This is a genomic window from Streptomyces sp. NPDC001970 (assembly GCF_053594115.1).
This window is the reverse complement of the sequence record NZ_JBSFDW010000007.1, coordinates 154423-212093: the sequence shown is the minus strand read 5'-3', so window position 1 is coordinate 212093 and position 57671 is coordinate 154423. Positions and strand designations below refer to the sequence as shown.

Here is a 57671-nt window from a genome sequence, read left to right as displayed (position 1 = left end):
CTTCGGGATGTCCTCGGCTTTGGTGACCAGGAAGTTGTGCTTGGTGATCGGCATCGTGATGCCGCAGATGTCCGCCTCCTGGAAGGCGTCCGTGCCGATGGCCCTGCTGGCCACCTGGCCGGTGATCGCGACGAGCGGGACGGAGTCCATGTGGGCGTCGGCGATCGGCGTGACCAGGTTGGTGGCGCCCGGCCCCGAGGTGGCCATGCACACGCCGACCTTGCCTGTGGCCTGCGCATAGCCGGTGGCGGCGTGGCCCGCGCCCTGCTCGTGGCGGACCAGGATGTGGCGGACCTTGGTCGAGTCCATCAGCGGGTCGTACGCGGGGAGGATGGCGCCGCCGGGGATACCGAACACGGTGTCGGCCCCGACTTCCTCGAGAGAGCGGATGAGGGACTGCGCGCCCGTGACGTGCTCAACGGTGGCGGAGGTCTGTCCGCCGGTTCGGGCCCGCGGCTGCGGATGGTGGGCCCCGGTGGCCTGCTCGGTCATCGGCATTCTCTTCTCGAAGCTGAGGGTGTGTGCGGGTCTCGAAGCTGGGGTTCCAGCGGGGGTCTGGCGGGCGATTTTGCGGGGTTTTGGGAAGATCCAGTGCAACAAAAAACCCCTCGTGCCGTGAGGCAAGCGAGGGGAGCGCGTCGGTGCGGTCTGCAGAGCCCGGAGGGCTCTGCTTCAGCCGACGCGCTTTCCAAGTACGAGAATTCGGGTGCGCATGGCACAGACCCTCCCCCCGGCGCACTACCACTGTCAAGCGGGTGGGACGGGCGTCTCATTATTTGAGCGGATCGGCGGACGCCCGACGAGCTCGGCGCCCGTGGGCGCGGAACGGCGTGCCGGCAGGGAGCCCCCGGTGAGGACCGGCAGGGCCGCTCCCCCGGGCACCGGGTACTCGCCGCGCACCAGGGCGCGGCGCAGCCTGTGCTCGTCCAGCGGCCCCGAGAATGCCACCCCCTGGCCATGGCTGCACCCCATGGCACGCAGGGCCAGCACCTGCTCCGGCACGTCCACGCCGTCCGCCACGGACTGCATGCCGAGATCGCAGGCGATCCGCAGCAGCCCCGCGGTGATCTTGTGCAGCCTGGCGGACTCCACGATGCCCTCGACCAGGCCCCGGTCGAGTTTCAGTACGTCGACGGGGAGCCGGCGCAGCGCGTTGATCGCGGCATAACCGCTGCCGAAGCCGTCCAGGGCGATCCGTACGCCGAGGCGGCGCAGGGCGACGAGGCGTTGCTCCAGCTCGTCGAAGGAGATGCGGGGGTCGCTGTCGGCAAGCTCGATCACGAGGGCGCCCGAGGGCAGGCCGTGGCGGGTGAGCAGGGCCTCGATCGAACCGAGGGGCACGGACCGGTCCAGCAGTCTGCGGGCGGAGAGCCGGATCGAGACCGGGATCTCGTGACCGAGGCGGCTGCGCTCGGCGGCCTGCTGGACGGCCTCCTCCAACTGCCAGCGGCCGAGCTCGGCGGTGCGGTCGCTGTCCTCGGCGGCGACCCGGAGGAACTCGGCCGGTGTGAAGAGGATGCCCTGGGCCGATCGCCAGCGCGCCTGGGCCGCGACGGAGGTGATCCGGCCGGTGGCCAGGTTCACCACCGGCTGGTGGAGCAGCGCGAACTCGCCGTCGTGGAGGGCTGTGCGCAGCCGCGTGGCCAGCTCGGCGCGGCGCACGACCTCGGCCTGCATCTGGGGCGCGTACAGCTCGACGCGGTCCTTGCCGCCGGCCTTGGCCCGGTACATGGCCAGGTCGGCGTTGCGCAGGAGGTCGCCCGCGCTGATGCCGGGCTCGGCGAAGGCGACGCCGATGGACGCGGCGACCCGCACTTCGTTGCCCTCCACGCGGTACGGCTGCGACAGCATGAGACGCAGCCGGTCGGCGATCTCGTGCACCTCGTACTGACGGCCGGACGGGTCCCGGCTGCCGTCACCGAGGATGAGGGCGGCGAACTCGTCGCCGCCGAGCCGGGCCGCGGTGTCACCCGCCCGCACGGACTCCTGGAGGCGCCGGGCGGCCTGGATCAACAGCTCGTCGCCGGCCTGGTGACCCAGGCGGTCGTTCACTCCCTTGAAGCCGTCCAGGTCGATGAAGAGCACGGCCGTACCGGCGTCTCCGGCGCGGCGGCCGCCGAGGGCCTGACGCACCCGCTCGGTGAACAGCGCGCGGTTGGGCAGGTCGGTGAGCGGGTCGTGCTCGGCGTTGTGCTGCAACTGGGCCTGGAGGCGTACACGTTCGGTGACGTCCCGGCTGTTGAAGATCAGACCGCCCTGGTGGCGGTTGACCGTGGACTCGACATTCAGCCACTGGCCGGTGCCTGATCGGAAGCGGCACTCGATCCGGGTCGTGGGCTCCTCCGAGGGAGGAGCGGCCAGAAACCGGCGCACTTCGTGGACGACGCGCCCGATGTCCTCGGGGTGGATGAGCGAGGCCAGCTCGGAGCCGATGAGCTCGTTCGCGTCGCGCCCGTACACACCCGCGGCGGCGGGGCTCACGTAGCGGAGCACGCCGGTCGTTGCCGCGATCATGATGACATCGCTGGAGCCCTGCACGAGGGAGCGGAAGTGGTTCTCCTTCTGCGCCAGTTCGTGGGTGAGGGAGATGTTGTCGAGCAGCATGATGCCCTGCCGGACGACCAGGGCGAGCACGACCGTGCAGCCGGTGAGGACCACCACGCGGTCGACCCTGCGGTCCTCGATGACGTTGTAGAGGATCCCGAGGGTGCAGACCGCGGCCGCCAGATACGGGGTGAGCGCGGCGAGCGAGCCGGCGATGGGACGGCTGAAGGCCGTGTGGCTCGCAGGGCGGGGGCCGCGCGGGAGCGTGGTGCTCGCCTCCGTACGCCGCGCTCCCCAGGGCGCGTACGCGAGGAGGAGCGAGCCCGCGAACCAGCCGGCGTCGAGCAGCTGGCCCGAGCGGTAGTGCTCCCGCAGCAGCGGCGAGGTGAACAGCGCGTCGCAGAAGACGGTCAGGGCGAGGGCCGCGATGGCGGTGTTGACCGCCGACCGGTTCGCGTTCGACCGCCGGAAGTGCAGCGCGAGCACCATGCTCACGAGCACGATGTCCAGCAGCGGATAGGCGAGCGAGAGCGCCGCCTCGGCCACGCTCTCTCCCTGGAAGTGCGCCGTGTGGGCGAGCGCGAGGCTCCAGGAGAGCGTCAGCAACGAGCCTCCGATCAGCCACGCATCGAGCGCGAGGCAGACCCAGCCGGCCCTGGTGACGGGGCGCTTGGCCAGGACGAGCAGCCCGACGATCGCCGGTGGCGCGAAGCAGAGGAAGAACAGGTCGGCGAGGGACGGGCTCGGTACCGCCTGCCCGAGGACCACCTCGTACCAGCCCCAGACCGCGTTTCCGCACGCGGCCATGGCGGAGGAGACCGCGAACAGCATCCAGGCGGGACGAAAGCGGCTGGACCGCGAGCGGGCGAAGAGGAAGCACGAGACCGAGGCGAGGAGGGCGGCGAAGCTGAGCCCGAAGTCACCCATGATCAGCGCCAGCTGCTCGGATCCCCAGCCGACGGCGGCCCCGGCGGCATAGCCCCCGCAGGCGACGGTGAGCAGCACCTGGGGCAGCAGGCCCCCGCCGCCCTCGGAGACCGGCAGCCGGGCGAGGAGGGCGCCCTGGGCATTCACCGTGCCGCCCCTGACAGCGCTTTCACCCGGCTCCGCCCGCGGAGGCGGCACTTCGGGGCGCGCTTCGAGGTGTGCTGCGGCGCGCGCGGGACGGGTGGGCGGCACCTTCGCCGCGTCGGATCGTTGGTCCATTGGCCGTGCATCGCCCGTCGCCCCCCTCGAAGTCCGGTCGCTCCGCAGCGCCGTCCGTACACGACGCAGCCCCCAACTCGGGACGATACACCAGTCTCGTCACTCAGGGACAGGCTTTATCTACTCTCCGTGACGATCTGGAAACATCGTCGGCACTGGGTGCATCCGTACGACTCCACTGAGTGGAGAACGAGTCGCCGACGGCGTCCAGAGCGGTGTCCCCCGATGGGGTTCACGGACCGGCACCACTGATGGTTCACGGGCGTCCGGAGGCAGCCGAAGCGCCGCAGCGGGCGCTACCGGGTCGTGAGGACCACGTTGCGCAGAGGCTCTCCGGCCGCGAACCGCGTGAGCTGCCCGGCCAGCAGGCGCTTTGCGCGCGGCATGAACGCCGAGGTGGGGCCGCCGGCATGAGGGCTGATCAGCACGCCCGGAGCGTGCCAGAGGGGGTGCCCGGCAGGCAGCGGCTCCGGATCGGTGACGTCGAGGGCGGCGGTGATCCGGCCGCTCTCCAGCTCCGTGAGCAGCGCCTTGGTGTCGACGACCGGCCCACGGGCGACGTTCACCAGAAGGGCGCCGTCCTTCATCCGGGCCAGGAAGCCCGCGTCCACGAGGTGGTGGGTGGCCGTGGTGAGCGGCGTCGAGAGGATCACCACGTCCGCGTCGGGGAGCAGCCCCGGGACTTCGGCGAGTGGGTGCACCTCACCGCGCTCTGTGGTGCGTGCCGAGCGCGCGACGCGCGCCACCCGCGCGCACTCGAAGGGCACGAGCCGGTCCTCGATGGCCGCGCCGATCGAGCCGTATCCGACAATGAGCACGGACTTGTCGGCGAGTGCCGAATAGAAGCCGGCCCGCCACTCCTCCCGCTGCTGGCCCTCCACGAAGCCGGGAATGCCGCGGAGGGACGCCAGGATCAGCGCGAGGGCCAGCTCGGCCGTGCTCGCCTCGTGGACGCCCTTGGCGTTGCACAGGCGCGCACCCGCGGGCAGCGAGCCGAGGCCGGGCTGCACATGGTCGATACCGGCCGAGAGGGTCTGGACGACCTGTACGGACGTCATGGCGGCCATGGGTCGCACAGCGACCTCCGTGCCCCTCATGTACGGGACAACGTAGAAGGCGCAGTCGGCGGGGTCGGCGGGATAGTCCTGACCGCCGTCCCAGTAGCGGTAGTTGAGCCCCGCGTCGGCGGAAGCGGGGAGCCCCTCGATCTCACCGGCCGGAATGGGGAGCCATACGTCCGTTGCAGTCATGGTCACGAGGCTATGCGAAGCGCGGCGGAAGCCAGAGGTTAGTTTTGGGGGCGGCACAAGGAGGGGTACGAGCAGGTGGAGCGCAGGACAATCGGTGCGGCGGCGCTCGAGGTGGGCGCGATCGGCCTGGGTTGTATGCCGATGAGCTGGGCGTACACCAGCTCACAACAGCGTGGTGACCGCTCGCTGCGCACGGTGAACGCGGCGCTCGACGCCGGTGTGAATCTGCTCGACACGGCCGACATGTACGGGCCGTTCACCAACGAGCTGCTGCTCGGCCGGGCCCTGAAGGAGCGGCGCGCCGACGCCTTCGTGTCGACGAAGGTCGGTCTGCTGGCCGGCGAGCAGCACCTCGTCGCCAATGGACGGCCGGCTTATGTGCGGCGGGCGTGCGACGCGTCGCTGCGGCGGCTCGGGACCGATGTGATCGACCTCTACCAGCTCCACCGGGCGGACCCGGAGGTTCCGGTGGAGGAGACCTGGGGCGCGATGGCGGAGTTGGTGTCCGCGGGCAAGGTGCGTGCGCTCGGGTTCTGCGCGGTGGGTGCGCGGGCGACGCGGAGGCCGGGTGCGGGGCCTGCGGGATCTCTGTGGTTCCCGGGGTCGGCGGCACCGAGAGCGGCGGCGAGGGGGCCGGCGGGAGGGCTGTACGAGGGAACGATCCGCCAGTTGGAGCAGGTGCAACAGGTCTTCCCGGTCAGCGCGGTGGAGGCGGAGCTGTCGGTGTGGTCGCACGAGGCACTGTCGCAGCTGCTGCCCTGGTGCGAGGCGCGCGGTGTGGGTTTCCTCGCGGCGATGCCGCTGGGCAACGGCTTCCTGACGGGAACGCTCACGCCCGGGGAGGGCTTCGAGCCGGACGATCCGCGGGCGCGGCATCCCCGCTTCACGGCGGAGATGATGGCGGCGAACCAGCCGCTGGTGGCAGGGCTCCGGCGGGTCGCGGAGCGCCACGGTCCCTCGACGACTCCCGCGCAGGTGGCGCTGGCGTGGGTGCTGGGGCACGGACCGCACGTGGTGCCGGTGCCGGGGGCCAAGCGGGAGTGCTGGGCCGTGGAGAACGCGGCGGCCGCGGACCTCGAGCTGAGCGAGCGGGACGTCGCCGAGATCGCGGGACTGCCGCCGGCCAGGGGATCCTGGGACTGACCTCCGGTCGTGCCGTCGCCGGCTCGTCTTCGCGCCGACTCGTCTTCGCGCGCTGACTCGTCTTCGGGATCGTGGGCGGAGATCGGGAACCTCGGGCGGTGCTGCGGTGTATGAACAGTAGACGTGCGGCTCACGGAGATCGCACAGACCGATCACCCGGCGAAGGGACAAGATCAGTGCCACGTCCAGCTGTGACGGCCGTGCTGGCCGCTGCCGCCCTGCTGCTCGCCGCCGGGTGCTCGTCCGACAGCCCGGCGGATCAGGCGGGTGGCCGCCAGGACGCCCCCTCGAGCCCGGCCTCCTCGTCCGCCACGGCCGGCGGCACCGCTCCGAAGGCCCCGCCGGCGAAGGGGTCGGTGAAGGTGGCGGCCACCCTGACCGAGGACCTGAAGTCGCCATGGGGCCTGGCGGCGCTTCCCGACGGCGATCTGCTGGTGTCCTCGCGCGACGAGGGCACGATCACGCGCATCGACGTCGACAGCGGCAGGAAGACCGGGATCGGGTCGGTGCCGGGCGTCGCACCGGCCGGTGAGGGCGGTCTGATGGGCCTGGCCGTCTCCCCGTCGTTCGCCTCGGACCGTCTGGTGTACGCGTACTTCACGACGGAGTCGGACAACCGCATCGCCCGCATGCTGTACGACGAGAGGAAGCCTGCCGGGCAGCAGCTCGGCGCGCCCGACACGATCCTGCGGGGCATCCCGAAGGGGGTCGTCCACAACGGCGGCCGGATCGCTTTCGGCCCGGACAGGATGCTGTACGCGGGCACGGGCGAGACGGGCGACAGAGGGCTGGCCCAGGACAAGGATTCGCTGGGCGGCAAGATCCTCCGGATGACCCCGGACGGGCAGCCGGTGCACGGCAATCCCTCGGCGGACTCCGTGGTGTATTCGTACGGGCACCGCAATGTGCAGGGCCTCGCCTGGGACTCCGAGAAGCGGCTGTGGGCGGCCGAATTCGGGCAGGACACCTGGGACGAGCTGAATCTCGTCGAGCCCGGCAAGAACTACGGCTGGCCGGAGGTCGAGGGCAAGCGCGGCAGGTCGGGCTTCGTGGACCCGGTGGCCCAGTGGCGGACGGAGGACGCGTCGCCGAGCGGCATCGCCTATGCGCAGGGCTCGATATGGATGGCGGGCCTGAGGGGGGAACGCCTCTGGCGGATCCCGCTCTCCGGTGCGGAACCTTCCGCGGAGCCCCAGGCGTTCCTCCAGGGGGAGTACGGCCGTCTGCGTACGGTCCTGCCGGTCGGCGGGGCCGGCGGCGGCTCGGCTGTCTGGCTGGTCACCAGTGAGACGGACACCAGAGGCACACCCGGGGCGGGGGACGACCGAATCCTGCGGCTCGAGGTGGAGTGAGAGGTGGGCGGCTTGTGTTCAATCTGATCGAGGAGCTTTTCGCGCCCGGCCGTAAGCACACCGACGACGAGCGCAACCGGCTGCAGCTCACGCGGGTGGACGTCGGCGACGGCGATCCGGGGCACGGCGAGATAGACCTGGCCTCCGGGAAGGTCGTCATACGCCCGCGGCGCGAGCACCCGGAGGCCTGACGCCGCAGCGGGCCGACTTCCGCCCGTGCGGCGATCCAGGACGGACAGCCCGGGCCCACCGGGCGTTGAGGACGGCCCGGGCCCACCGGGCGTTGAGGACGGCCCGGGCCCGTCGGGCGGCACCGGGCGCCGAGGTCTCTCCCCCGGTTACGGCTGCCGTGCGGCGCGGTGCCGCGCGCTCAGGCTGTCGCGGGGAACAGGTGGAGGCGATGGGCGAGCGCCGCTGCTTCGCCTCGTCCGGTCACGCCCAACTTGGCCAGGATGTTGGAGACATGGACGCTCGCGGTCTTGGGTGAGATGTAGAGCTCCTCGGCGATCTGGCGGTTGGTACGGCCCGCCGCGACCAGGCGCAGCACGTCCTGTTCGCGGGGGGTCAGCCCGAGGTCCTCGGCCGGGGCGGGTGCGGCAGGGGCGGGGACGGCCTCGGCACCGGGACCGGTGAGCCGTAGACGGGCGCGCTGGGCGAGCAGCGTGGCGGCTTCGGCGAGCGGACGGGCTCCGAGGCGCTCGGCGGTCTCGTGGGCCCGGCGCAGGAGCTCGGCCGCGCTGTCGCGCTCCCCGGCGGCCAGCAGCGCCTCGGCTGTGCGGTGGCGGACGCGGGCCACGTCGTACGGGCGGTCGACCGTGGCGAAGGCGGCCAGCACCGCGGACCAGGTGTCAGGGGTGTCCCGGTCCTCGGCGCGCAGGAGTTCGGCGTGGAGCCACTGCTCGTAGGCGGTCCAGACCGCCGCGCAGGTGGGGAGTGCCTTGGCGGCGCGCTTGATGCGGGACAGGGTTTCGGCGCGGCCCGGCGCGGCGGCGGGCAGCCCGCGGGCGTCGGCCTCGGCGACGGCGGCGGAGAGCAGGAGCGGCCAGGCATAGCGCTGGGTGCCGGGCGGGAAGCCGGCGGCCACGGCCCGGTCCAGTTCGGCGCGGGCGTCGAGAATGCGGCCCTCGCCGGCGGCGACGCCGACCGCGATGCGGGCGAGGGGCAGCGACTGCTGCGGCTGCGGGTCGTGGGTGCCGTAGTGGTCCTGGGCGGCGGCGAGCCGGCGGGCGGCCTCGGCCATGTCGCCCCGGGCGAGCGCCAGATAGGCGAGCCGTCCGGCCCCGGCGCCGCGCGGCTGGGCGCTGTGTCCGACGCGCTCGGCCTGCCCGGCGGCCTCCGCCGCCTCGTCCCAGCGTCCGAGGGCGTACAGCGATTCGGACAGATTGCCCCACACCCACGCTTCGACGTCCAGCAGTCCGTACTTCCTGGACAGGACAAGGCCTTCTTCGAGGATGCGGACCGCTTCCCCGGATCGGCCGACGCCCTCCAGGCTGGAGGGGAGGTTCACATGGCTGCGGCCCACCAGGGAAGCGAAGCCCAGTTCGGCGACGCGTTCCTTGACCTCGTACAGATCGGCGAGGCCGGCCTCGACGTCACCCGCGTCGACCAACAGGCCGCCCAGGGTGATCCGGGCCGTCATCTCGATCTCGCGGGCACCGACCATGCGGGCGTACTCGACGGCGCGTTCGGCAGCGGCGAGGGCGTCGGGCCCGGGTTCGTGCAGCATCGACCAGCCGGCGACACTGGCGAGGACTTCTGCGTGCACCTCGGACGGCGGGAGTCCGCGCATCAGCTCCTGAGCGGTGGCGAGTTCCCTCCAGCCGTCGCCTCGGCCCTGGCTCTGGATCAGCCGGGAGCGCTGCACCCAGAACCAGGCCGCGCGCAGCGCGTCGTTCTCCCGCTCCAGCAGCCGCAGCGCCCGCTTGGTGATCGTCAGGGCGCGTTCCCTCTCGCCGCTGTGCCGGCCCGCGACCGCAGCTTCGGCCATGAGGTCGAGGTAGCGCAGCGGGGTGGTGGCCGGGTCGCAGCCGCACGGAGGGTAGACCTCGGCGTAGTCGGCGGGCCGCAGGTCGACCCGTACGTCTTCGGGGGCGTCGTCCCACAGCTCCATCGCCCGTTCCAGCAGCCCGAGTTGTTCGGAGTAGGCGTGCCGGCGGCGCGCCTCGACGGAGGCGAGGAGGACGGCGGGGAGGGCCTTGGCCGCGTCGTGCGCGTGGTACCAGTAGCTGGCGAGCCGGGCGGCGCGCTGGTCGGCGGGGACGAGTGCCGGGTCGGCTTCCAGCGCCCTGGCGTAGCGGCGGTTCAGCCGCGAGCGTTCGCCGGGGAGCAGATCGTCGCTGACGGCCTCGCGCACGAGCGAGTGACGGAAGCGGTAGCCGTCCCCGTCCGGGGTGGCGAGCAGGATGTTGGCGCCCACGGCGGCCCGCAGTGCCTCGATCAGCTCGTCCTCGCCCAGCCCGACGACGGCGGCCAGCAGTGGGTACTCGACGGTGGATCCGCCTTCGGCGACGACCCTGGCGACTCGCTGGGCGTGCTGGGGCAGCCCTTCGACGCGGACGAGCAGGAGATCGCGCAGGGAGTCGGTCAGTCCGGAGCAGGAGTTGCCGTTGTGCGTGGCGACGGCGAGTTCCTCGACGAAGAAAGCGTTGCCGTCGGAGCGTTCGAAGATGTCGTCGACGAGGGACTGGGCCGGCTCGGCGGCGAGGATTCCGGCCATCTGGCGGGCGACCTCGTCCCGGCTGAAGCGGGGGACCTCGATGCGCTGGACGGTGCGCAGCCGGTCGAGTTCGGCGAGGAGGGGCCGCAGAGGGTGGCGGCGGTGGATGTCGTCGGCGCGGTAGGTGGCGATGACGACGAGCCGGCCGCGGCGCAGGGTGCGGAAGAGGTAGGCGAGGAGATGGCGGGTGGAGGCGTCGGCCCAGTGCAGGTCCTCCAGCACGACCACGACGGTACGCTCGGCGGCCAGCCGCTCCAGGAGGCGGACGGTGAGTTCGAAGAGCCGGGCCATGCTCTCCTCGTCGTGCCTGCCCGGTTGGCGCGACGAGTCGCCCATCTCGGGGAGGAGTCTGGCGAGTTCCTCCTCACGCCCGGCGGCCGCCGCGGCGAACTCGTCCGGAAGCTGCCGAAACAGGCTCCGCAGGGCAGTGGAGAAGGGGGCGAAGGGCAGCCCGTCGGCGCCGATCTCGACACAGCCGCCGATGGCGAAGACGACCTCCCCGCGGCAGGCCTCGTCGCGGAACTCCTCGATGAGCCGTGTCTTGCCCACGCCGGCCTCGCCGCCGATGAGGAACGCCTGCGGCTCGCCCGCGACGGCGCGGGCGAACCCATCGGTGAGTGTGGTCAGTTCGTCGGCGCGACCGACGAAGACGGGGCTGACGGACCTGGTCTCCACGCCGCCGAGCATCGCACATCCGTCCACTTGGGCGGCACCGGTTATCGCGCCGGCACCGGCACCGGCAGCCGAGGCTGCCGTCGTCGGGACGACCGACACGGCGCGGACCTCAGGCGGCCCGCTCGAACCCGCCCCGCGTACTCACCCGCCCTTCGGGTTCGTTCTCGGCGGACCGGCGGTTCCGGCGCACCTGGCGGGCCAGCCGCTCCTCGTCGGCACGGCGGATCAACTCGGCCTGGTGCAGCTTGTGGATCTCGTAGTCGAGCATGGGGTTCTCCTGAGGACGAGGTTTCGGCGGCTCGTGGGAGCCTCGCGTTCTGCGATGCCTCAACTCTCGTCTCCCAGGGGGTGCGACCACATCGGGGGAGTGCCGCATCTTTGCGGCCGCGGTGCCTTAGACGGCCGGGCCCGGTGCCCCGGTCCGCCCTAAGGCACCCCCGTCGGAACTCAGTGGTGGTCCTTCGCTGCGCGTCGTTCGCGCCATTCGGGCGCGAGGACGGACCAGACCTCCATGTCATGGCGGATGCCCTGCCAGGGGAAGCTCTCGCGCAGGACTCCGTCACGGGTGAAGCCGAGTCGCTCGGCGACACCGATGGAGCGGTGGTTGGCGGCGGAGGCGAGCCATTCGACGCGGTGCATGCCGCGCTCGTCCACGGCCCAGTCGACGAGGTGCTCGACGGCGCGGGTGATCAGTCCGCGGCCGGCCGCGGAAGGCTCCAGCCAGACGCCGACCTCGCAGGACTCCGTCCGGGTGTCGAAGACCCGGAAGAGCACTCCGCCGACGAGGGTGCCGTCGTGCCGGATCACGTAGAGACTGCCGGTGTCGGCGGCCTGCTTGTCGGCGAAGTTCTGGAGGAAGGAGCGGGCCGACTCGGGATCGGTCACTCCGGCCATGAACGGCACCCAGGGCCCGGCATACTCACGGGCCCGCTCGACATGGGCGAGGAACTCCTCGGCCTGCCAGGGGCCGATGGGCTGCAGCTCAGCGCCGTCCGCGAGGGATATGGAGAACATGCCGCTCCTTCACGTGGTGGTGTCGGATTCACGGTGGTGCGGGACCCGGTGGTCCGGGAGCCGGTGATTCCGGCCCCGGTGATCCCGCTCCCGGTGGTGCGGGACGTGGGAGTGTCGGACTACCGCGCAAGCGGACTGTCCTCGTTCACCCGCATTCCGGGGATCTTCGCATGGGTGCGGGTGCGGCTCTCGGGAGCTTCGATGCTGATCCGCGGCAGTCGCCGGTCCAGCCATCGGGGCAGCCACCAGTTGGCGCTGCCCAGCAGGTGCATCAGCGCGGGCACGAGCAGCGTGCGGAGGACGAAGGCGTCCAGGGCGACGGCGGCGGCAAGGCCGATGCCGAACATGGCGATGACCCGGTCGCCGCTGAGGACGAACGCGAGGAATACGGAGATCATGATGACCGCCGCGGAGTTGATCACGCGGCTGGTCTCGGCGAGGCCGATCCGGACGGCCCGCCGGTTGTCCTTGGTCTCCAGCCATTCCTCGTACATCCGGCTGACGAGGAAGACCTGGTAGTCCATCGAGAGCCCGAAGAGCACCGAGACCATGATCACGGGCAGGAACGGTTCGATCGGGCCGGCGCTGCCCAGGCCGAGCAGTTCGCTGCCCCAGCCCCACTGGAAGACGGCGACGACGATGCCGAAGGCGGAGGCGACGGCCGCCACGTTCATCAGGGCCGCCTTGAGCGGGATGCCGAGGGACCGGAAGGCAAGGAGCAGAAGCAGACAGCCGAGCGCGATGACGACCCCGACGAACAGGGGCAGCTTGCCGACGATGACCCCGGCGAAGTCGTCGTAGCTCGCGGTCACCCCGCCGACGTGGACGTCCAGGGACGTACCGCTCTCGGCGGCCGGCAGGACGGTGTCGCGGAGCCGGTCGACGAGTGCGCTGGTCTCCTGCGACTGCGGCGACGTCTCCGGCACGACCGTGAGGAAGGCGGTGTCGGCGCTGCCGTTGTACGTGACGGGCCCGACGGACGCGACGCCCGGGGTGTCCCGGAGCGTGCCGGGGAGACCGTTCAGCGCCAGCCGGTCGTCGGCGCCGTCGAGTTCGGCGACGAGGGTGAGCGGGCCGTTGACGCCGGGCCCGAAGCCGTCGGCGATCAGGTCGTACGTCTTGCGGGTGGTGCTGGACGCGGGGTTGTTGCCCTGGTCGGAGGTGCCGAGATGGAGCGAGAACGTGGGCAGCGCGAGCACCAGCATCACCACGGCCGCGATCGCGCCCAGCAGCTTCGGACGGCGCTCGACGAAAGCGGACCAGCGGGCGGCGAAGCCGGTCGGGAGCTCGGGCCGAGGGCCGCGTCCGGCGAGCCGGCGGCGCTCGCGTCGGCTCAGCGCACGCATCCCGATGAAGGACAGCAGCGCAGGCAGCAGGGTCACGGATGCGGCGACGGTGAGGAGGACCGTCAGACAGGCGGCGACCGCCACGCCGTTGAGGAAGGACAGACGCAGGACCAGCATGCCGAGCAGCGCGATGCAGACGGTCGCTCCGGCGAAGACGACGGCTCGACCCGTGGTCGCCACGGCGTTCTCCACGGCCTCGGCGACGGGCAGTCCGCGTTTGAGGCCCTTGCGGTGCCGGGTCACGATGAACAGGGCGTAGTCGATGCCGACTCCGAGGCCGATCAGCAGACCCAGCAACGGCGCGAAGTCGGCGACGTCCATGGCATGGCCGAGCAGCACGATGCCGGCGTACGCGGTGCCGACGCTGACCAGTGCCGTGGCTATGGGCAGCAGGCTGGCGGCGAGCGAGCCGAAGGCGAGGAAGAGGACGACGGCGGCGACGGCCACGCCGACGACCTCGGCGATGTGCCCCGAGGGCGCTTCGGTCAGTGCGGTGACACTGCCGCCGAGCTCGACCTGGAGCCCGCCGTCCTCGGCGGCCTTGGCGGTGTCGATGACGGCCCGCGCCTGCTGCACGGGAATGTCGTCGGTCTGCTTGTCGAACGTGACGGTGGCGTAGGCGGTGCGACCGTCCTCGCTGATCCGGCCGTCGCCTGACGAGAGGGTGGCGCGCCCATCGCCACCTTTATCCGCTTCAGTCGTCCGGCCGGCTTTTGCTTCCTCGCCGGAACTGCGTGTCCTGCTCGTGTTGTTGGCGTCCGCTTCGCCCTGGGCCTCGGCCTTGCTCTTGGCCTTCTCCTTGGCTCCGGCTTGGGCTTTGGCCTTCTCCTTGGCCGTCGCTTCGGCCCCGGCATCGGCGTCGTACGGGCCCGTGACCGAGGCGACGCCGTCCAGCCCGGCGATCTCGTCGAGCGCGCGGGACATGCGCTGCTTGACGGCGGCCGCGCCGACCGTGCCCTGCGGCGTGTGCCAGACGATGGTGTCGCTCGCGCCACCCCGTCCGTGGAAGGCATCCTCGAGGACTGCGACAGCCCGGCCCGATTCGGTGCCCGGGACCTCGTAGTCGTTGGAGTACGCGGCACCCGCGAAGGCCGCGGCGGCCGAGACGCCGCCGAGAGTGAGCAGCCAGAGCAGGACGGCGACAAGGCGGTGCATGATGCACCACCGGGCAATGGTTGCCAACGGACGGGCTCCCTGGTGGTTCGTGGGTCTTCACTGGGAAATGCCCGTAAAGAACACATGACCTTCGGGAAGTCACTCTCTCAGGCGATAATGATCGTTAGCGATCTTTTGCCCGATTCGTGGCGATACTCACACAGACGCGCGGGAGCAGGGGACTCAGGTCCTGCTCCCGCGCACCCCGAAGCGTCAGCCGGAGACGCTCGGGCGCCCGTTCTCGATGTGGCCCATCAGGCGCCGGCGGAAGCCGGTGTCGGCGTCCGCGGTGACCTCTACGTCGTACCAACCGTGTGCGTCGGCCGCCGAGTGGACGACGGTGCGGCTGCTGCCCGGCTTCACCGTGAGCCGGCGGGTCCAGTCCCGCAGATCCTCGTCGTCGACGTAGCCGAGCGGGCGGACCGTGAAGGTGATGGCCCGGTCGCCGTTGTTCCGGAGAGTGAGGTGCAGGTCGCGGTCGTGGTGGTCGATGCGCGAGGTGACCTCGGCGCCCGCGCCGGCGGCACGGCCCGCGAACTCGCGGCGGAAGCCGTTCGGCCCGGTAATGGTGAAGCGGTACGCCTCCCCGGTGAGGGGCACGTTCCACTGCGCCGTGCCCCGGACGTCCGTGTGCTGCGGGACGGGGAACTCACCGGCGTACGGGTAGAGCGCAAAGTGCGCACTCGCGCGCCCGGTGTTGCTGAGCGCGACCGTCAGCGCGCCGTCGCCGAGCCGAGCCGAGGCGTCCGGCTGGTACGGCAGCGGGCGCGCGGGCCGGCTGCCGGGCTCCTGCACGGGCATGTGCTGCACCAGCGGCGGCTGCGGCCGCCAGCGGCCCGTGAACGACGGGATCGCTCCGGGCTGCTCCACATCGGGCAGCGGTCGGCCACGCCGGAAGTCGAAGGCCGAGGTGAGATCGCCGGTGACGGTACGCCGCCAGGCGGTGATGTTGGGCTCCTCGACGCCCGTCCACTTCTCCAGGAAGCGGATCACCGAGCTGTGGTCGAAGACCTCGGAGCAGACATAGCCGCCGACGGTCCAGGGCGAGACCACGAGCAGAGGCACGCGGATGCCGAGACCGGTGGGCTTGCCCTGCCAGCGCTCCTCCGTGTTGTCCGCGGGCGGCACCGGCGGCGGCACATGGTCGAAGAAGCCGTCGTTCTCGTCGTAGTTGATCAGTACGACGGTGTGCCGCCAGACGTCGGGGTGCGAGCCGAGGGCGTCGAGCACCTTGTAGACGAGGGTGGCGGAGGCGATCGGCGAGGACGAGCCCGGGTGCTCCGAGTCGATCGCGGACGGCACCAGGTACGACACCTCGGGCAGCGTGCCCGCCGCCACGTCCGTGCGGAACTGATCGGCGAGCGATCCGGTCTCACCGCGCCGCAGCCCGCGCTCGAAGAGCGAGCGCTCCTCCCGGGTGAGCGTCGCGACGCCCTCCTCCAGGGCCGCGAGCAGCCGGGCTCGCTCGGCCGTGTCGGAGGTGTCGCGGACCTTCGCGTAGAAGGCCTCCATGAAGGTGAAGTCGCCGGCCTCGGCGAGGGCCTTCCGCGCGATCTTCTTGAAGGTGGTGAAGAACTCGATGTTGTTGTCGGTGAAGTTCTCCCACTCCTGGTACGTCTTCCAGCTGCGGCCGGCCTTCTCCAGGCGCTCGGCGTACGTCGGCCACGCGTAGCCGGGGTGGCTGCCCTCGGCGTACGCGGCGTTGGTCACGGCACGGCTGCCGTCGGCCTCGAAGCCGGTCCAGCCGCTCCACAGGTGGTTGCGGTTGGGGCTCGTCGACGTGTGGATCGAGGAGTGGTAGGCGTCGCAGATGGTGAACGTGTCCGCGAGCTCGTAGTGCAGCGGGATGTCACGGCGGTCGTAGTAGGCCATGGTCGCGGCGGTCTTCGCCGAGATCCAGCCGTCCATCCAGCCGTCTCGCCAGGCCTTGGCGCCGCCGCCCCAGGAGTGGTCGAGGTCGCCTATGTACTGCAGGTCCTTCTTCTGGGTCTCGGCGGCGTCGCGCACCGGGAAGGGCAGCACGGCGCCCAGCGGGCCGGGCTGTTCGAAGACCCCCTTCCCCGAGGGCAGTTCGACGGCGTTGCGGTCGCCGAAGCCGCGTACACCGCGCAGGGTGCCGAAGTAGTGGTCGAAGGACCGGTTCTCCTGCATCAGGATCACGACGTGCCTGATCGCGTGCAGACCGCCGGACGGCGGCTCGGCGGCGAGCGCGGCCTGCAGGGAGGGCGGCAGCAGGGACCCGGCCGCCGCGGCACCGAGGGCGCCTCCGCCGAGTGCGAACAGCCGTCGCCGTGAGATGTCCGTGGCCAAGTGATCCTCCTGAGTCGCGCGTTACCGCCCGGAAGCTAGTGAGAGCAGATGGCGGAGGAAAGACCCGTGGACGACTGCCGAATGAACGTCCAAGAGGTGCTTCCGGACAGCCCGGGCGAGATCACGCCACCCGATCGGGGAATGCAAAGATCTGGAATTGGCAGCGTTGTCAGCAACGCCTGGCAGCATGGACACATGACCAATACGGGGGCATCGAAGACCATCACCGTCAGGACGCCCGAGGAGGCGGCCGTGCTCGCGGAGCAGCTGCACGACGCTCCGGGGGGACACTTCGGCCGCCCACCGGTCACGGTCGTGGCCTACGAGACGGGCGCGACGCCGGTGGAGCGGCGCGAGGACTTCCGTGTGGTGTACGACGCGATCGTCGCCCGGATCGGTGAGCCGACGCTCTACGGGGGATCGGCGCAGGGGCCCAGCGTCCGCTGGCGCGACGGCCGCCGGCTGGTGCTGCTGTCCGGCGACCGGTTCGGCGCCAGGCTCTCGGTGCACCGGCCCGAGGCGCTCGAGGCGGAGGAGCTCCGGAACTTCGAATGCGGCGGCGCCTGGTCGACGGCCGAGCCGCACGACTTCGATCTGCTGCCGTTCTGCTGGCAGTTGTACCGGGGCGGGCCGGGCGAGCGTCCGGCGACCCGGCCCGGCGCCCGTCTCGCGGGGTGCTGGGAGCATCTTGAGGCCGCCCTGGAACTGATGCTCGCCGCATGGGTCGAGCAGCTGCCCGTGCAGGTGCCGGGCGACTGGGCGGGATTCACGATCCTGTCCAGCCGGGACTGGGGGCGCCATCTGGTCGTGTCGTACAGCCCGGACGAAGGGCTGGGGGTGGCCGTCGACGACCGGGACGCGCAGCAGGGCCCGGAGCGGGAGCTGCAGATGAGGGCGCACGGCTGGCAGACGAGCGACCGCGGCTGGTGGCAGTCGGCGTTCCTGGAGGCGGACGAGCGCTCGGCGGGCGCCGCCGCGCGGCTGACCGTCGCCGAGCTGCGCGGCCGGGGCGCGGTGTCGCCGGACGAGCTGGTGGCCCGGGACGTCGGCGTCAATGACCGGGGCGAGTTGTGGCTCCCGGGCCTGGGGATACGGACGTACTGACGCGCTCACCGCCGCGCGGGTCGGTGCGCGGGTGAACCGCGCGGGCGCGCGAGAAGCGGTATCTCTCAGTCCACTCTCACCCGCTCTGTGATGCCTTGTGCGGATGTTTCCGGGCCGTTAGATTCTGCACGCCCTGACCCCCCTGACGTGATCGCCTTGCGCGCCCGTACTTCGGCGTGCCCCGGCGCGTCCCCGAGGCACGGTGGTGAGCACGGCGATGCAGAAGCAGGCGCGGACGCACCCGCACAGGCACACGAAGTCCGGCGGCAAGGGATTACGACAGCTCCTGCTCGCGCAGTCCCTCAGTCAGTTGGGCTTCTGGCTGATGAGTCTGGCGATGCCGCTGCTCGCCGCGACGACGCTGCATGCGTCGCCGTTCGAGGTGAGTGCGGTGGCGGCCAGTCAGACCGCGGCCTTCCTGCTGGTCGGCCTGCCCGCCGGGGCGTGGGTGGACCGGCTGCGCAAGCGGCCGGTGATGATCACGACCGATCTCGGCCGGGCCCTGGTGCTGGGCAGCGTGCCGGTCGTCTGGGCCCTGGGACACCTGTCGATCGGCTACCTGTGCGCCGCGGCGCTCGCGACCGGCGTACTGACCGTCTTCTTCGACGTCGCGGACCAGAGCTTCCTGCCGCACCTCGTCAGACCCCAGCAGCTCGTCTCGGCCAACGCCAGACTCGTCGGCGTCGAACAGGTGGCAGCGGTCGCAGGCCCCGGCACCGGCGGACTCGTCATCCAACTCACCACCGCTCCCCTGGCATTGATCGGCACCGCCGTCGGATACCTCTGGTCGGCGGTGTGCCTCATGTTCATCAGGGACCATGAGCCCGCACCGGTCCGCGACAAGGACACCCGGCTGTTCCGGGACGTCGCCGACGGTGTGCGGTACGTGCTGGCCGACCGGTTCCTGCGCCCACTGGTCTGCTGCTCGACCACGATGACGCTGTTCTGGAGCATGGGGTACGCGATGCTCCTCGTCCTGCTCGCCCAGGACCTGGCCGTACCGGCCGGCACGATCGGGCTGCTGTTCACCTTCGGCAGCCTCGGCGGTCTCGGCGCCACTTTCGTGGCCCGTCGCATCATCGACACCCTCGGCGACAGCACGACGATCAAGCTGAGCGTCGCCGTCGCCGCACCCTTCACCCTGTGCTCGGCCCTGGTCCAGCCGGGATGGCGACTGGGCCTGGTCAGCCTCTCCAGCTTCGCGTTCGGGGCGGGGCTCGTCCTCTACAACGTGGCCCAGGTCAGCTTCCGGCAGCGCAGTGTCCCGGCCGCCCTGCTCGGGCGGGTCAATGCCACGGTGCGCTTCTGCGCCTGGGGAGCACGGCCGCTGGGGGCGCTGTGCGGCGGCGCGATCGCCGAACTCGTCGGCGTGCGCCAGGCCGTGTGGGTCGGCGCGGCCGGAACCTCGCTGGCGATCGTCTGGCTTCTCCTCTCCCCACTGCGCGGCCTGCGCACTCTGCCCATGGATGCCGCCACGGAAGACCAGGGCACCGAAGACCGGATCACCGAGGACACGGTCACCGAGGGCCCGGTCACCGGCACCCCCATCGCCCATGCCCCAGCCGCCGAAGAAGCAGCCACCGACAACGCAGCCGCCGACGACGCAGCCACCACGAAGGAGCGCATATGACCGAGCTCGTCTGGATCACCTGCCCCGACAACTACGACCCCGTCGTCCAGGAACGGCTCAGACGCGAGGGCTCGGAGCGCGTCGACCTCCTCAGATCCAGAGGCTTCGACCTCACCGTCGTCCACGCCAACGAGATCGTCCCGGCCTGGAACGACGGCCCTCGCCTGTGGCAGGGCGACACCGATCTCCTCGGCAAGCGCCGCGGCTTCATCCTGTCCTCCTGGACCTGGGACGCGGGCGCGGGCCGCCACCTCCAGGCCGTCGCCCGCACGATCCGGGCCTCCGGCAGCGTCCTGCTCAACGACGGGATCAAGGACCCGGAGACGCTCGGCAACGACAAGCTGGCCATGCACCACCACGCCGGGACGCTCGGTCTCCCCGTCCTGCCGACCGTGTCCGTCCCCTTCGGCCGGTACGCGCGCAGGGCCCTCTCCACCGTCGCCGCCCGAATGGACGGCTCCGAGGGCTATGTCGTGAAGCCCCGCGAGATGGCGATGGGGTACGGCGTCCTCAAGGCGGACACCTTCGAGCAGCTGACCGCGGCCGTGGATCTGCTCACGCCCGGCGCGCTCGGCTGCATCATCCAGCCGTTCCGCCGCAACTCCGGTGACGTACGGGTCTACGTCCACAACGGCACATTCGTCGCCGCGCTGCTGCGCGAGCCGGCCGGGGGCAGCTATCTGGCCAACGTCAGCGAGGGCGGGACGGGTTCGGCGCTGGACAAGGCCGACGGGGTACCGGTCGCGGTGGCGGAGATGAGCGAGCGCCTCGCGCGCAGCCTCGATGCGCCCTATCTGTGCGTGGACTGGCTGCTGTCGCCGGCCGGGCCGGTCTTCAACGAGTGGATGACCATCTCGGCCGCGTACGAGGACCTGCCCGAACCGGACCGTACCCGGGTCGCGGACGCGCTGATCGACTGCATCACCGGCCGGCTGGCGGCGGCTGCCAGGCCCTGACCGGGCACCCTGCACGCCGCACTCGGAACCCCGGCACCCCGGCACCCCACAGTCGCCGGCCGCCCGGGCGGAGCGAAGGGCGGGACACCTCTCGGTGCCCCGCCCTTCCGCCCGTACAGGTGCGCAGCTCTGCACGGCACTGCGTAGCTGCGTACAGCCGTGGATCAGCCCTCGGTCACGCCGAGCTTCTCCAGGATCAGCTCCCTCACCCGAGCCGCGTCGGCCTGGCCGCGGGTGGCCTTCATGACCGCGCCGACCAGCGCGCCGACCGCCGCCACCTTGCCGCCGCGGATCTTGTCCGCGATCGGGGCGTTGCCCGCGATCGCCTCGTCGACGGCCGCGCCGAGCGCGCCCTCGTCCGAGACGACCTTCAGACCGCGCTTCTCCACGACGGTGTCGGGGTCGCCCTCGCCCGCGAGGACGCCCTCGATGACCTGACGGGCCAGCTTGTCGTTGAGCGAGCCGTCGGCGACCAGTGCGGACACCCGGGCGACCTGCTCCGGGGTGATGGCCAGCCCGTCGAGCGAGACGCCCGACTCGTTGGCGTTGCGCGCCAGCTCGCCCATCCACCACTTGCGCGCGGACACGGGGTCGGCACCCGCCTCGACCGTGGCGACGATCAGGTCGACCGCACCCGCGTTGAGGATCGACTGCATGTCGTGCTCGGAGATGCCCCACTCCTCGCGCAGCCGGTTGCGGCGCACACGCGGCAGCTCGGGAAGCTGGGCGCGCAGCTCCTCGACCCACTCACGGGACGGGGCCACCGGGACGAGGTCGGGCTCGGGGAAGTACCGGTAGTCCTCGGCCTCCTCCTTCACCCGGCCGGACGTCGTCGTGCCGTCCTCCTCGTGGAAGTGGCGGGTCTCCTGGACGATCGTGCCGCCCGACGAGAGCACCGCCGCGTGGCGCATGACCTCGAAGCGGACCGCGCGCTCGACCGAGCGCAGCGAGTTGACGTTCTTCGTCTCGGAGCGGGTGCCGAACTTCTCGGTGCCGTTCGGCCGCAGCGAGAGGTTCACGTCGCAGCGCATCTGGCCCATCTCCATGCGGGCCTCGGAGACACCGAGGGCCCTGATGAGCTCGCGCAGCTCGGCGACGTACGCCTTGGCGACCTCGGGGGCGCGCTCACCGGCGCCGACGATCGGCTTGGTGACGATCTCGATGAGCGGGATGCCGGCTCGGTTGTAGTCGAGCAGGGAGTGGGACGCGCCGTGGATACGGCCGGTGGCGCCGCCGACGTGCGTCGACTTGCCGGTGTCCTCCTCCATGTGGGCGCGCTCGATCTCCACGCGGAAGATCTCGCCGTCCTCCATCTGGACGTCCAGATAGCCGTTGAAGGCGATCGGCTCGTCGTACTGCGAGGTCTGGAAGTTCTTCGGCATGTCCGGATAGAAGTAGTTCTTCCGGGCGAAGCGGCACCATTCGGCGATCTCGCAGTTGAGCGCGAGACCGATCTTGATGGCGGACTCGACGCCGACGGCGTTCATCACCGGCAGCGAGCCGGGCATGCCGAGACAGATGGGGCAGGTCTGCGAGTTGGGCTCGGCGCCCAGCTCGGTCGAGCACCCGCAGAACATCTTGGTCCTGGTGCCGAGTTCGACATGGACCTCAAGGCCCATGACGGGGTCGTACGCCGCAAGGGCGTCCTCGTACGACACCAGGTCAGTCGTGACGGTCACGATGAAACTTTCCCTCTCAGCCCAGCAGGACGTCGTCGTCGCCCAGGCGCTTCAGCTCGCGGTAGAGCAGCGCGAGGCCGGTGATGATGGCGGCGGCGGACACGGCGGCGTCGATCAGCCGGAGCGTGTCCTGCTCCATGCGGGCCTTCTTGACCTGCTTGACGACGCTGATCGCGCCGAAGGCGGTGGTGCCCATGGACAGGTACGTGCCGGTCCTGGACTTCTTGAAGCCCTTGGCCTTCTGCAACGTGCTCACAGTGACGGTGCCTCCTCCAGCAGCGGGTGACCCCACCTTTCCACGAAGGCGGCCTCGACGGCGGCACCCACCTTGTAGAGGCGGTCGTCCTTCATGGCGGGGGCGATGATCTGCAGACCGACCGGGAGGTTGTCCTCCGGGGCCAGGCCGCAGGGCAGCGACATCGCCGCGTTGCCGGCCAGGTTGGTCGGGATGGTGCACAGGTCGGCGAGGTACATCGCCATCGGGTCGTCGGCGCGCTCGCCGATCGGGAAGGCGGTGGTCGGGGTCGTCGGGGAGACGATCACGTCGACCTGCTCGAAGGCCTTCTCGAAGTCCTGCTTGATGAGCGTGCGGACCTTCTGGGCACTGCCGTAGTACGCGTCGTAGTAGCCGGACGACAGGGCGTAGGTGCCGAGCATGATCCGGCGCTTGACCTCGTCGCCGAAACCGGCCTCGCGGGTGAGGGCGGTGACCTCCTCGGCCGACCTACTGCCGTCGTCGCCGACGCGCAGGCCGTAGCGCATGGCGTCGAAGCGCGCGAGGTTCGAGGAGCACTCGGACGGCGCGATCAGGTAGTACGCGGAGAGCGCGAGGTCGAAGGACGGGCAGTCCAGCTCGACGATCTCGGCGCCCAGTTCGCGCAGCAGCGCGACGGACTCGTCGAAGCGCTGCACGACGCCCGCCTGGTAGCCCTCGCCGCGGAACTGCTTGACCACGCCGACGCGCATCCCGGCGACGGAACCGTTCTTCGCGGCCTCGACGACCGGCGGGACCGGTGCGTTGATGGAGGTCGAGTCCAGCGGGTCGTGCCCGGCGATGACCTCGTGCAGCAGGGCCGCGTCCAGGACCGTACGGGCGCACGGGCCGCCCTGGTCGAGGGACGAGGAGAAGGCCACCATGCCGTAGCGCGAGACGCCGCCGTAGGTCGGCTTGATGCCGACCGTGCCGGTGACGGCGGCGGGCTGGCGGATGGAGCCGCCGGTGTCCGTGCCGATGGCGAGCGGGGCCTGGTACGAGGCGAGGGCCGCGGACGAGCCGCCGCCGGAGCCGCCGGGGATGCGGGTCAGGTCCCAGGGGTTGCCTGTCGGGCCGTACGCACTGTTCTCGGTGGAGGACCCCATGGCGAACTCGTCCATGTTGGTCTTGCCGAGGATGACGACGTCGGCGGCCTTCAGCCTCTTCGTGAGGGTCGCGTCGTACGGCGGGATCCAGCCCTCGAGGATCTTGGAGCCGACGGTGGTCGGGATGCCCTCGGTGGTGAAGATGTCCTTCAGCGCGAGCGGCACACCGGCCAGCGGACCGAGCTTCTCGCCGCGCTCGCGCTTGGCGTCCACGGCACGGGCCTGGGCCAGGGCACCCTCACGGTCGATGTGCAGGAAGGCGTTGACCTTCTCGTCCACGGCCTCGATCCGGGCAAGGTGCGCCTCGGTGACCGCGACGGCCGTGAGCTCGCCGGAGGCGATCTTCGCGGCGATCTCGGCCGCGGTGAGCTTGATGATGGTGCTGTCCGTCATGACTGTTTAGTCCTCCCCCAGGATCTGCGGCACCTTGAAACGCTGCTGCTCCTGTGCCGGGGCGCCGGAGAGCGCCTGCTCGGGGGTGAGCGACGGACGGACCTCGTCCGAGCGCATGACATTGGTCAGCGGCAGCGGGTGGGAGGTCGGGGGTACGTCTTGGTCGGCGACCTCGGAGACGCGGGCGACCGCGCCGATGATGTCGTCCAGCTGTCCGGCGAAGTGGTCGAGCTCTTCGTCCTTCAGCTCCAGACGCGCCAGCCGGGCGAGGTGGGCGACCTCCTCGCGCGTGATGCCAGGCATGCAGCGATCCTCAGGGGTGAGTGTGATGGTTTTGGCCCAATCCTATGGGCCACGCCCCGGTGCCCGCGAAACGCTTTCCCCTACGCACCGGCGCGGGCCGCCCCGGGCCGGTGTCCGATGCGCCGCCCGCCCGGTGTCCGACCGGCGCGGGCGCCGCATTCCACCGCTCTCCGGTCGGCGGTCATGTCCCGTTCATCCCCATGGCGCCGACGCCTGACTCACTGGCTCAAGTTGTCCAAACAACTTCTGGCGCCGGGGTCGTCCCGGGGCGGAGAGGACCTTCGGTCAGGTGTCCCCACTCGGAACCGCTGCCGCCGACGGCAGCAGCACACTGTCGCTGCTCTCACCCACCAGCCCGCGCGAGGGCGACCGGCTGACCTTCCGCTGGTCCACCGATGCGCCCCACCCCAAGAACTGGATCGGGATCTACGACGGCGACCGCAGGCCCGGCGTGGGCTCCTCGCTGGTCTGGACGTACGTCACCACCGCCTCCGGAGACGCCACGCTCGACACCACCGGCCTCGGTGAAGGCACGTACACCGCCTATCTGCTGGCCGAGGACGGGTACGACATCCTCGCGAGGACCGCCCCCTTCACCATCGCGGTCAGGCCTCCCGTGACACCCCCGCACTGTGCCGTCGACTCGTTCACGACCGGCGCCGTCGCCCCCGGCTCCCGGGTCTCCGTCGCGCTCGCTCCGCTGTGGATCCGCCCGCAGGGCAACGCGTCCGGCACACCTTCCTTCCGGCGGCTGTCCGGCGACTCCTGGCTGGGCGTGTCGTCCGACGGCAAGGTGAGCGGCACCGCACCGGCCGTCCCGGGCAGGCACCCGGCACGGATCACCGTCGCCGTGAAGGACAGCGCGGGCGGGACCGACACCGTGACCGTGCAGGTCCCGGTCCTCGCTGCCGCCGCGCGGGCCCGGCTGACGGTCGCCTCGCTGAACCTCTGGGAGGCGGGCGGGAACGTCGCCGACGCCCACGAGAAGCTCCTCCGGCTCGTCCTCGGGCAGGGACTCGACGTCGTGGCGCTCCAGGAGACCGGCGGCACCGCGGCGGGGCCGCTGGCCGACGCGCTGGGCCGGTACGCGTACGACACCCCGGCCGGGATGGGGCTGATCAGCCGCTTCCCGCTGGACGGGACGTCGGCTCCGCTCACCGATCTGCCGGCGCTGAGGGCGACCCTCCGACTGCCGGGCGATCGGACCGTACGGCTGTGGGCGGCGCAGCTCGACGAGGCCGCGTACGGGCCGTACGCCCGCAGGGAGGGGCGTACCCCTGCCGAGGTCGAGGCGGCCGAGCTGAAGAGCGTCCGGTACCGGCAGGCGGGCGCGCTGCTCGCCGCGATGAAGTCCGACCTCGCCTCCGGTACGACGCCGGTGGTCCTCGCGGCCGGGCTCGCCTCGCCGTCGCACCTCGACCGCAAGGGCCGCGGCGCGGTCCGCTGGCCGGTGACCGTCGCCCTCGCCAGGGCCGGGCTGACCGACGCCTTCCGCGAGGAGCACCCGCAGGCCGCGCGCGAGCCGGGCATCACCTGGTCGCCCGTGCGCCCGGACGAGCCGCAGGACCGGATCGACCAGGTCCAGTACGCCGGGCCGCTGCGTGTCGAGGGCGCGTACACGCTCTGCACCGGCTGGCCGCGCCCGGTGCCCGACACCGCCGGCAACGGCTGGCCGACCGACCACGCAGCGCCCGCCGTCACCTTCTCGCTCCACTGAGGCGCCTCACCCTCCGATGAGCTGCCACCCCTCCGCTGAGCCACCCCCTCCGCTGAGCCGCTCTCTCCGGTGAACCGCTCTCTCCCTCCGCCAGGCGTCCTTTCCTGCCGCCGGGCGCTCCCGCCTCCACCGCACGCTGAACCGAAGGACTCCCACGCCATGACCCAGCTGAGCCGCCGCGCCTTCGTCGGCGCCTCCGCCGCGACCGCCGCCGCAGCGGCCGTCGGCCTTCCCGAGGCGGCCGCCGCTGCCGCCACCCGACCCCGCGGGTCCGTCAAGGACGTGAAGCACGTGGTGATCCTGATGCAGGAGAACCGCAGCTTCGACCACTACTTCGGCGCCCTGAACGGCGTCCGCGGCTTCGACGACCGCCAGGCGCTGACCTTCCCGAACGGCGACTCCGTCTTCAAGCAGCCGTCTCCCGGCCGCGCCGACGGCTTCATGCTGCCGTACCGCATGGACACGACGAAGTACAACGCCCAGAACGCGTCCGACCTCCCGCACGACTACGGCACCGGCCACACCGCCATCAACGGCGGCGCGATGAACAAGTGGGTCGCCGCCAAGGGCGAGCGCACCATGGGCTACTTCACCCGGGACGACATTCCCTACCAGTACGCGCTCGCCGACGCGTTCACGATCTGCGACGCCTACTTCTGCTCGCAGGCGGGCCCGACCGACCCCAACCGCCTGTATCTGTGGTCCGGTTCCTGCGGTCCGGGCAAGGACGGCACCACCGGCCCGTGGACCGACAACACGCCGGTCACCGACAACCCCGTCGCCGACTGGACGACGTACGCCGAGCGACTGGAGGAGGCGGGCGTCAGCTGGCGCGTCTACCACAACCCGTCGAAGGACGAGCGGTACGGCGACTACGACGACAACGGGCTGTCGTACTTCGGGCAGTTCCACCGGTTCCCGAAGGACGACCCGCGGTACGTCAACGCGATGACCAAGTTCGATCTGACCGCCTTCGACGCGCACTGCAAGGACGGCACGCTGCCGACGGTCTCCTGGCTGGTGGCGCCGTACCTGTTCTGCGAGCACCCTGAGGCGGGCCCGAACTACGGCGCGCACTGGGTGAACACGGCGCTGCAGTCACTGTTCTCGAACCCGGACGTGTGGAAGCACACCGTCTTCCTGCTGATGTACGACGAGAACGACGGCTACTTCGACCATGTCCTGCCTCCGCTGCCGGAGCCGGGGACTCCGGAGGAGTTCGCCGACGGTCGGCCGATCGGCCTCGGCAACCGGGTGCCGCTGTGGGCCGTCTCGCCGTGGTCGCGCGGCGGTTGGGTGAACTCCCAGGTGTTCGACCACACCTCGGTGGTGCGGTTCCTGGAGATCGTGACGGGAGTGCGCGAGCCGAACATCTCCGACTGGCGACGGGCCGTCTGCGGCGACCTGACCACCTGCTTCGACTTCAGCCGGCCGGACTACTCGATTCCGTGGCTGCCGGACACGAACGAGCTGATGGCGAAGGCGGACGCCGCGAACGCGCTGCCCGCGGTGAAGCTGCCGCCGAGCGGCGGACAGTCCATGGCGACGCAGGAGCCCGGCACCCGGCCGCACCGGCCGCTGCCGTACCGGCCGTGGGCCGACGTGGCCGTGGACCGGGAGACCGGGGAGGTCGTCTGCACCCTCGCCAACCACGGGACGGAGACCTTCCACTTCACCGTGCTGCCGAATGCCGTCAAGCCCTTCACAGGCACCCCGTTCACCGTCGCCCCGGGTGCGTCGAAGACGTACACCTGGGACACGTCGGAGACCGACGGGCGGTACGACTTCACGGTCATGGGCGGGGACGGTTTCGTACGCCGCTTCTCCGGCACCGTCGTCCGCGAGGGCCGCGAGGCGGGCGCGCCGGTGCCCTCGGTGACGGCCTCGCTGCGCGGCCGCCTGGCCGAACGGACCACCGTGGAGCTGAAGTTCGGCAACCCGGGGCGCTCGGAGGTGTCCTTCACGGTGACGCCGGGCGGCGACGCGAGGGCGGCCCGCACGGTGTGGGTGGGGCCGGGTGGACGGTCCTCGATGACGTGGCAGGTGCGCGACGGGCGATACGACCTGGAGGTGACGGCGGCGAGCGGGTCGCGCTTCGTCCGGCGTTACGCGGGCACGGTGCACACGCTGCGGACAGGCTGACGGGCCGCTGGGCCGCTGGGCTGCTGGGCTGCTTCGAGCGCGGCGGGTGGCGGGTGCGGCGGCCTCTTCAGGGCCGCACCCGCCACTAGTTGACCACGTGGCCCGACGGGCTGTCCGCGTCGGCCTGTGCGGCGGGCAGCTCTCCCACGGGACGGCGCCAGCCGTGCTCGCCTCGGGCGCGGAGCCAGGCCGTGGTCTCCTGCGGGGGCATCGCGGCGGCGACCAGCCAGCCCTGGACCGCGTCGCAGCCCAGGTCGCGCAGCCGCTCCCAGGTCTCGTCGTCCTCGACGCCCTCCGCGACCACGAGGAGGCCGAGCGAGTGGGCGAGGTCGACGGTGCAGCGGACGATCTCGGCGTCCTCCGTGTCGACCGCCAGTCGGGCCACGAACGAGCGGTCGATCTTCAGCTCGCTCACCGGGAGCCGGCGCAGATGGACCAGCGACGAGTACCCCGTGCCGAAGTCGTCCAGCGACATCTTCACCCCGTGACCGGTGAGCGCGGCCAGGGTGTCCGCGGCGCGCTGCGGGTCCTCCAGCAGCACATGCTCCGTGATCTCGAGCTGCAGCGCGCCCGCCGGGACGCCGTGGCGCGCCAGCCGCGCCGCGACCCCGCCCGCGAAGCCCGGGGTGTGGACGTCGCGCGGCGACACATTGACGGCGACCGGCACGAAGAGGCCCTGGGCCCGCCACTTGGCGACCTGGCCGAGCGCGGTCTCCAGGACGTACTCCGTCAGATGGGGCATCAGCCCGGAGGACTCGGCGATGGCGATGAACTCGTCGGGCGGGACCCGGCCGCGGTCCGGGTGCACCCAGCGCACGAGCGCCTCGAGGCCCGCCACATGGCCGTCGAAGCCGACCTTGGGCTGGTAGTGGAGCTCCACGTCGCCCGCGTCCAGCGCCCGGCGCAGATCGCCGAGCAGTCCCAGCCGGTCCGGCGTGTTCGAATCGCGCTTGGATTCGTACACCTCGACGCCCGTGCGGTCGCGCTTCGCCTGGTACATCGCCACATCCGCGCGCCGCAGCAGCCCTTCGGCGTCCATGGCGTGGTCCGGGAAGACGGCGAGGCCTGCGCTCGCCTCCAGGACCAGCGTGAGCCCGTCGAGGTCGAGCGGCGAGGAGAGCTGGCCCACCAGATGGCGGGCGACGCGCTGCGCGCTGGTGGTGGAGTCGGCCGTCGGGAGGAGCACGGCGAACTCGTCGCCACCGAGCCGTGCGGCCTCCGCCCCGCGCGGCAGGGCGAGCCGCAGCCGCTCGGCTATCTGGAGCAGCAGCCGGTCACCCGCCAGATGGCCGAGTGTGTCGTTGACCGAACGGAATCGGTCGAGGTCGATCAGAACGAGCGCGGACCGGGCACCGACGCCTTCGGCCTCCTCCAGCGCCGCCCAGGTGCGCTCCAGCAGCCACTGACGGTTCGGCAGACCCGTGAGGGGGTCGCGCAGCTGCTCCTCGGCCCGTGCGCGGGCGATCCACAGGGTCGAGTCGAGGGCGATCAGCGGGACGGCGAACAGCGGCAGCAGAACCGGCAGGGCGGTCGCGACCACACAGATCAGCGGGGCGATACCGAGCAGGGCGACCGCTATGAGGCCTTGCCGCATCAGGGCCGTACGGGCGACGGTGGGCAGCCCGCTGCCCTGCGGAGCCAGCGCGTACCAGAGCAGCAGCCGGGTGACCGCGAGATACGCCGCCGCCGCGAGCACCACCTCGGGAACCGCCTCCAGGCCCCATTCCAAGGTCTGCCAGGGCTCCTCGACGGTCGGCGACTCCCCGAACGCCGCCAGGACCAGCGCCGCTGCGGCGATGCCCAGGATGTCCGCGGCGCCGTGCAGCACCCCTTGACGCCAGCGGTTCCGGCGAGCGGTGCCGACGAGCACCACGACGGCCAGGCTGACGAGCCCGGCCGGCACCCAGCCGAACAGCAGCAGCACGGCGAGGGTGAGTGCGGCACCGGAGCCGGTGCCGCCCCACCAGCGGTCGCGGCCGAGTGCCACCAGATGGCCGACGATGATGCCGGTGAGCAGGGCGAGCGACCAGCCTTCGACGCCGCTGGGGAACAGCGCGTGCCCGTCCCGTACGGCGCTGAGCAGACCCGTCGCCAGGACGGCGGCTGCGAGCCCCACGACCACGAAGGGCATCCTGGCGGTGATCCCCGCAAACCCCGCGAAACGACGCGGCCGTGAGACCGGGGCGGCGCTTTCGGTCGGTTTCATTCCCGTCCCTCTCACAGCCGGCGGTGCCGATGCCACGCGATGGCCCCCTCGTCATGCCACCACGGCTGGAACCTCACCACGCAGCCATGCACGACAGGCGCACAGCTCAACAGTAGGCCGCGGAAGGCTCTGACGGGCAGCGCTCTGCAGGTCTTGCCCGAATGCGACCCGGCCACCCTTATCCGTCGGGTATGCGCCGAACGGGTGATCTTTGCCGGACGTCGGGCTCGAGCGCGCGCTACCCCTCGGCCGGCACCGCGGCGTCACGGGCGGCCTCCGGCCCCTGTTCGAGCAGCACCGCGAAACCGTCCTCGTCCAGCACCGGCACCTTGAGCTGCATGGCCTTGTCGTACTTCGAACCGGGGTTGTCACCCACGACGACGAACGCGGTCTTCTTGGAAACGGAGCCGGTCACTTTCGCGCCGAGGCTCTGGAGCGCTTCCTTCGCGCCGTCCCGGGTGTAGTTCTGCAGGGTTCCGGTGACGACGACGGTGAGGCCCTCCAGGGGGCGCGGCCCCTGGTCCTCGCCCGCGCCCTCTTCCTCCATCCGGACGCCCACGGCCCGCCACTTGCGCAGGATCTCGCGGTGCCAGTCCTCCTCGAACCACTGCTTGAGCGAGGCGGCGATGGTCGGCCCGACGCCCTCGACGGCGGCGAGCTCCGCTTCGGTGGCCTGTTCGATCCGGTCGATGGAACGGAACTCGCGGGCCAGCGCTTCGGCCGCGACCGGGCCGACATGGCGGATGGACAGGCCGGTGATGATGCGGGACAGCGGGCGCTGCTTGGCCGCCGCGATGTTCTCCAGCATCGCGAGGGTGTTCTTCTTGGGCTCGCCCTGCTGGTTGGCGAAGACCGTGACGATCTTCTCCTCGCCGGTCTTCGGGTCGCGCTTGGGCAGGCCGCTGTCCTGGTCCAGCACGTACGCCTTGATGGGCAGCAGCTGCTCGACGGTGAGATCGAAGAGGTCGCCCTCGTCGGTCAGCGGCGGCTCGGCGGGCTCCAGGGGCTTGGTGAGTGCCGCGGCCGCCACATAGCCGAAGTTCTCGATGTCCAGGCACTTGCGCCCGGCGAGATAGAAGAGCCGTTCACGCAACTGGGCGGGGCAGCTCAGGGCGTTGGGGCAGCGGAGGTCGATGTCGCCCTCCTTCATCGGCCGCAGCGGCGTGCCGCACTCGGGGCACTCGGCCGGCATCACGAACTCCCGCTCGGTGCCGTCCCGCAGGCCCACCACCGGCCCGAGGATCTCCGGAATCACATCGCCGGCCTTGCGCAGCACGACCGTGTCCCCGATGAGGACACCCTTGGCCTTCACCACGTCCTGGTTGTGCAGCGTGGCGAACTCGACCTCGGAGCCCGCGACCTTCACCGGCTCCACCTGTGCGTACGGAGTGACCCGGCCCGTGCGGCCCACGCCCACGCGGATGTTGACCAGCTTGGTGTTGACCTCCTCCGGCGCGTACTTCCACGCGATGGCCCAGCGCGGCGCCCGCGAGGTCGAGCCCAGGCGGCCCTGGAGCGGGATCTCGTCGAGCTTGACCACGACCCCGTCGATCTCGTGCTCCACGGAGTGGCGGTGCTCGCCGTAGTACGCGATGAACTCGCGCACGCCGTCCAGCGAGTCCACCACCTTGTAGTGCCGGGAGGTCGGCAGGCCCCACTCGTGCAGCAGCTCGTACGCCTCCGAGAGCCGAGCGATCTCCAGGCCCTCGCGCGCGCCGATGCCGTGCACCACCATGTGCAGCGGAAGGGTCGCCGTGACCTTCGGGTCCTTCTGGCGCAGCGAACCCGAGGCGGAGTTACGGGGATTCGCGTACGGCTGCTCGCCCGCGGCGACCCGCCGGGCGTTGAGCTCCTCGAAGGCCTCCATCGGGAAGTAGACCTCGCCCCGGATCTCGACCAGGTCCGGGATCCGGTCACCGGTCAGCCGGTCCGGGATCTCGGCGATCGTCCGCACATTGGGCGTGATGTCCTCGCCGGTGCGACCGTCACCACGGGTCGCGGCACGGGTCAGCCGGCCCTTCTCGTACGTCAGATTGACCGCCAGGCCGTCGACCTTCAGCTCGCACAGGAAGTGGTACGAGGACGTCCCGACCTCCTTGGCGACGCGGTCCGCCCAGGCGGCCAGCTCCGCCTCGTCGAAGGCGTTGTCGAGCGAGAGCATCCGCTCGCGGTGCTCGACCTTGGCGAGCTCCGTCTCGTACGCCCCCGCGACCTTCTGGGTCGGGGAGTCTGGCGTGCGCAGCTCCGGATACTCCTCCTCCAGGGTCTGCAGCGACCGCAGCAGTGTGTCGAACTCGGCGTCGCTGATGACCGGCTGGTCCTTCACGTAGTACCGGAAGCGGTGCACCTCGACCTGCTCGGCCAGCTGGGCATGCTTCTCGCGCGCCTCTGCGGGCACCGACCCCTGCTGTTCGACAGTCACCTTCGTCCTCCGTCACTCAGGGTTGTCCGCGAGCGATCTCGCCGCTCTGACGCAGTGCGCGAGCGCCGCGCGCGCATACGCGGGCGAAGCACCCGCCAGCCCGCACGACGGAGTGATCACCACGGACTCGGCGAGAGTCCCCGGATTCAGCCCCAGCCTGCGCCACAGCGTCCTGACACCCATGACGCTACCGGCAGGGTCCGACAATGGACCGTCCGTGGACGCCACGACTCCCGCGAGCAGCTTCGTACCGCCCTCCACCGCCTCGCCGATCGTCTCCTCGTCACGCTCGGTGAGCAGGTCGAAATCGAACGACACGGCCGCGGCCCCGGCCCTGCGCAGCAGCGCGAAGGGCACGTCCGGCGCGCAGGAGTGCACGGCCACCGGCCCGTCGGCGGCGCCCATCACGTCCCGCAGCGCGCTCTCGACGACCTGCCGGTCCACCGCACGGTGCGTGCGGTAGCCGCTGGCCGTCCTGACCTGGCCGCGCAGGACGGCCGTGAGCGACGGCTCGTCGAGCTGCAGCAGCACCTGGGCGCCCGGGATACGCCGCCGCACCTCGGCGAGATGTGTACGCAGCCCCTCGACGAGCGAGCCCGCGAGGTCGCGGCAGGCACCCGGGTCGCCCAGCGCGGCCTCGCCGTTCCTGAGCTCCAGGGCGGCCGCGAGGGTCCAGGGCCCGACGGCCTGGACCTTGAGCGGGCCCTCGTACCCCTGCGTGAACTCCTCCAGCGCGTCCAGGTCCTCCCCGAGCCAGGACCTGGCCCGCCGGGTGTCCCGGCCCGGCCGGTCGCTGACGCGCCAGCCGCTGGGCTCGACGTGCGCGTACATCTCGACGAGCAGGCCGATGGTCCGCCCGATCATGTCGGCACCGGGGCCGCGGGCAGGCAGCTCCGGCAGGTGCGGGAAGTCCTCGAAGGAGCCGGTGACGGTCCTGGCGGCCTCGCGCGCGTCGCCGCCGGGCATCGAGCCGACCCCGGTGGCGGGGCCCCAGACGAAGGCGTCGCTCATCGTCCCGGCCGCACCGTCAGGTCGTTGATCTCCGCGTCGCGCGGCAGATCGAGCGCGGTGAGGATCGTCGTCGCGACCGAGTCCGGGTCGATCCACTGCGACCCGTCGTACTCCTTGCCCTCCTGCTGGTGCACCTTGGCCTGCATGGGGCTGGCCGTGCGCCCCGGGTAGACGGAGGTGACCCGGACGCCGTTCGGCCTCTCCTCCTGGCGCAGCGAGTCGGCGAGCGCCTTGAGTCCGTGCTTGGAGGCCGCGTAGGCGCCCCACTCGGCATGGGCGTTGAGGCCGGCGCCCGAGTTCACGAAGACCACCGTGCCCTGGGCGAACCGGAGTTGGGGCAGCGTCAGCCGGGTCAGCTCGGCCGGCGCCACCAGGTTCACGTCGAGCTGGGCGTGCCAGGTCTTCGGCGTGAGGTCGCCGATCCGGCCGAGGTCCACGATGCCGGCGATGTGGAGCAGGGAGTCGAGCCGCTCGGGCATCGTCTGGTGCGAGAACGCCCAGGAGAGCCGGTCCGGCGCGGCGAGGTCGCCGACGAGGGTGCGGGAGCCGGGGTAGGCCTGGGCGAGTTCCTTGGCGCGCCCGGCGTCCCTGGCCAGCAGCACGAGCTCGTCGCCGCGCTCGTGCAGCCGGCGCGCGACGGCCGCGCCGATGCCGGATCCTGCCCCGGTGATCAGATGTGTAGCCATGCCGGCAATGCTCGCATCAATGCACTCCCGAACTCGGTCCTGGCGCCGGTACTGGAGCACTACTTGGCGGCATGAGCGGCTCCAGCTCGCGGCGGACGGCAACCCAAACCGTCCGATCGCACCTCCACGCCACCGACAGGTGTTCGCCTCCGGCCGTGTGGGACCACGCGGCCGGAGGCGAACAGAGGGAGTTCAAGCAGGTCGGCCGAACGCCCATGGCCGTCACTCGGCCACTACCCCGTGATATCGCACCCCTGGGCACCGTTGACCTCGACGCAGACCTCCGAACCCACAGGAATGGACTCGGGCAGGTTCTCCTGAAAGCGCCTTGGCACGTTGGCGAGATAGAAGTGATGGGTCATGATCCGCGTCACGCCTTCGACCTTGACGGTGACGTTCGCCCACCCGGTCGCGTCACAGACGGCGTCCACGACGACCGTTGTGCTGTGCGAGATGGGCCGAGTAGTGGCGATCACGCGCGTGACGGAGCACTGGGCCAGGGCGGCGCTCTGCGCGGACCGGGCCGGGGCCGCGGGCGTGTGCGGAACGGCCTGTGCCGGAGCGGCGGACAGTGCGATCGAGAGCGGTACAGTGCTCAGGACCACGGCGGACATGGAGCGAATCAGGCGATTCGACATGAATCCTCCTTGGAGTGGGGGGACAGCGTCAGCGGGCCACGAGACCTGGCGCTCGCAGCGTCACCACAGCGCGCCACGAGTCACGTTGTTCGCTATTCGCATCGATATGAACACGCGCAGTGGCGACCCGCAATTCATGCTGGGCCGGCTGTCGCTCGCTTGTTCTGCTCCTCATACGGTCCGGCCTGGAGAGTGGACGGGGTGAAGCGGTCCCTGCAGGACGGGCTCGGCTCGTACGGCGGCGCCGTGCTGTGCACTCCTGGTCCGTCGCGCTGTCGCGGTGGTTCCGGTGGCGCCTCGCCGCCGGACGCGGGCAGCGCTCGGCCCGGTTCGCCCGGGCGCGGACCGTCGCTTCAGCCCCCACTCGCGACGGCTGCATCCGCTCGGCGCCGCGTCGCCGCGCTCGTGCAGCCGACGGCGACCGCCGCGCCGATGCCGGAGCCTGCCCCGGTGATCAGATGTGTAGCCATGCCCGCAATGCTCGCATCACTGCACTCCCGGACCCACGGCGGTAGCCGCTGATGTCACCGTCTCCAGGTAGGCGAGCGCGGCGACGCCGTCCTCGGCGAAGAACACCAGGTCGGTCAAGGGCACCGGTAGGAAGCCCTCGTCCTCCATGCGCCGGAACTGCTGCTTCAGCCCGTCGTAGAACCCCGCCGTGTTGAGCAGTACCACCGGCTTGGTCTGCCGGCCGTGCTTCTTCAGCTCCAGGATCTCGGTGGCCTCGTCCAGGGTGCCCGTGCCGCCGACCATGATCACGACGGCGTCGGACTTGGCGAGCAGCAGCGCCTTCCTTTCGGCGAGGTCCTTGGCGACGACCATCTCGTCGGCGCCCTGCCTGGCCTTCCCTGCCAGGAAGTCCACCGAGACGCCTATGAGGCGCCCGCCGGACTCTTGCACACCGTCGGCGACGACCTTCATCAGGCCGACGTCGGAGCCTCCCCACACCAGGGTGTGACCGGCCTTGCCGAGCAGCTGGGCGAACTCGCGGGCGGGGCGGGTGTAGCGCTCGTCGAGCTCGGCGGCGGAGAGGAAGACGCAGATGTTCATGCGCTCCACGGTACGGTCCGCCACTGACCGCTGCCCCATCGCCGGCAGCGGGCCGCGGTCAAGATTTTTCCGGAAATCCCTTCCTCAACCGATGAGTTCGGGTCGCTCCCCGGGTCTCTACGGCATGGAAAACCTGAACAGGACGCCGAGCAAGATCCGGGGAACGGCGATTTCGGCGGACGGCACCGCCATCGCGTACGAGCGCCAGGGTGACGGGCCTCCCGTGATCCTGGTCAGCGGCGCGCTGGCCACGGCCGCGAACGAAGCCCCGCTCGCCGCCCTGCTCGCGCACCGGTTCAGTGTGATCACGTACGACCGGCGCGGCCGCGGCTCCAGCGGGGACACGACTCCGTACGCCGTGAAGCGTGAGATCGAGGACCTCGCGGCGCTGATCGACGCGGCGGGCGGCAGCGCGTCCGTCCACGGGATGTCGTCCGGCGGAGCCCTGGCCCTGGAAGCGGCGGCTGCCGGACTGCCGATCACCCGACTGTCCGTCTACGAGCCTCCGTTCCTGACCGACCCGGCAGGCCGCCGCGCGAGCGCCGCCCAGCGGGCGCGGCTTGACGGCCTGCTCGCCGAGGATCGCCGCGCGGACGCCCTGGAGCTCTTCCTGGCCGGGGTGATGCCGCCGGGGATGCTCGCCCAGCTGCGTCGCTCCCCCCTCTGGGGGAAGTTGGAGGCACTCGTACACACCCTGGCGTACGACCACGCCGTCATGGGCGACACCCGCGTTCCCACCAAACGCCTCCGCGAGGTCACCGCGCGCGTCATGGTCGTCGACGGCGGCGCCAGCCCGACCTGGCAGCGCGAGACGGTCCGCGTGATCTCCGAGACCCTGCCCCGCGGCCGCCACCGCACTCTGACCGGCCAGACGCACGAGGTGGCACCCCATGTGCTGGCGCCGGTGCTGGAGGACTATTTCGCGGCGTGAGCGGGCTTCCTGGTCACGGGGACGCGTCGGCTGTCGGGGAGGGGGACGCTGTGGGGGCGCTGGCAGACCAGAAGTCGGAGTGCACGTTGGGGTACGGGATGTCGGTGCCCGCGTAGCTCGGGCCGTGGGACATCCTCGTCGGGTCGGCCACCTCGGACTCTCGGACACACGGGCTGTCGACCTCGAAGAACGCCTGCCCCTTGTCCCCGATGACCAGGCTGATCCCGAACCCGTCGGTCGTTACGGCGTACACGGCAGGCCGCTCCCTGTCCTCGTTCACCGCGGTGATCTTGTAACCGCTCTTCTTCCAGGATCTTTCGACCACACCGAGAAAACTGCCGCGCCGCTTCTCGGAAATGACGGTCATCACTGTCCAGTACCGGGACAGGTCACAGCTTCCTGTCGTCGTGGCGCCATAAGTCCACTGAATTTCCGGTACGACAGCACCAACCGTCGCGTAAAGGACCTCATCCGCACGCTTTGCTGCTCGCCGCATATCCATGCTTGCCGCAGCTCCTTCTTCTCTCTTGCTGTCACCCAGAATTCCGCACCCGACGAGGAGAACGGCGGCCAGAGTCACCGCAAGACCTGCACGCGTCGCTCGACTTGCTCGGTTCATCGCCAGTTCTCCGTACTAATCTTGTCCGGCTTCCCTGCCACAACCCTGGCGATATTCTCTGCGGACTCCCAGTCCTTTTCCGGCGTGAAGTACTGGGAGTGCGCATCGAATCCCCCCAGCTCGAGAATGGGGCGGGGGCCGTCGTCAACCCTGAAGCGACGTGCGCCAAATGCCTCGCTGGCCGGGTCCTTGCCGAAGTAGATGTCGCCGCCCCCCAGATCGAAGGCGTCGCCATAGACCAGTGAACCGAGGGGGCCGGCGAGCGCCACCTCGTCCTTTGTCGGCAGTTTGGTGATCGGGTCGTTGTCGGCCGCGCCCACGAAGACGTGGTCCTGGCTGACGCCGAGGTCCTGCGCCTTCTCGGCTCCGACGCCAGGGCTGCCGAGCAGAATGATGTCGTCGGCACCTGGAATTCCGTCCGGCTGCTTGGCCGCAGTGCCCACGGTGAGTGAGCCGTATGAGTGGCCGATGGCGGTCAGATGGGGGTTCTTGTGCTCGTTAGTGGCTTCCAGCCCAGCCATGAAACTGTTGTAGGCGGGGGCGCCTTTCTCGGCGTCACTGGTACTTATGACGTCCACGTTCTGCGGAGCGTCGTAGCCGAGCCAGACGATCGCAGCACTGGACTTGTCGTGCCTCTGCGCGCCCCTGGCCGTATCCTCGGCACGCTTCATCGTGTCCTTGACGAACTCCCCGTCCAGTTTGGTCCCCAATCCGGGGACATACGCCGACACGTTCCGCGATGTGTCCGGGTTGCCGTACGCCACGATTGCCCGACCATTGCCCTCGTCCCCGATTCCCAGCAGGAACATCGGCGGGCGACTCGGCCTGTTCAGCTTCTCTTCGATCATTCGCAGCGCGTCCAGCTTGGTGTTGGCGTCCTCGTCGTCCTGCCCCGCCAGTCTGTCGATGAGCACCGGAAGGTAATTCCGGTTCGCCTCGTCGCGCGCCACCGCCGGAATCCCATCAAGGCCACCGATCAAGTCCGGCGCGACATTCAGATACTCCTGGCGCTGCTCCTCGGTGAGCCCGTCCCACCATTCCTTGCGCTCTGCCGGGGACTTGTCCTCGGGGATGTCCCGCCCGAGGTACATGCCCGCGGTGGACCGGACCGTCGCCGTGTCGCGTGCCGCGTCCTCCAGCGTGGCCTCGGTGACATCGAGCCCCTTGGCCGCTTTCAGCCTGCTCAGCGCCTTCGCGTACCTGCCGTCGATTTCGGCGGCGGACCGGACGGCCCGGGCAACGCGGTCCGCGATGTCCTGCGCCTTCGCCACGTTCGGGTTCAGCGGCTCGAGACCCGGATGGAGCGGGGACGGGGAGTTCTCACCGAAGCGGGGCGGCTCCAGCAGGAGGCGCGCGGTCCCCTGAGCGCTCCCCGCGGGAGCCTCCTGCGGCCCGGTCAGGGTGTCTGCGGTGGCCGCCGGATAACTCACGGAGCCGTCCACGTGAACCGTGAACTTCAGCTCGGCCGCTTCCTCCAAGGCCTGCTTCAGCTGGCGCTGCGGCTCCGCCACGTCTGCGGCCAGACCGTTCAGCGCGGTACGGACGAGGCCACACTCGGTGTGGAGGTACTGAAAGTTACGACTCAACCGCTGCAGTCGCCCGAGCGCCGCTTCCGCGGATTCGCTTTCCTGGGTGTCCCGCAGTCTCGCCGTCATCGCCCGGTCGACCTGGCCGCGATCCCCATCCGACTGCCCGGAGACCTCGTTCCAGCCGTCGCCTGCACCCTCGAGCTCGGACAGTCTCAGATCCCGCAGTTGCTGCCAGGTGAGTGCCGTTCCGGTCACCGGCGCTCGCCCGCCTTGTCAACGGCCCGGAAGGACTGTTTCACCGCCGCCTCGGTCTCCCCCATCTCCTTGGCGACCTTCAGCAGCGCACCTTGCAGGTGCTCGCACTCGTCCCGCACCGCGACCAGGCGCTCTTCCCAGGACTTCAGTACGGCGTTCAGCTCGGTCACGGAGTTCAGGCCCGCGGCGCCCGTCGCAACGCCCTCATGTGCGGGGCGGAGACGGCTCCGGATCCTCTCGGTGTTCGTCCGCAATGCGCCGGCGGTACCCGACGCGCTCGTCCACGGTCCTCCGCTGTGCTTCAGCCGGCCGGTGCCTGAACCCGAACTGGACGCCGAAGCGGGAGACATCCGGGCATTGCCTGCACCCGTCGCTTCCGCGCCCGGACCTGGCCCAAGGTCAAACAGCTCCTGCCAGCGCTCCGAATAGGACACGTTCGCCATCCCCCGTTGCTCTCCTTGCTCTCCCCATGCGCACCTGTGCGACCTGCACGATCGCGCTGAGCGAGGTTAGCGAAGGTGAGTGAGGTGTCCGCGAACACGGAGCGGATCAGTCCGGCAAACAGGCTCGGCGTTCAGCACACAGAAACCACGCCTGCGAGAGCCTTGCGACTCAGGTTCAGGTCCCGATGGACAGGTCCTCCAACTCAACGGACCCGACCGGCTCAAGGCGCGCGATGCGACTCTCGCGCGGACCACCCTCGTCGCACAGTCCACCCATACGGGGGACAGCCGCATCACGGCACAGTGCACTCCGATCACGCCGTCCGGACCGCAGGCGCCCCAGCCATGTCCGAGGTCCTCCAGCACGTCAGAAGTACTGCACCGACACCGGAGGACTATTCCGATGATCACCAAGACCGTTCCGCCGATGGCGGCAATACGGATACTTTCGCAATGTTGCGAAGAACCGATCAAGATTTCTTGATTTATCAGTTGTATACAGCGATTACGTCACCCGATTGCCGGGCACCACGACCGGCGCCGAGGTCGTTGTTTGGAATATGACGAAAGCACAGCATCCAGCCTCAATTACCCCCTGGAATACGGCCGGTTCCCCTGCGCTCGGGCGGGGAGAATGGATCTTCACCCCTGCCTCTGTGGAGTGCGCGCCGACGCTCCGCTACGCCGACCGGCAGATCGAACTGAGGTACTCCTCCTCGGTCCTGGGGGATTTTCTGACAGCGATCGGCCAGATCCAGGCCAACTTCCACCGACACTGGAACGCAGCCCACCCATCGCCCGCCGGACACGGTGACGAGGGGACGGGGCGAAGCGTCCATGTATAACGAGCCCGGCTCGTACGGTTCCGCGGGCGCCCATCCCAACACCGGAGGCTTCACCCCTTGGCTGGACCCTTATGCCACCGCACCCCAGGATTCCCACCCGTCGTTGGGCGGCCAGCAGCCGCTCGCTCCACTCGGCCTGGAGGCTCTTGACGCGCCCTGGGACCCCGCCGAAGAACTGGCGGAACTCCTGCAGACCGCGGAGGCGAATCAATCCGGCACGTTTCCCTACGGCTACGAAGAAGCCGCTGGGCCGGAGGACGACGATGCATTCGCCTGGATGACCGAGAGCACCGCCGAACTCCCCCGCCAGCGCCCCGCGCCCGGCCACCGGCGACGCGGCCCTGCGCGAAAGCCCGGGCGTACGCCGCTGCAGGCCATCAGCCTGTACATCGCCGCACTCGCCGCCGTGATCGTCTCCATGGTCAGCGTTCTCGGGGGCGTGATCGCCTTTGAGCCCCTGCGGCGTGTCGCCGAGCCGGGGACGTCTCCCGGCATGGTCGCGTGGTGGCCGTTCCTGGTGTACGGACCCTGGATGGTCGCCTCCCTGTCCATCCTGCGCGCGTGCATCCACCGGCGCCGAGCTCTGCACTCCTGGATCGTCGTCGTGTTCTTCAGCACGATCGCCACAGCGCTGTGCGTGGCTCAAGCACCCAAGAACCTCGCCGACATGGCCTCGGTCGCGCTGCCGCCCATCGCGGCCCTGGCCTGCTTCCAGCAGCTCGTACGCCAGATCACCATGGCCCGGCCTCCCCGCCAGGCCAGTGCGCGCCACCGCACCACGCCGCCGTCGTCGGCCCAGTGGCGGCCCTCTCTCAGGCAGGCAGGCTCGAGGATGCGCACCGCACCGGTCGCGGCCAACAGGACGGTCGGTGAGAAGCGAGCCGCCAGAAGCCCGTATCCGCAGCAGTCGAGCCGTCGCAGCGGGTTCCTTCAGTGATGCCTCCGGCGGCGCCCGGCCGCCGGACGCTGCAGCACTCGGGCGGACGCGCCCGGACGCGGATCGTCGGCTCAGCCACGGCCCGCGACGACCGCGTCCGCCCCGCGCCGCGTCGTCGTCGCGATCGTCGCCGAGCCGACGACGCGCGTCCCGTCGTACAGGACGATCGCCTGGCCGGGCGCCACGCCGCGCACGGGCTCGGCGAAGGTGACCCGGAGCTCCGAGCCGTCGACGAGTTCGGCGCTCACCGACGTCTCGCCGCCGTGGGCGCGCAGCTGTGCCGTGTACGTACCCGGGCCGGCCGGGGCAGTGCCGCACCAGCGGGGCTTGATCGCAGTGAGGGCGGTGACCTCGAGGGCCTCGGCGGGTCCGACCGTCACCGTGTTGTTGACGGGCGAGATGTCCAGGACGTAGCGCGGCTTGCCGTCGGGGGCGGGGTGGCCGATGCGCAGACCCTTGCGCTGGCCGATGGTGAAGCCGTAGGCGCCGTCGTGGCTGCCCAGCTTCGTGCCGGACTCGTCGACGATGTCGCCCTCGGCCTTGCCGAGCCGGCCGGCCAGGAACCCCTGGGTGTCGCCGTCGGCGATGAAGCAGATGTCGTGGCTGTCGGGCTTCTTCGCCACCGCGAGACCGCGGCGCTCGGCCTCCGCGCGGATCTCGTCCTTGGTGGTGAGGGTGTCGCCGAGCGGGAACATCGCGTGGGCGAGCTGCCGCTCGTCGAGCACACCGAGGACGTACGACTGGTCCTTGGCCATGTCGCTCGCGCGGTGCAGTTCGCGGGTGCCGTCCTCCCGGACGACCACCGTGGCGTAGTGGCCCGTGCACACGGCGTCGAAGCCGAGCGCCAGGGCCTTGTCCAGCAGCGCGGCGAACTTGATCTTCTCGTTGCAGCGCAGACAGGGGTTCGGCGTGCGGCCCGCCTCGTACTCCGCGATGAAGTCCTCGACGACGTCCTCGCGGAAGCGCTCGGCGAGGTCCCAGACGTAGAACGGGATGCCGATCACGTCGGCGGCGCGGCGGGCGTCGCGCGAGTCCTCGATGGTGCAGCAGCCGCGCGCGCCGGTGCGGAAGGACTGCGGGTTCGCGGACAGGGCCAGGTGCACCCCGGTGACGTCGTGCCCGGCTTCGGCGGCACGGGCGGCGGCGACGGCAGAGTCCACACCGCCGGACATGGCGGCGAGCACACGGAGGGGGCGCTGGGGTGTCTGAGTCATAGCCCTACCAGGGTACGGGGCCACGGGAACCGAAGGCGCGCGAGTAAACGTTCGGGAGGTTGATGCGGGCCGGACAGCGGTGGCACGGGCAGGTGGAGAGGGCTGGCATGGGGAGCAGGGGCAAGGCCGCGCAGGGCGGTGTCGGCCGTCGGACCGTGCTGATCGGCGGCGGGGCGGCCCTCGTCGGGGTGGGGGTGGCGGCTCGGGACGAGCTGAAGCGTGCCTGGTGGCGGATGCCGGGCATGGAGAAGAAGCGGGTGGAGGGGGAGCTCGACCACGTGGGCGCGGCGTGGACGGCGGCGGCTCGGGCGAACTGGCGGCGGGCGGACCGGCCCGACGACTACACGATCGACCGGATCGTGATCCATGTCGTCCAGGGCAGCTATCCGACCGCCCTGAAGGTCTTCAAGGACCCGGGACACGGCGCGGCCACGCACTATGTGGTGGGCAAGGACGGCCGGATCGCCCAGATGATCCGCGAGCTCGACGTCGCGTTCCACGCGGGGAACCGGGACATGAACGAGCGGAGCATCGGGATCGAGCACGAGGGCTTCGTGGACCGGCCCGAGGGCTTCACGGACGCGATGTACGCGGCATCGGCGCGGCTCACGGCCGGGATATGCAAGCGGTACGGGATGCCGGTGGACCGGAAGCACATCATCGGCCATGTCGAGGTGCCGGGCACGGACCACACCGATCCCGGTCCGCACTGGGACTGGGACCGGTACATACGGTTGGTGCGCGAGGCCGCTGCCGCTCCGCCGGAGCCCGCGACGACGACCGCGAGCTGAGCCCCGGGAGTCGACCGTGCCCGGCCGTCGGCAGAGCACGGCGGCCGTTGGAGCCCGGCCGTCCGCGCTTCAGCTGAGCCCGGCCGTCCGCGCGCGCTCGACCGCCGGGCCGATGACCTTCGCGACCGCCTCGACGTCCGCATCCGTCGAGGTGTGGCCGAGGCTGAAGCGGAGTGTGCCGCGGGCCAGGTCCGGATCGGTGCCGGTGGCCAGCAGGACATGGCTGGGCTGGGCGACGCCGGCCGTGCACGCGGAGCCGGTGGAGCACTCGATGCCCTGGGCGTCCAGGAGCAGCAGCAGCGAATCGCCCTCGCAGCCGGGGAACATGAAGTGGGCGTTGGCCGGGAGCCGGTTCTCGGGGTCGCCGCCGAGGATCGCGTCCGGTACGGCACTGTGGACGGCCTCGATGAGCTTGTCGCGCAGTCCGCCGATCTCACGGGCGAAGTCGGCGCGCCGCTCGGCGGCGAGCCGACCGGCGACGGCGAAGGCGGCGACGCCGGGCACGTCGAGGGTTCCGGAGCGTACGTGGCGCTCCTGGCCGCCGCCGTGCAGGACCGGCACCGGGCTGTACTCGCGGCCCAGCAGCAGGGCGCCGATTCCGTACGGGCCGCCGATCTTGTGGCCGCTCACCGTCATCGCCGCGAGGCCGGACGTGCCGAAGTCGACGTCGAGCTGCCCGAAGGCCTGCACGGCGTCGGAGTGCATCGGAATGCCGAACTCCGCTGCGGTGTCCGCGAGTTCGCGGACCTGCATGACGGTGCCGATCTCATTGTTGGCCCACATGACGGTGGCGAGGGCCACGTCGTCCGGGTCGCGCTCGATCGCCTCGCGCAGCGCCTCGGGGAGCACGCGTCCGTACTGGTCGACGGGCAGGTACTGGACGTTCGCGCCCTCGTGCTCGCCGAGCCAGTGCACGGCGTCCAGCACGGCATGGTGCTCGACGGGCGCGGCCAGAACGCGGTTGCGGCGCGGGTCGGCGTCGCGGCGGGCCCAGTAGAGGCCCTTCACGGCGAGGTTGTCCGCCTCCGTGCCGCCGGAGGTGAGGACGACCTCGCTGGGTCGCGCCCCGAGCGCCTCGGCGAGCGTCTCACGGGCCTCCTCGACGGTACGGCGGGCTCGGCGGCCCGCGGCGTGCAACGACGAGGCGTTGCCGGTGAGGGCGAGCTGGGCGGTCATCGCCTCGATCGCCTCCGGAAGCATCGGAGTGGTCGCGGCGTGGTCGAGGTAAGCCATGGTGCCCACGATTCTACGAGCCGCCGGACGCCGGGCTTGCGCCGCCGGGGTGCCGGACCGGTCGGCCGCGGGCGGGCAACGGGGCCGGCGCTCACCTGCCGGCCGGTTCGCCCGGTGTTCCTGGGCCGAGCCGTACGTGTCCGTGCGTCGGGCCGTACGTGTTCACGGGGCGAGCCGTACGGGCGCGGACGCGCGCGGACACACGGTCGCACGCACCGGCGCGGACGCACCGGCGGACGGACCCGGTTCAGCCTCCGAAGTGCCAGGCGACCGTCCCGTTGCCGCTCAGAAGCACGGCGAGGACGACCAGATCGGCGACGCCGAGGCCCAGGCCGAGCAAGGCACGGCCACGGCGGGCGGTCCCTCGCCGCAGGGCGAGTCCGGCGAGGACGACCGCGGCGGGGCCGAGGATCACGTTCATCACGAGCAGGCCGACCAGACCGAGCACGAACGCGGCGACGGCCATGCCGTCGGCGTCCCGTGTCGTCCCGGCGAACCGGCGGGCGGAGGGGGCGAGTTCCATGGTCCGGCTCCCGGGGGGTCAGTGGGCGCGGCGGCGCGCGAGCCGCTCACGTACGGCGAAGGCGAGCAGCCAGGCGCCGATGACGGCGGCGGCGACGACGGACGCGGGGAGCGGAATCTGAGCCACGGCACCCAGAAGGACTCCCAGGAGAAGGAGCGCGGCGACGAGGGCGATCATCATCAGCCTTTCGCGGAACGAAGTGAGTACAACTGTTCACTGACTACCCAGTCTAAGCTTCCCAGAACCGGAGAACGGTTGTTTACTGAATGTCATGAGTCACACCGTCGGCATCCGCCAGGCCCAGAAGATGAAGACCCGTCAGGCACTCCTGGACGCGGCGCTGCGGCTCCTGGAGGACCAGAGTCTGAGCAGCCTGGGACTGCGCGAGGTGACCCGGGCCGTCGGGGTGGCACCGGCCGCGTTCTACCGGCACTTCGCGGATCTCGCGGAGCTGGGCGTGGCTCTGGTCGAGGAGACCCTCGGCAGCCTCCACGGGCTCATCGGCGAGATCCTGGCGGAGACGGGCGACGCCGAGCTGCGGATCGAACGCACCGTGGCTCTCATCGCCCGTCATGTACGGGAGCAGCCGGCCCACTTCCGCTTCATCGCGCGCGAACGGCACGGAGGCGTCGGCCGGGTCCGCGCGGCCATCGCGACCCAACTGCGCCGCTTCACCGAGGAGGTGGCCGAAGCACTCGCCCGGGAGCCGGCCTCCGCGGGCTGGAGCGAGGCGGACGTGCGGATGCTCGCCGGGATGTACGTCGATCACATGGTGATGACCGCGTCGGCGTTCCTGGAGGCCCAGGAGGCCCTGGAGGCCCAGGAGACCAGCGGGGCCAGTGGCACCGGCGGAGCGGACGGTACCGGGGGGAACGGCAGGACCGACGGACTGCCGGCCGAAGAGGACGTCGCCCGCGCCGCCCGCGACCGTCTGCGTCTGGTCTCGCTGGGCCGCCGTCACTGGCTGGAGAACGCCGCTGCCCGCGGCCGCCGGGATCGATAGCCTGCCGATCATGAGCGACTGGATTCTCGACCGTAGCTTCGCAAGCTCCTCGGGCGAGGTCCGCCCGGCGCTTCTCGGCCCCCCGACCTCCCGCCGGTCGTCCTGCTGCACGGGACGCCGTTCTCCTCGTACGTCCGGCGCTCCGTCGCCCGCGCGCCGGCGCAGGACCATCAGGTCTTCGTCTGGGACATGCCGGGATACGGCGCCTCGCAGATGCATCCGGGCCAGGACGTGTCACTGCGCGCCCAGGCCCAGGTCTTCGCCGAGCTGCTCGCCCACTGGGGCCTTGGGGAACCACTCGTCGCCGCGCATGACTTCGGCGGCTGTGTCGCACTGCGCGCCCATCTCCTGCACGGCGCCCGCTACCGCCGGCTCAGGCTCGTCGACCCGGTGGCGCTCGCGCCCTGGGGGTCGCCCACCCACCGGCTGCTCGGCGGACACCCGGAGGTCTTCGAGCAGCTTCCGGCGGCGCTGCACCGGGCGCTGGTGCGCGAGTGCGTGAGCTCCGCCGCGCACGCCCCGCTCGCGCCCAGGGTGCTGGAGCGGCTCGTGGAGCCGTGGTGCGACGAGGACGGCAGCCGGCCTTCTACCGGCAGATCGCGCAGAACGCCCAGCGGTTCACCGACGAGATCCAGCCGCGGTACGGGGAGTTGTCGCTGCCCGTGCTCATCTGCTGGGGTGCCGAGGACAGGTGGATTCCTGTCACGAAGGCCCATGAGCTCGCGGCCCTCATCCCGGGCGCGCGCCTGCGGCTGATCGACGGGGCGGGCCATCTCGTCCAGGAGGGCGCCCAGGCCGAGCTGACCGCGGCAATCAGCGGCCACTTCAGTACGGGGTGACCGGGGAAGAAGACCCGGAGCCCCCTAGGCGGTTCTGAGCGGCGCCTTCGCCAGCTGGCGGGACTGGGCGACCAGGCGGTCCGCGCTGTCCCAGACCTCGGCGTCCTCCTCGAGGAAGCCGCCCGCGAGGTTGCGGGTGGTGATCGCGACCCGCAGCGGACCGGGGGCCGGGCGGCACCGTACGTGGGTGGTGAGTTCGACCGTCGGGGTCCAGCCCTTCAGGCCCAGCTCGAACGATGTCGGCGGCAGCGCGTCGACCGTGAGCAGGAGCGAGAGCGGATCGGCGTCGCGCCCGTCGGCGAGCCCGAACCAGCCGCGCATCTCGCCCTTGCCCGAGGGCGCGCCGACGGCCCAGCCGACGGTGGCGGGGTCGAGCTTGATGTTCAGCCGCTCCGTGATCGCCGAGGAGCCGGGGATCGCGGGCGCGGGGCCGTCGGCCGGGCCGAGGCAGTGCTCGTACGGCGGGATGGCCGGCGGCTTCGCGGTCGTCCGGACGTCGTCGGGGAGGCCGTCGAGGTCGCCGTAGGTGGCGAGGACGCGGATGCGCTCGACCTCGGTGCCGTCCTCGGCGTACTGGAAGAGGGAGGCCTGGCCCGTGGAGAGGGTGCGCCCGGTGCGGATGGTCTCGGTGCGGATCACGGCGGGGCCGGGCGCGGACGGGCTGAGGTAGTGCGCCGAGACGCTGAAGGGGTCCGGGTGCGGCAGGGCGTCGCCGAGGGCACGGCCGAGCAGCGCCAGCAGATAGCCGCCGTTGACGGCGTGGATGATCGTCCAGCCGGCGGAGAGTTCCGCGTCGTACACGCCGGGGACGTCCGGGTCTCGCAGGGCGACAGCGGTGTCGCGGTCGAATTCGCTGTTCCCGATGGTTGCCTGTGCCACCTGTGCCATGCCTGAACCGTACAACAGATAACTACTAAGCGGTAGCTTTCCTGGGTGCGTGCGCCTCAGGCCTCCTCCGCCCCGGCGGACCGGCGGTTCCAGGCGCGCGGTGCCCGCCAGTGGAAGCGCATGGCGAGCAGTCGCAGGAAAAAGGTCGTCACCACGGCGAGTCCGCTGGTGACGGCGGTGAGCGCGTCGAAGCGGATGCAGAGCACCACCATCGCGGCGCCGACGATGGCGGGGACGGCGTAGAGGTCGCGGTCCCAGCGGAGCAGCGACGGCACCTCGTTGGCGAGCACGTCGCGCAGGACGCCGCCACCGACCGCGGTGGCCAGGCCGAGGACCGCGGACGACGTGAGGCCGAGGCCGTACTCGTACGCCTTGGTCGTCCCCGTGACGCAGAAGAGGCCGAGCCCGGCGGCGTCGAAGACGTTGACCGAGCCCTGGATGCGCTCGACCTCGGGATGCAGGAAGAAGACGAGCGCGGCGGCGACGAGCGGCATGAGGAAGTAGCCGAGATCCGTGAACGCGGCGGGCGGCACGGCGCCGATGACCAGGTCCCGGAACAGTCCGCCGCCCAGGGCCGTGACTTCGGCGAGGACGGCGATGCCGAAGACGTCGAAGTTCTTGCGTACGGCGAGAAGAGCGCCGGAGATGGCGAAGACGAAGATCCCGGCGAGGTCGAGCACATGCTGGACGGAGGGCGTGAACAGTTCGTGGAGCACCGCCCAATTGTGCAGGCTGCGCGTCAGGGTCCCGATCCACCCCCGGGGCGGGGGAACGGACCGCGGAACGACCGCCCACGGACCAGGGGCCCGGGGACCGTGGCCGGTCCCCGGGCCCCCAGGCCCCACGGCTCAGCTCGGCTGCTTCGCCGGCGCTTCCGAGGCCTCACCGGAGTCGTCGGACTCGCCGGGGACGCCGGACTCGCCGGATTCACCGGCATCGGCCGCCTCAACCGGGTCCTCGGAGCCCTCGCGGTCGTCCGTGGCCGCCTCCTCGCGGGGCGCCGGAACCGTGGCCTCGACCTCGGCCGGAACCGCGTCCTCGTCCGCGTCCTCGCTTGCGTCCTGCGTGGCCGCGTCCTCCACGCCCTCCGTCCGGGTCGCGTCCTCCACGCCCTCCGTCCGGGTCACGTCCTCCACGCCCTCCGTCCGGGTCGCGGAGGTCGCCGACGGCACGTCCACCTCCGCGTCCTCCACACCCTCACGCACCGCCGGGACGACCTCGCCAGAGGTGCGGGTGATCTCGCCGGAGGCGATCTCGGCCGCGAAGTGGCACGCCACCTTGTGGCCGGAGCCCAGGTCCCTCAGCTCGGGCCGGTCCGTGGCGCACAGCGTGTCCTGCTTCCACGGGCAGCGCGTGTGGAAGCGGCAGCCCGCAGGGGGGTTCGCGGGCGACGGAAGGTCCCCGACCAGCAGGATGCGCTCGCGGTGGTCCTCGACCTCCGGGTCCGGCACCGGCACCGCCGACATCAGCGCCTTGGTGTACGGGTGCTTCGGCTCTGCGTACAGCGCGTCGCTCGGCGCCTCCTCCACCAGCGAGCCCAGGTACATCACGCCGATGACGTCCGAGATGTGCCGGACGACGGCGAGGTCGTGGGCGATGACCAGATAGGTCAGGCCCATCGACTCCTGGAGCTCCTCCAGGAGGTTGATGACCTGTGCCTGGATCGACACGTCCAGCGCGGAGACCGGCTCGTCGCAGATGATGACGTCCGGTTCGAGCACCAGCGCCCGGGCGATGCCGATCCGCTGGCGCTGGCCGCCGGAGAACTCGTGCGGGTAGCGCGACAGGGCGTTCGACGGCAGCCCCACCTTCGCCAGGATCTCCTTGATCTTCTCCCGGCGCTCGTCCTGGTTAGCGCCGATCCCGTGCGCGGCCATGCCCTCGCTCAGGATCGACTCGATGTTCTGCCGCGGGTTGAGGCTGCCCAGCGGGTCCTGGAAGACCATCTGGAGTCGCCGACGGAACGACCGCAGCTCCTTCTCGGGGAGCTTCGCCAGGTCCGTACCGTCCAGCACGACCTCGCCGTCGGTGATGTCGACGAGCCGCAGCACCGCCCGCCCGAGCGTGGTCTTGCCGCAGCCGGACTCGCCCACGAGGCCGTACGTCTGGCCCGCCTCGACCGACAGCGAGACGCCGTCGACGGCATAGACGTGGCCGACCGTACGGTCGAAGAGGATGCCCTTCCTGACGGGGAAGTGGACCTTCACTCCGTCGAGTTCGAGCAGGCTCATACCGAGACCTCCGTCGTGGCCAGGACCGGGTTGACGCAGCGGGCCTGGTGTCCGGCCTCGCGTGGTTCGGTCAGTTCGGGCGTACCGGTCAGGCAGCCCATCTCGTAGCGGTCGCAGCGCGGCGCGAAGGCGCAGCCCTCGGTCCAGGCGATCTGGTCATTGATGGACCCGCGGATGGGGTTGAGGGGCTCGCCGCGCGGGGCGTCGAGCCGCGGGATGGAGCCGAGCAGCCCGTGCGTGTACGGATGCGTCGGATGCGCGAACAGCTCGCGCCGGCCCGACGACTCGACGACCTTGCCCGCGTACAGCACGTTGACCTGGTCGCACAGCCCGGCGACGACACCCAGGTCATGGGTGATCATCAGCAGCGCGGTGCCCTCCTGGTCCACCAGCTCCTTGAGCAGCTCGAGGATCTGCGCCTGGATCGTCACGTCCAGCGCGGTGGTCGGCTCGTCGGCGATGAGCAGTCGCGGTGCGCACGCCACCGCCATGGCGATGAGGGCACGCTGCCGCATGCCGCCGGAGAGCTGGTGCGGGTACTCCTTGAGCCGGCGCGCCGGGTCGGGGATGCCGACCCGGTCCAGCAGGTGCGCGGCCTCCTTGCGGGCGGCCTCGCCCTTCATGCCGCGGTGGCGCTGGAGGATCTCGGTGACCTGCACGCCGATCGGGATGACCGGGTTCAGCGAGGACAGCGGGTCCTGGAAGATCATCGCGAGCTTGCTGCCGCGCAGATCACGGATCTTCGACTGGCTCATCGACAGCAGGTCGCCGCCGTCGAAGTCCGCGCGCCCGCCGAGGGTGACGCCCTTGCGCGGGAGCAGGCCCATCAGGGCCAGCGAGGTGACGGACTTCCCGCAGCCCGATTCGCCGACCAGGCCGACGACCTGGCCCTGGTCCACGGAGAAGGAGACCCCGTTGACGGCCTTGACGTCCTTGCGGCCGCGTCCGCCGAAGGTGACGGTGAGTTCGTCCACAGTGAGCAGTGGCATGACTGACATCAACCTCGCAGCTTCGGGTCGAGGGCTTCGCGCATGGCCTCGCCGAGCAGGGTGAAGCCGAGGGCGGTGATGATGATCCCGACCGCCGGATAGACCGACATCATGGGCGCGTTGTCGAAGAAACGCTGCGCCTGGGAGAGCATGACGCCCCACTCGGGGATGGCGGGGTCGGGGTTGCCGAGGCCCAGGTACGACAGCGCCGCGGCCTCGATGATGGCGGTGGCGAGGCTGAGCGTCGCCTGGACGATCACCGGGCTCAGCGAGTTGGGCATGATCTGGGTCATCACGATGCGCCGCTTGCGCACGCCGAGGGCGCGCGCCGCGAGCACATAGTCGCTGCCGCCCTGCGCAAGCATCGAACCGCGCAGCAGCCGAGCGAAGATCGGCACCTGCACCACACCGACGGCGATCATCACGGTCGTCAGCGACTGGCCCATCACCGCGGCGATGGAGACCGCCAGGAGCAGCGAGGGCAGCGCCAGCATGATGTCGGTGACGCGCATGACGACATCGTCGATGCGCTGTCCCGTGCGCCCGCCGAGGGTGGCCGCCGCACCCGACACGGCGCCGACCACGGCGCCGACGATCAGGCCGATGAGCATGGAGACCACACCGACCAGCAGCGTCTGCCGGGCGCCGACGAGCATCCGGGAGAACGTGTCGCGGCCCAGGTGGTCCAGGCCGAACCAGTTCTCGCCGCGCGCTCCGACGAACCTGCCCTGGTTGGGGAAGACCTCGCCGCGCCAGGTCTGCTCGGTCGGCGTGAACGGGGCGAACCACGGGCCGACGATCGCGACCACGACGAACGCCGCGATGATCACGGCACCGATGATCGCCATCTTGCTGCCGCGCAGTCGGCGGAACGCCTCGCGCCACAGGCTCGCGCCGCTGGACGACTCGGTCTTCGCCGTGAGCTCGGCGAGCCGGTCGATCTTGGACGTCTTGGTTGTCTGCAGGCTCATCAGTGCACCCGCACCCTCGGATCAATGACGCTGTACGCGAGATCGACCAGCAGGTTGATCAGGACGTACACCATCGCGATGAACATGATGAAGCCGACGAGCACCGGGTAGTCACGGGCGTCGATCGCGGTACGGATGAAGGAACCGATGCCGCCGAAGGAGAACACCGACTCGGTGAGCACCGCGCCCGACAGCAGGCTGCCGGTGAGCAGGCCGATCGTGGTGACCACGGGCAGCAGCGCATTGCGCATGATGTGCCGACCGCGGACGACCCTCCGCTCGAGCCCCTTGGACTCGGCGGTGCGGATGTAGTCCTCGCCGAGGACCTCCAGCACGCTGGCCCGGGTCATACGGACGATGACGGCGAGCGGAATGGAGGCAAGGGCGAGCGCCGGCAGCACCAGGTGCATGATCGCGTCCCAGGAGGCGTCGAACTCCCCGGTGAGGACACCGTCGAGGACGGCGAAGCCGGTCACGGAGGTCGCGTCGATGCCGGTGGACTGGCGGCCGAAGCTGGGGAAGATGCCCAGCTCGACGGAGAAGATGCCCTTCAGGAGCAGTGCGAGGAAGAAGACCGGGATGCAGATCCCGATCAGCGATCCGGAGACCGACGCCACGTCGAGCCAGCCGCCGCGCTTGCGCGCCGCGAGGTAGCCGAGCGGGATGCCGACCGCGATGGCGATGATCATTGCGGCGATGCTGAGTTCCACCGTTGCCGGGAAACGCAGCACGAACTCGTCCCACACCGGCTGGCCGGTCTGGACCGAGGTGCCGAGGTCCAGTTCGAAGAGCCGCTTCAGGAAGCGGCCGTACTGGACGTGGAGCGGCTGGTCGAGTCCCAGCGCCCGGTTGATGCGCGCCACTTCGGCTTCGGTCGCCCGCTCACCCAGGATCGCTGAGGCGGGTCCGCCGGGCAGCCGGTTCAGCCAGATGAAGAGCAGAACCGACAGGCCGAGCAGGGTGGGTATCAGCTGGAGCAGTCGTCGTACGACGAGTCGCAACACCCCGCATGCCCCTTTCTTACGTATGTAGTACGAGTGGTACGGCAATGAGATGCGGGTCCGCCCGGCCACCGGTGTTCCGTGGCCGGGCGGACCCCATGCGGTGTGTTACTTGAAGGAGACCTCGGCGAAGTTCTCCTGCGTCAGCGGGGAGACCTTCGGCGGGTTGACGTTCTTGCCGAAGGCGATCGCCGGCGGCGAGGACGAGATCGGGAGACCGGGCAGGTACGCCATGATGGTCTCGTTCGCCTTCTTGTAGAGCTCCGTGCGCTTGGTCGCGTCGGCCTCGACCGATCCGGCCTTCACGTCGGCGAACACCTTGGCGTCCTTGAAGCCCCACTGCTTGTCGTACTCGGCGAACCAGGTGCCGATGAAGTTGTAGCCGTCGTTGAAGTCACCGGTCCAGCCGAGCATGTGCAGGGCGCAGGAGCCGGCCTCGGTGGCGTCCAGGTAGTCCGGGTTCCACTTCATCGGCTTCGGGGTGACCTTGATGCCGGCCTTCTCCAGGTCGGCCTTCATCAGCTCGAACATGTCCTGCGGAGCGGGCATGTACGGGCGGGTGACCTCGGTCGGGTAGCAGAACTCGATCGCGAGGTTGCTCTCCTTGGCGGAGGCGAGCAGCGACTTGGCCTTGGCCGTGTCGAAGGGGTACTTCGTCACGTTCTCCGAGAAGCCGGCGACCGTGTCGGGCATGAACTGCGTCGCGACCTTGCCGCCCTCGGGCAGCTGCGTCTTGACCAGGTTCTCGCGGTCGATGGCGTGCGCGATGGCCTGGCGCACGGCGGGCTTCTTCAGCGCCGGGAGCTTCTCCTGGGACATACCGACGTAGAAGAGGTTGAAGACGTCACGGGTCGGCACGTTGAAGCCGGCGCTCTCGAGGGTCTTGATGTCGGCGGGTGCGACCAGGTCGTAACCGTCGATGTCGCCGGCCTGCAGCGCCTGGCGGCGGCCGTCCTCGGTGTCGATCGTGCGGAAGACGAGGTTCTTCACCTTCGCCTTGTCGCCCCAGTAGTCGTCGAAGCGCTCAAGGGTGACTTCCTTGTTGCCCTTGTTCCACTTCGTGATCTTGTACGGGCCGGTGCCGGCGACCGTGCCGGCCTCCTGGCTGTACTTGGGGTACGTGATCGCGTCGCCCTTGGCGGTCGCGTCCTGCTTCTTGTACTCGGCGATCGCCTTCGGCGAGTGGATCGCCAGGGCCTGGAGCGAGAAGCCGCCGGGCAGGTTGGCAGAGGTCTCGTTGACCTCGATGACCGCCGTGCTCTCGTCCTTCGCGGTGCAGGACTTGTAGTTCGCCTTCGGCGTCTCCTTGTCCTCGTTCTTCGCGAAGCCGCCCATGATGGTCTGCCAGTAGTACGAGACCGCGCTCGACTGGTACGTGCCCGTCCAGTTGAACCAGTGGTCGTAGTTGGCACAGACCGCGGCCGCGTTGAACGCCTCGCCGTCGTGGAACTTGACGCCCTTGCGCAGGTTGAACGTCCAGACCTTGCCGGCCGGGTCGCTGGACCACTTCTCGGCGAGACCGCCGACGAGCTCGCTGCCGCCCGACTCGTGCTCGAGCAGGCCCTCGAAGGCCTGACGGGTGACGCGGAACGTCTCTCCGTCGCTCGCGAGGGCCGGGTCGAGCGAGCCCGGGTCACCCGGGGCACCGAAGACAAAGGTGTCCTTGGCCCCACCCTTTTCGCCGTCCGTGCCACGCTCACTCGAGCAGCCGGTGGCGATGAGGCCGACCGCAAGGACCGCCGTAATCGCCCGAGCGGCTCGGGACTTGAATATTCGCATGGGTCCACCCCTGGGTCGCCATGTGTGGTCTTGACCGGCCGAACACTACTCACGAGTCCCAGACCAGAGAACAGTCCGCATAGCGGTGATACCGACCTGAGACCCGGACACTTGCCAAATCGGGCGGTTGCGGGACATCGCAGCGCTTCGGTTAACTTCCCGGACACAAAGCGCTGTTGTGCAGGGGACCGGCAGGTGGACGAAATGTCGGCCTGCGGTGGTGTGACGGCGGGGCGGGGTGGGTCAGTGGTACTGGCTGCGGGTCCCCCCGGCGAAGCCAGGGGGAGGGTATCCGTACCCAGGCTGCTGAGGCGGTACGCCGTGCGCCTCACGGTCGTAGAACGGGCGGGCATTGGCCCGCAGCCACATCGTCACCGGGTCGTACTCGTCGGACATGGCGACCGTGGAGACGGGGAGCCCGTCGGGGACGGCGGCGATCGACTGCTGCATCATCGTGCGGACGGCGTCGACGGACTGCTGCCCCGTGTCGTAGAGATCGAGGCCGATGGCGAGATACGGGGCACCGAGTGCGGGCTGCACCCAGGCTCTGCGGAGGGAGCGGACGGCGGGGGTGCGGTGGGCGTTCTGCGTGAGCAGGGCGTAGAACTGGGGGATCTCGATGGCGGGCTCGGTCAGCCGCAGCGGTCCCGCGGGCATCCGGTCGAGGCCGGTGGCGATCCGGCGCAGGTCGGGCCAGGGAATGCCGACGCCGCCGCCCGGCGCGTGCGGATTGAGCCAGATGCCCCAGCGGTCGGGGAAGAGGGCGCGGGCGATGTCGGTGCCCGTGACGACCTCGTGCGCGCGGTTCCAGCCGGAGGCGGCGAGCTCCTGGGCGGAGGTGACGCAGGGGGCGTATCCCTGGCCGTCCACCTCCATGTTCCCGTACTGGGCGTCGGGGGAGCCTGCGCGGCCGTGCCAGAGCAGCATCCAGAGCCGGCCTTCGGCGAGGGCGTGCAGCAGCGCCTCGTACGCGTCATAGCGTCCGGGCGTCACCTGGCGCAGCATGTGCTCGACCTGCCCGGCCGCCGCGGTGCCTGACGCACTCACTCTGGGTCCCGCCCCTCTTCGATCCGCCATGGAGTGTGCGGCCGCACCGGGCAAGTGCGGCGGCCACGTCATCAAACCAGCTTAAGCGGCGATACTGACACCGACTTGACGACTACACGTGCGGTTGGGCGTGCGAGTGCGGGTGCTGCCGGATGTAGAAGGGCCTCACCCGGTTGAGCATCCAGTCGCCGACGGGGTCCTGGGCGATGTCCAGGAGGACCACGTTGACCGGCCACTTCACGGCCACGCGGCCGAGCGCACGGCCGAGGGCGTCCATGGGGGCGGTGCGGTGGTGGCCCTCCCAGGCGGAGAGCTGGACACCGATGAACAGCGTCGGCGCGTCGCCCTCGATGCTGGCGAGGACGCGGCGGGCGGTCTGGACGACGCCGGTCTCCTCGAACTCCCCGGCGGCGGCGGCGAGAAAGTCGATCGGCTCGTCCTGCCAGTCCGGCTCGAACAGCCGCACCCTGCCCCCGGTGGCGCCCCCGTCGAGGGGCGTGCGCCCTCCCCTGCACAGCTCGGCGACGGCGGGCGGCGGCAGCGGTACGCCGACGGCGCCGCCCGGATTCACGGCGATCCCGAGCTGCGGGGGGAGGCCGCGGGCGAACTCGATCGCGGGCGCGACGGTGCCGGGCACGTGGTCGCCGACGCACTGCAGGAACTGCTGCTGCGAGCTGTAGACGGGCACGTACGGCGCTCCGTCGATGTCCACCGTCGGCAGGTCGAGGCTGGGGCTGTCGGGTCCGCCGCCGTTGGGCAGCGGCACCCATATGTGGCTCCGCCCGAGCACTTCGACGAGACGGGCGCCGGCCCCGGGATTGCCGAGCGACGCGGCGAGCACCTCTTCGAGCTCATTGGCGGGCCAAGTCGTGTCCACTGCGTTCCCCTGCTTCCCCGTCCGCCCGTTCCGGGCGCGATGTCCTGCGCCAGCAGGGTAACGCTAGCGGGGCGCGGGGCCGCATATCGGACTCTGCCCCGCCCCGGCCCTCCCCGCATCGGGGCTCCCGCCCCCGAGCCCCCAAGGCTCCTCCCCACGCCCTGCGGGCGTGGGGTTCCTCCACCCTCGGGCTCCGAGTGAGCCCGGCAGGCGTTCGAGAACGGCACCCACTCGGCCCGGCCCCGGCCAACACCGGCTCACCTCAGGCCCGTCCGGCGCTCGAGGTGCCGACACGCATTGAGCCCGTCCGGCGCTCGAGGTGCCGACAGGCGTCGGGCGGATCCGGCACCTGAGCTACTGATGCGTACGAAGCCCATCCGGCACCTGGGCGGTACCGGCTCACTCCAAGCCCGCCCATCACTTGGGGTACCGGCGTACGGAGCCTGTCCGACGCTCGAGGACGAAACGCCCCCGCCCACCGGGCGGCACCGGACACACCCCGAGCCCGTCCGGCGCTCGAGGTGCCGACAGGCGTCGGGCGGATCCGGCACCTGAGCTACCGGCACGTACGGAGCCCGTCCGACGCTCGAGGACGAAACGCCCCCGCCCACCGGGCGACACCAGACACACCCCGAGCCCGTCCGGCGCTCGAGGTGCCGACAGGCGTCGGGCGGATCCGGCACCTGAGCTACCGGCACGTACGGAGCCCGTCCGACGCT

General features: G+C 70.8%; 46 protein-coding genes and 2 pseudogenes (1 of these 48 running past the window's edge). 13 read left to right on the top strand and 35 right to left on the bottom strand.

The window, feature by feature from the left end:
* The 3 genes from ACWCP0_RS12055 to ACWCP0_RS12045 all read right to left on the bottom strand — a co-directional run.
* A protein-coding gene (locus ACWCP0_RS12055) for an acetolactate synthase large subunit (RefSeq protein WP_451078709.1) crosses the window boundary here: on the bottom strand, positions 1-498 show its beginning. 1389 nt of this gene lie to the left of the window's left edge; only the first 498 of its 1887 coding nucleotides appear in the window; the start codon lies at positions 496-498; the stop codon falls past the left edge of the window.
* A 249-nt stretch (positions 499-747) separates the two neighbouring features.
* Positions 748-3618 (bottom strand): putative bifunctional diguanylate cyclase/phosphodiesterase, encoded by a 2871-nt coding sequence (locus tag ACWCP0_RS12050; protein WP_451078769.1) that lies wholly within the window; start codon positions 3616-3618, stop codon positions 748-750.
* 428 nt (positions 3619-4046) lie between these two features.
* Positions 4047-5000 carry a 2-hydroxyacid dehydrogenase gene (locus ACWCP0_RS12045; protein WP_451078708.1) on the bottom strand — a complete coding sequence of 318 codons (954 nt, stop codon included), beginning with the start codon at positions 4998-5000 and terminating at the stop codon, positions 4047-4049.
* A gap of 75 nt (positions 5001-5075) precedes the next feature.
* Here ACWCP0_RS12045 and ACWCP0_RS12040 point away from each other — a divergent pair, with 75 nt between their 5' ends.
* The 3 genes from ACWCP0_RS12040 to ACWCP0_RS12030 all read left to right on the top strand — a co-directional run bounded on the left by ACWCP0_RS12040 (position 5076) and on the right by ACWCP0_RS12030 (position 7686).
* A complete protein-coding gene (locus tag ACWCP0_RS12040; RefSeq protein WP_451078707.1) occupies positions 5076-6143 on the top strand; it encodes an aldo/keto reductase in 1068 nt (355 codons plus the stop codon).
* Between the two features lie 191 nt (positions 6144-6334).
* Positions 6335-7495 (top strand): PQQ-dependent sugar dehydrogenase, encoded by a 1161-nt coding sequence (locus ACWCP0_RS12035; protein ID WP_451078768.1) that lies wholly within the window; start codon positions 6335-6337, stop codon positions 7493-7495.
* 14 nt (positions 7496-7509) lie between these two features.
* Positions 7510-7686, top strand: coding sequence for a DUF6191 domain-containing protein (locus ACWCP0_RS12030; RefSeq protein ID WP_451078706.1), 177 nt, complete (start codon positions 7510-7512; stop codon positions 7684-7686).
* Between the two features lie 179 nt (positions 7687-7865).
* On the opposite strand, the gene ACWCP0_RS12025 is transcribed toward ACWCP0_RS12030, so the two are convergent.
* From ACWCP0_RS12025 to ACWCP0_RS12005, 5 genes are all read right to left on the bottom strand, one after another.
* Positions 7866-10898, bottom strand: coding sequence for a helix-turn-helix transcriptional regulator (locus ACWCP0_RS12025; protein ID WP_451078767.1), 3033 nt, complete (start codon positions 10896-10898; stop codon positions 7866-7868).
* Positions 10899-10995: 97 nt separating this feature from the next.
* Entirely contained in the window at positions 10996-11154 is a 159-nt protein-coding gene (locus tag ACWCP0_RS12020) for a hypothetical protein (RefSeq protein ID WP_451078705.1), read from the bottom strand.
* 179 nt (positions 11155-11333) lie between these two features.
* Entirely contained in the window at positions 11334-11900 is a 567-nt protein-coding gene (locus ACWCP0_RS12015) for a GNAT family N-acetyltransferase (protein WP_451078704.1), read from the bottom strand.
* A 119-nt stretch (positions 11901-12019) separates the two neighbouring features.
* Complete coding sequence (locus ACWCP0_RS12010; protein ID WP_451078766.1) at positions 12020-14401, bottom strand: MMPL family transporter; 2382 nt, start codon at positions 14399-14401, stop codon at positions 12020-12022.
* A 213-nt stretch (positions 14402-14614) separates the two neighbouring features.
* The gene (locus tag ACWCP0_RS12005) at positions 14615-16711 is read right to left on the bottom strand and encodes a phosphocholine-specific phospholipase C (RefSeq protein WP_451078703.1); all 2097 of its coding nucleotides are present in this window, start codon (positions 16709-16711) and stop codon (positions 14615-14617) included.
* Between the two features lie 195 nt (positions 16712-16906).
* Between ACWCP0_RS12005 and ACWCP0_RS12000 the strand changes: the two genes are divergently transcribed.
* The 3 genes from ACWCP0_RS12000 to ACWCP0_RS11990 all read left to right on the top strand — a co-directional run bounded on the left by ACWCP0_RS12000 (position 16907) and on the right by ACWCP0_RS11990 (position 20401).
* Positions 16907-17815, top strand: a complete 909-nt coding sequence (locus ACWCP0_RS12000; RefSeq protein WP_451078702.1) for a hypothetical protein — start codon at positions 16907-16909, stop codon at positions 17813-17815.
* A 205-nt stretch (positions 17816-18020) separates the two neighbouring features.
* Complete coding sequence (locus ACWCP0_RS11995) at positions 18021-19445, top strand: MFS transporter (protein WP_451078701.1); 1425 nt, start codon at positions 18021-18023, stop codon at positions 19443-19445.
* Positions 19442-20401 (top strand): ATP-grasp domain-containing protein, encoded by a 960-nt coding sequence (locus ACWCP0_RS11990; RefSeq protein ID WP_451078700.1) that lies wholly within the window; start codon positions 19442-19444, stop codon positions 20399-20401. The genes ACWCP0_RS11995 and ACWCP0_RS11990 overlap by 4 nt, the downstream gene beginning before the upstream one ends.
* A 164-nt stretch (positions 20402-20565) precedes the next feature.
* Here the strand turns inward: ACWCP0_RS11990 and gatB are convergent, their stop codons facing one another.
* Genes gatB through gatC form a run of 4 tightly spaced genes read right to left on the bottom strand, consistent with a single transcriptional unit; the run spans position 20566 to position 24135 of the window.
* Positions 20566-22080 carry an Asp-tRNA(Asn)/Glu-tRNA(Gln) amidotransferase subunit GatB gene (gatB, locus tag ACWCP0_RS11985; RefSeq protein ID WP_451078699.1) on the bottom strand — a complete coding sequence of 505 codons (1515 nt, stop codon included), beginning with the start codon at positions 22078-22080 and terminating at the stop codon, positions 20566-20568.
* A 16-nt stretch (positions 22081-22096) separates the two neighbouring features.
* Positions 22097-22336 (bottom strand): hypothetical protein, encoded by a 240-nt coding sequence (locus ACWCP0_RS11980; protein WP_351223343.1) that lies wholly within the window; start codon positions 22334-22336, stop codon positions 22097-22099.
* On the bottom strand, positions 22333-23832 hold the full coding sequence (gatA, locus tag ACWCP0_RS11975) for an Asp-tRNA(Asn)/Glu-tRNA(Gln) amidotransferase subunit GatA (protein ID WP_451078698.1): 1500 nt from the start codon (positions 23830-23832) through the stop codon (positions 22333-22335). The genes ACWCP0_RS11980 and gatA overlap by 4 nt, the downstream gene beginning before the upstream one ends.
* Positions 23833-23838: 6 nt before the next feature.
* On the bottom strand, positions 23839-24135 hold the full coding sequence (gene gatC / locus ACWCP0_RS11970; RefSeq protein WP_451078697.1) for an Asp-tRNA(Asn)/Glu-tRNA(Gln) amidotransferase subunit GatC: 297 nt from the start codon (positions 24133-24135) through the stop codon (positions 23839-23841).
* A gap of 289 nt (positions 24136-24424) precedes the next feature.
* Here gatC and ACWCP0_RS11965 point away from each other — a divergent pair, with 289 nt between their 5' ends.
* Both ACWCP0_RS11965 and ACWCP0_RS11960 read left to right on the top strand, forming a co-directional pair.
* Positions 24425-25852, top strand: coding sequence for an endonuclease/exonuclease/phosphatase family protein (locus ACWCP0_RS11965; protein WP_451078696.1), 1428 nt, complete (start codon positions 24425-24427; stop codon positions 25850-25852).
* 159 nt (positions 25853-26011) lie between these two features.
* The gene (locus ACWCP0_RS11960; RefSeq protein WP_451078695.1) at positions 26012-27994 is read left to right on the top strand and encodes a phosphocholine-specific phospholipase C; all 1983 of its coding nucleotides are present in this window, start codon (positions 26012-26014) and stop codon (positions 27992-27994) included.
* Between the two features lie 85 nt (positions 27995-28079).
* On the opposite strand, the gene ACWCP0_RS11955 is transcribed toward ACWCP0_RS11960, so the two are convergent.
* From ACWCP0_RS11955 to ACWCP0_RS11925, 7 genes and pseudogenes are all read right to left on the bottom strand, one after another.
* A complete protein-coding gene (locus ACWCP0_RS11955) occupies positions 28080-30200 on the bottom strand; it encodes a putative bifunctional diguanylate cyclase/phosphodiesterase (protein ID WP_451078694.1) in 2121 nt (706 codons plus the stop codon).
* 238 nt (positions 30201-30438) lie between these two features.
* Positions 30439-32622 carry an NAD-dependent DNA ligase LigA gene (gene ligA / locus ACWCP0_RS11950; protein ID WP_451078693.1) on the bottom strand — a complete coding sequence of 728 codons (2184 nt, stop codon included), beginning with the start codon at positions 32620-32622 and terminating at the stop codon, positions 30439-30441.
* 12 nt (positions 32623-32634) lie between these two features.
* On the bottom strand, positions 32635-33633 hold the full coding sequence (locus ACWCP0_RS11945; RefSeq protein WP_451078692.1) for a methionine synthase: 999 nt from the start codon (positions 33631-33633) through the stop codon (positions 32635-32637).
* Positions 33630-34319, bottom strand: a complete 690-nt coding sequence (locus ACWCP0_RS11940) for an SDR family oxidoreductase (protein WP_451078691.1) — start codon at positions 34317-34319, stop codon at positions 33630-33632. Before ACWCP0_RS11940 ends, ACWCP0_RS11945 begins: the two co-directional genes overlap by 4 nt.
* A gap of 233 nt (positions 34320-34552) precedes the next feature.
* Complete coding sequence (locus ACWCP0_RS11935; protein WP_451078690.1) at positions 34553-34957, bottom strand: hypothetical protein; 405 nt, start codon at positions 34955-34957, stop codon at positions 34553-34555.
* A 393-nt stretch (positions 34958-35350) separates the two neighbouring features.
* Positions 35351-35427, bottom strand: a pseudogene (locus ACWCP0_RS11930) (SDR family oxidoreductase); the annotation flags it as partial.
* A 16-nt stretch (positions 35428-35443) separates the two neighbouring features.
* Positions 35444-36007 carry an LOG family protein gene (locus tag ACWCP0_RS11925; protein ID WP_451078689.1) on the bottom strand — a complete coding sequence of 188 codons (564 nt, stop codon included), beginning with the start codon at positions 36005-36007 and terminating at the stop codon, positions 35444-35446.
* A gap of 124 nt (positions 36008-36131) precedes the next feature.
* Here ACWCP0_RS11925 and ACWCP0_RS11920 point away from each other — a divergent pair, with 124 nt between their 5' ends.
* A complete protein-coding gene (locus tag ACWCP0_RS11920; RefSeq protein ID WP_451078765.1) occupies positions 36132-36938 on the top strand; it encodes an alpha/beta fold hydrolase in 807 nt (268 codons plus the stop codon).
* A 13-nt stretch (positions 36939-36951) separates the two neighbouring features.
* On the opposite strand, the gene ACWCP0_RS11915 is transcribed toward ACWCP0_RS11920, so the two are convergent.
* The 3 genes from ACWCP0_RS11915 to ACWCP0_RS11905 all read right to left on the bottom strand — a co-directional run bounded on the left by ACWCP0_RS11915 (position 36952) and on the right by ACWCP0_RS11905 (position 39511).
* Positions 36952-37305 (bottom strand): hypothetical protein, encoded by a 354-nt coding sequence (locus ACWCP0_RS11915; RefSeq protein WP_451078688.1) that lies wholly within the window; start codon positions 37303-37305, stop codon positions 36952-36954.
* Between the two features lie 248 nt (positions 37306-37553).
* The gene (locus ACWCP0_RS11910; protein ID WP_451078687.1) at positions 37554-39341 is read right to left on the bottom strand and encodes an alpha/beta hydrolase; all 1788 of its coding nucleotides are present in this window, start codon (positions 39339-39341) and stop codon (positions 37554-37556) included.
* Positions 39338-39511 carry a hypothetical protein gene (locus ACWCP0_RS11905; protein WP_451078686.1) on the bottom strand — a complete coding sequence of 58 codons (174 nt, stop codon included), beginning with the start codon at positions 39509-39511 and terminating at the stop codon, positions 39338-39340. The genes ACWCP0_RS11910 and ACWCP0_RS11905 overlap by 4 nt, the downstream gene beginning before the upstream one ends.
* Positions 39512-40621: 1110 nt before the next feature.
* Here ACWCP0_RS11905 and ACWCP0_RS11900 point away from each other — a divergent pair.
* Entirely contained in the window at positions 40622-41566 is a 945-nt protein-coding gene (locus ACWCP0_RS11900; protein ID WP_451078685.1) for a DUF2637 domain-containing protein, read from the top strand.
* Positions 41567-41637: 71 nt separating this feature from the next.
* Here ACWCP0_RS11900 and mnmA read toward each other — a convergent pair whose 3' ends face one another.
* A complete protein-coding gene (gene mnmA / locus ACWCP0_RS11895) occupies positions 41638-42780 on the bottom strand; it encodes a tRNA 2-thiouridine(34) synthase MnmA (RefSeq protein WP_451078684.1) in 1143 nt (380 codons plus the stop codon).
* Positions 42781-42887: 107 nt separating this feature from the next.
* Between mnmA and ACWCP0_RS11890 the strand changes: the two genes are divergently transcribed.
* Positions 42888-43571 carry an N-acetylmuramoyl-L-alanine amidase gene (locus tag ACWCP0_RS11890; protein ID WP_451078683.1) on the top strand — a complete coding sequence of 228 codons (684 nt, stop codon included), beginning with the start codon at positions 42888-42890 and terminating at the stop codon, positions 43569-43571.
* A 69-nt stretch (positions 43572-43640) separates the two neighbouring features.
* Here ACWCP0_RS11890 and ACWCP0_RS11885 read toward each other — a convergent pair whose 3' ends face one another.
* The 3 genes from ACWCP0_RS11885 to ACWCP0_RS11875 form a co-directional block, all read right to left on the bottom strand.
* Positions 43641-44804: a cysteine desulfurase family protein gene (locus tag ACWCP0_RS11885; protein WP_451078682.1), complete on the bottom strand. Its 1164-nt coding sequence runs from the start codon at positions 44802-44804 to the stop codon at positions 43641-43643.
* A 247-nt stretch (positions 44805-45051) separates the two neighbouring features.
* Entirely contained in the window at positions 45052-45327 is a 276-nt protein-coding gene (locus ACWCP0_RS11880) for a DUF4190 domain-containing protein (RefSeq protein WP_451078681.1), read from the bottom strand.
* 18 nt (positions 45328-45345) lie between these two features.
* On the bottom strand, positions 45346-45507 hold the full coding sequence (locus ACWCP0_RS11875) for a hypothetical protein (protein WP_451078772.1): 162 nt from the start codon (positions 45505-45507) through the stop codon (positions 45346-45348).
* 91 nt (positions 45508-45598) lie between these two features.
* Between ACWCP0_RS11875 and ACWCP0_RS11870 the strand changes: the two genes are divergently transcribed.
* Both ACWCP0_RS11870 and ACWCP0_RS11865 read left to right on the top strand, forming a co-directional pair.
* Positions 45599-46330 carry a TetR family transcriptional regulator gene (locus tag ACWCP0_RS11870; protein ID WP_451078680.1) on the top strand — a complete coding sequence of 244 codons (732 nt, stop codon included), beginning with the start codon at positions 45599-45601 and terminating at the stop codon, positions 46328-46330.
* 10 nt (positions 46331-46340) lie between these two features.
* Positions 46341-47169: pseudogene (locus ACWCP0_RS11865) on the top strand (alpha/beta fold hydrolase).
* 24 nt (positions 47170-47193) lie between these two features.
* On the opposite strand, the gene ACWCP0_RS11860 reads toward ACWCP0_RS11865, so the two are convergent.
* The 9 genes from ACWCP0_RS11860 to ACWCP0_RS11820 form a co-directional block, all read right to left on the bottom strand.
* Positions 47194-48057: a thioesterase family protein gene (locus tag ACWCP0_RS11860; RefSeq protein WP_451078679.1), complete on the bottom strand. Its 864-nt coding sequence runs from the start codon at positions 48055-48057 to the stop codon at positions 47194-47196.
* Positions 48058-48113: 56 nt separating this feature from the next.
* Positions 48114-48773: a trimeric intracellular cation channel family protein gene (locus tag ACWCP0_RS11855; RefSeq protein WP_451078678.1), complete on the bottom strand. Its 660-nt coding sequence runs from the start codon at positions 48771-48773 to the stop codon at positions 48114-48116.
* Between the two features lie 132 nt (positions 48774-48905).
* Positions 48906-50288: an oligopeptide/dipeptide ABC transporter ATP-binding protein gene (locus ACWCP0_RS11850; protein ID WP_451078677.1), complete on the bottom strand. Its 1383-nt coding sequence runs from the start codon at positions 50286-50288 to the stop codon at positions 48906-48908.
* Entirely contained in the window at positions 50285-51277 is a 993-nt protein-coding gene (locus tag ACWCP0_RS11845; protein ID WP_451078676.1) for an ABC transporter ATP-binding protein, read from the bottom strand. Before ACWCP0_RS11845 ends, ACWCP0_RS11850 begins: the two co-directional genes overlap by 4 nt.
* Before the next feature lie 8 nt (positions 51278-51285).
* The gene (locus ACWCP0_RS11840) at positions 51286-52248 is read right to left on the bottom strand and encodes an ABC transporter permease (RefSeq protein WP_451078675.1); all 963 of its coding nucleotides are present in this window, start codon (positions 52246-52248) and stop codon (positions 51286-51288) included.
* Positions 52248-53252 carry an ABC transporter permease gene (locus ACWCP0_RS11835; RefSeq protein WP_451078674.1) on the bottom strand — a complete coding sequence of 335 codons (1005 nt, stop codon included), beginning with the start codon at positions 53250-53252 and terminating at the stop codon, positions 52248-52250. Before ACWCP0_RS11835 ends, ACWCP0_RS11840 begins: the two co-directional genes overlap by 1 nt.
* A 105-nt stretch (positions 53253-53357) precedes the next feature.
* Positions 53358-55028 (bottom strand): ABC transporter substrate-binding protein, encoded by a 1671-nt coding sequence (locus ACWCP0_RS11830; RefSeq protein WP_451078673.1) that lies wholly within the window; start codon positions 55026-55028, stop codon positions 53358-53360.
* 243 nt (positions 55029-55271) lie between these two features.
* On the bottom strand, positions 55272-56075 hold the full coding sequence (locus tag ACWCP0_RS11825; protein WP_451078672.1) for an enhanced serine sensitivity protein SseB C-terminal domain-containing protein: 804 nt from the start codon (positions 56073-56075) through the stop codon (positions 55272-55274).
* A gap of 112 nt (positions 56076-56187) precedes the next feature.
* Positions 56188-56952, bottom strand: coding sequence for an enhanced serine sensitivity protein SseB (locus tag ACWCP0_RS11820; protein WP_451078671.1), 765 nt, complete (start codon positions 56950-56952; stop codon positions 56188-56190).
* Positions 56953-57671 lie beyond the last annotated feature (719 nt).

What these genes read in the sequence shown, in the direction of transcription:
- ACWCP0_RS12045 (WP_451078708.1), bottom strand. Translation starts at nt 5,000, where the DNA reads ATGACTGCAACGGACGTATGGCTCCCCATTCCGGCCGGTGAGATCGAG.
- ACWCP0_RS12025 (WP_451078767.1), bottom strand. Translation starts at nt 10,898, where the DNA reads ATGCTCGGCGGCGTGGAGACCAGGTCCGTCAGCCCCGTCTTCGTCGGT.
- ACWCP0_RS12020 (WP_451078705.1), bottom strand. Translation starts at nt 11,154, where the DNA reads ATGCTCGACTACGAGATCCACAAGCTGCACCAGGCCGAGTTGATCCGC.
- ACWCP0_RS12015 (WP_451078704.1), bottom strand. Translation starts at nt 11,900, where the DNA reads ATGTTCTCCATATCCCTCGCGGACGGCGCTGAGCTGCAGCCCATCGGC.
- ACWCP0_RS12010 (WP_451078766.1), bottom strand. Translation starts at nt 14,401, where the DNA reads ATGCACCGCCTTGTCGCCGTCCTGCTCTGGCTGCTCACTCTCGGCGGC.
- ACWCP0_RS12000 (WP_451078702.1), top strand. Translation starts at nt 16,907, where the DNA reads ATGACCAATACGGGGGCATCGAAGACCATCACCGTCAGGACGCCCGAG.
- ACWCP0_RS11990 (WP_451078700.1), top strand. Translation starts at nt 19,442, where the DNA reads ATGACCGAGCTCGTCTGGATCACCTGCCCCGACAACTACGACCCCGTC.
- gatA (WP_451078698.1), bottom strand. Translation starts at nt 23,832, where the DNA reads ATGACGGACAGCACCATCATCAAGCTCACCGCGGCCGAGATCGCCGCG.
- gatC (WP_451078697.1), bottom strand. Translation starts at nt 24,135, where the DNA reads ATGCCTGGCATCACGCGCGAGGAGGTCGCCCACCTCGCCCGGCTGGCG.
- ACWCP0_RS11960 (WP_451078695.1), top strand. Translation starts at nt 26,012, where the DNA reads ATGACCCAGCTGAGCCGCCGCGCCTTCGTCGGCGCCTCCGCCGCGACC.
- ACWCP0_RS11955 (WP_451078694.1), bottom strand. Translation starts at nt 30,200, where the DNA reads ATGAAACCGACCGAAAGCGCCGCCCCGGTCTCACGGCCGCGTCGTTTC.
- ACWCP0_RS11945 (WP_451078692.1), bottom strand. Translation starts at nt 33,633, where the DNA reads ATGAGCGACGCCTTCGTCTGGGGCCCCGCCACCGGGGTCGGCTCGATG.
- ACWCP0_RS11940 (WP_451078691.1), bottom strand. Translation starts at nt 34,319, where the DNA reads ATGGCTACACATCTGATCACCGGGGCAGGATCCGGCATCGGCGCGGCC.
- ACWCP0_RS11935 (WP_451078690.1), bottom strand. Translation starts at nt 34,957, where the DNA reads ATGTCGAATCGCCTGATTCGCTCCATGTCCGCCGTGGTCCTGAGCACT.
- ACWCP0_RS11925 (WP_451078689.1), bottom strand. Translation starts at nt 36,007, where the DNA reads ATGAACATCTGCGTCTTCCTCTCCGCCGCCGAGCTCGACGAGCGCTAC.
- ACWCP0_RS11920 (WP_451078765.1), top strand. Translation starts at nt 36,132, where the DNA reads ATGGAAAACCTGAACAGGACGCCGAGCAAGATCCGGGGAACGGCGATT.
- ACWCP0_RS11915 (WP_451078688.1), bottom strand. Translation starts at nt 37,305, where the DNA reads ATGACCGTCATTTCCGAGAAGCGGCGCGGCAGTTTTCTCGGTGTGGTC.
- ACWCP0_RS11900 (WP_451078685.1), top strand. Translation starts at nt 40,622, where the DNA reads ATGTATAACGAGCCCGGCTCGTACGGTTCCGCGGGCGCCCATCCCAAC.
- mnmA (WP_451078684.1), bottom strand. Translation starts at nt 42,780, where the DNA reads ATGACTCAGACACCCCAGCGCCCCCTCCGTGTGCTCGCCGCCATGTCC.
- ACWCP0_RS11890 (WP_451078683.1), top strand. Translation starts at nt 42,888, where the DNA reads ATGGGGAGCAGGGGCAAGGCCGCGCAGGGCGGTGTCGGCCGTCGGACC.
- ACWCP0_RS11885 (WP_451078682.1), bottom strand. Translation starts at nt 44,804, where the DNA reads ATGGCTTACCTCGACCACGCCGCGACCACTCCGATGCTTCCGGAGGCG.
- ACWCP0_RS11880 (WP_451078681.1), bottom strand. Translation starts at nt 45,327, where the DNA reads ATGGAACTCGCCCCCTCCGCCCGCCGGTTCGCCGGGACGACACGGGAC.
- ACWCP0_RS11875 (WP_451078772.1), bottom strand. Translation starts at nt 45,507, where the DNA reads ATGATGATCGCCCTCGTCGCCGCGCTCCTTCTCCTGGGAGTCCTTCTG.
- ACWCP0_RS11870 (WP_451078680.1), top strand. Translation starts at nt 45,599, where the DNA reads ATGAGTCACACCGTCGGCATCCGCCAGGCCCAGAAGATGAAGACCCGT.
- ACWCP0_RS11860 (WP_451078679.1), bottom strand. Translation starts at nt 48,057, where the DNA reads ATGGCACAGGTGGCACAGGCAACCATCGGGAACAGCGAATTCGACCGC.
- ACWCP0_RS11850 (WP_451078677.1), bottom strand. Translation starts at nt 50,288, where the DNA reads ATGAGCCTGCTCGAACTCGACGGAGTGAAGGTCCACTTCCCCGTCAGG.
- ACWCP0_RS11845 (WP_451078676.1), bottom strand. Translation starts at nt 51,277, where the DNA reads ATGCCACTGCTCACTGTGGACGAACTCACCGTCACCTTCGGCGGACGC.
- ACWCP0_RS11840 (WP_451078675.1), bottom strand. Translation starts at nt 52,248, where the DNA reads ATGAGCCTGCAGACAACCAAGACGTCCAAGATCGACCGGCTCGCCGAG.
- ACWCP0_RS11830 (WP_451078673.1), bottom strand. Translation starts at nt 55,028, where the DNA reads ATGCGAATATTCAAGTCCCGAGCCGCTCGGGCGATTACGGCGGTCCTT.